At 71.5% G+C, this 54,993-nt stretch carries 54 protein-coding genes, 1 tRNA gene and 5 pseudogenes; 39 read left to right on the forward strand and 21 right to left on the reverse strand.

The features are described 5' to 3' along the window. Nucleotides 1–241 precede the first annotated feature (241 nt). Complete coding sequence (locus KWI83_RS33565; protein ID WP_218518167.1) at nt 242–721, reverse strand: YfbM family protein; 480 nt, start codon at nt 719–721, stop codon at nt 242–244. Between KWI83_RS33565 and KWI83_RS33570 the strand changes: the two genes are divergently transcribed. The 7 genes and pseudogenes from KWI83_RS33570 to KWI83_RS33605 all read left to right on the forward strand — a co-directional run bounded on the left by KWI83_RS33570 (nt 715) and on the right by KWI83_RS33605 (nt 10,980). Next, a complete protein-coding gene (locus KWI83_RS33570) occupies nt 715–1,596 on the forward strand; it encodes a DUF2797 domain-containing protein (RefSeq protein WP_218518168.1) in 882 nt (293 codons plus the stop codon). The two genes, KWI83_RS33565 and KWI83_RS33570, sit on opposite strands and share 7 nt — an antisense overlap. Before the next feature lie 572 nt (nt 1,597–2,168). After that, nucleotides 2,169–2,909, forward strand: a complete 741-nt coding sequence (locus tag KWI83_RS33575) for a response regulator transcription factor (protein ID WP_256363175.1) — start codon at nt 2,169–2,171, stop codon at nt 2,907–2,909. Nucleotides 2,910–2,962: 53 nt separating this feature from the next. Next, nucleotides 2,963–5,005, forward strand: coding sequence for a HAMP domain-containing sensor histidine kinase (locus KWI83_RS33585; RefSeq protein WP_256363183.1), 2,043 nt, complete (start codon nt 2,963–2,965; stop codon nt 5,003–5,005). Between the two features lie 14 nt (nt 5,006–5,019). Next, a complete protein-coding gene (locus tag KWI83_RS33590; RefSeq protein ID WP_218518169.1) occupies nt 5,020–6,462 on the forward strand; it encodes a bifunctional glycosyltransferase family 2/GtrA family protein in 1,443 nt (480 codons plus the stop codon). Further along, nucleotides 6,459–8,630: a glycosyltransferase family 39 protein gene (locus KWI83_RS33595; protein ID WP_218518170.1), complete on the forward strand. Its 2,172-nt coding sequence runs from the start codon at nt 6,459–6,461 to the stop codon at nt 8,628–8,630. The genes KWI83_RS33590 and KWI83_RS33595 overlap by 4 nt, the downstream gene beginning before the upstream one ends. 98 nt (nt 8,631–8,728) lie before the next feature. Continuing rightward, nucleotides 8,729–10,178: pseudogene (locus KWI83_RS33600) on the forward strand (MFS transporter); the annotation flags it as partial. Between the two features lie 40 nt (nt 10,179–10,218). Further along, nucleotides 10,219–10,980: a TetR/AcrR family transcriptional regulator gene (locus KWI83_RS33605; RefSeq protein WP_218518171.1), complete on the forward strand. Its 762-nt coding sequence runs from the start codon at nt 10,219–10,221 to the stop codon at nt 10,978–10,980. A gap of 53 nt (nt 10,981–11,033) precedes the next feature. Here the strand turns inward: KWI83_RS33605 and KWI83_RS33610 are convergent, their stop codons facing one another. Both KWI83_RS33610 and KWI83_RS33615 read right to left on the reverse strand, forming a co-directional pair. Beyond that, on the reverse strand, nt 11,034–11,504 hold the full coding sequence (locus tag KWI83_RS33610) for a PPOX class F420-dependent oxidoreductase (RefSeq protein ID WP_218518172.1): 471 nt from the start codon (nt 11,502–11,504) through the stop codon (nt 11,034–11,036). A 44-nt stretch (nt 11,505–11,548) separates the two neighbouring features. Continuing rightward, on the reverse strand, nt 11,549–11,914 hold the full coding sequence (locus KWI83_RS33615) for an STAS domain-containing protein (RefSeq protein WP_308122333.1): 366 nt from the start codon (nt 11,912–11,914) through the stop codon (nt 11,549–11,551). 286 nt (nt 11,915–12,200) lie between these two features. On the opposite strand from KWI83_RS33615, the gene KWI83_RS33620 reads away from it, so the two are divergent. Then, on the forward strand, nt 12,201–12,881 hold the full coding sequence (locus tag KWI83_RS33620) for a GAF and ANTAR domain-containing protein (protein ID WP_218518174.1): 681 nt from the start codon (nt 12,201–12,203) through the stop codon (nt 12,879–12,881). Nucleotides 12,882–13,209: 328 nt separating this feature from the next. Here KWI83_RS33620 and KWI83_RS33625 read toward each other — a convergent pair whose 3' ends face one another. Together KWI83_RS33625 and KWI83_RS33630 are read right to left on the reverse strand one after the other, a co-directional pair. Further along, on the reverse strand, nt 13,210–15,723 hold the full coding sequence (locus tag KWI83_RS33625) for an MFS transporter (RefSeq protein ID WP_218518175.1): 2,514 nt from the start codon (nt 15,721–15,723) through the stop codon (nt 13,210–13,212). 15 nt (nt 15,724–15,738) lie between these two features. Further along, complete coding sequence (locus KWI83_RS33630) at nt 15,739–16,197, reverse strand: MarR family winged helix-turn-helix transcriptional regulator (RefSeq protein WP_218518176.1); 459 nt, start codon at nt 16,195–16,197, stop codon at nt 15,739–15,741. 183 nt (nt 16,198–16,380) lie between these two features. Here KWI83_RS33630 and KWI83_RS33635 point away from each other — a divergent pair, with 183 nt between their 5' ends. Then, a complete protein-coding gene (locus KWI83_RS33635) occupies nt 16,381–16,575 on the forward strand; it encodes a hypothetical protein (protein WP_218518177.1) in 195 nt (64 codons plus the stop codon). A gap of 50 nt (nt 16,576–16,625) precedes the next feature. Here the strand turns inward: KWI83_RS33635 and KWI83_RS33640 are convergent, their stop codons facing one another. The 5 genes from KWI83_RS33640 to KWI83_RS33660 all read right to left on the reverse strand — a co-directional run bounded on the left by KWI83_RS33640 (nt 16,626) and on the right by KWI83_RS33660 (nt 20,393). After that, entirely contained in the window at nt 16,626–17,492 is an 867-nt protein-coding gene (locus KWI83_RS33640; protein WP_218518178.1) for a hypothetical protein, read from the reverse strand. A gap of 39 nt (nt 17,493–17,531) precedes the next feature. Then, on the reverse strand, nt 17,532–18,467 hold the full coding sequence (locus tag KWI83_RS33645; RefSeq protein ID WP_218518179.1) for an RNA polymerase sigma factor SigF: 936 nt from the start codon (nt 18,465–18,467) through the stop codon (nt 17,532–17,534). Between the two features lie 337 nt (nt 18,468–18,804). Next, nucleotides 18,805–19,776 carry an RNA polymerase sigma factor SigF gene (locus KWI83_RS33650; RefSeq protein WP_218518180.1) on the reverse strand — a complete coding sequence of 324 codons (972 nt, stop codon included), beginning with the start codon at nt 19,774–19,776 and terminating at the stop codon, nt 18,805–18,807. 147 nt (nt 19,777–19,923) lie between these two features. Continuing rightward, a complete protein-coding gene (locus KWI83_RS33655; protein ID WP_218518181.1) occupies nt 19,924–20,217 on the reverse strand; it encodes a Dabb family protein in 294 nt (97 codons plus the stop codon). Further along, nucleotides 20,214–20,393 carry a hypothetical protein gene (locus KWI83_RS33660; protein WP_218518182.1) on the reverse strand — a complete coding sequence of 60 codons (180 nt, stop codon included), beginning with the start codon at nt 20,391–20,393 and terminating at the stop codon, nt 20,214–20,216. Before KWI83_RS33660 ends, KWI83_RS33655 begins: the two co-directional genes overlap by 4 nt. A gap of 514 nt (nt 20,394–20,907) precedes the next feature. Between KWI83_RS33660 and KWI83_RS33665 the strand changes: the two genes are divergently transcribed. The 4 genes from KWI83_RS33665 (at nt 20,908) to KWI83_RS39370 (ending at nt 23,520) form a co-directional block, all read left to right on the forward strand. Then, nucleotides 20,908–21,501: an HhH-GPD-type base excision DNA repair protein gene (locus KWI83_RS33665; protein ID WP_218518183.1), complete on the forward strand. Its 594-nt coding sequence runs from the start codon at nt 20,908–20,910 to the stop codon at nt 21,499–21,501. Nucleotides 21,502–21,568: 67 nt separating this feature from the next. Then, nucleotides 21,569–22,246, forward strand: a complete 678-nt coding sequence (locus tag KWI83_RS33670; protein ID WP_218518184.1) for an HdeD family acid-resistance protein — start codon at nt 21,569–21,571, stop codon at nt 22,244–22,246. A gap of 760 nt (nt 22,247–23,006) precedes the next feature. After that, entirely contained in the window at nt 23,007–23,333 is a 327-nt protein-coding gene (locus KWI83_RS33675) for a hypothetical protein (RefSeq protein ID WP_308122334.1), read from the forward strand. Between the two features lie 61 nt (nt 23,334–23,394). Further along, entirely contained in the window at nt 23,395–23,520 is a 126-nt protein-coding gene (locus tag KWI83_RS39370; RefSeq protein ID WP_256363176.1) for a hypothetical protein, read from the forward strand. A gap of 91 nt (nt 23,521–23,611) precedes the next feature. On the opposite strand, the pseudogene KWI83_RS39375 reads toward KWI83_RS39370, so the two are convergent. After that, nucleotides 23,612–23,870, reverse strand: a pseudogene (locus tag KWI83_RS39375) (ATP-binding protein); the annotation flags it as partial. A 104-nt stretch (nt 23,871–23,974) separates the two neighbouring features. Between KWI83_RS39375 and KWI83_RS33680 the strand changes: the two are divergent. Together KWI83_RS33680 and KWI83_RS33685 are read left to right on the forward strand one after the other, a co-directional pair. After that, nucleotides 23,975–24,271 (forward strand): type II toxin-antitoxin system VapB family antitoxin, encoded by a 297-nt coding sequence (locus KWI83_RS33680; protein ID WP_003991361.1) that lies wholly within the window; start codon nt 23,975–23,977, stop codon nt 24,269–24,271. Nucleotides 24,272–24,393: 122 nt separating this feature from the next. Then, a complete protein-coding gene (locus KWI83_RS33685) occupies nt 24,394–25,035 on the forward strand; it encodes a LytR C-terminal domain-containing protein (RefSeq protein ID WP_256363177.1) in 642 nt (213 codons plus the stop codon). Nucleotides 25,036–25,465: 430 nt separating this feature from the next. Here KWI83_RS33685 and upp read toward each other — a convergent pair whose 3' ends face one another. After that, nucleotides 25,466–26,101 carry a uracil phosphoribosyltransferase gene (gene upp, locus KWI83_RS33690; RefSeq protein ID WP_218518185.1) on the reverse strand — a complete coding sequence of 212 codons (636 nt, stop codon included), beginning with the start codon at nt 26,099–26,101 and terminating at the stop codon, nt 25,466–25,468. 96 nt (nt 26,102–26,197) lie between these two features. Between upp and KWI83_RS33695 the strand changes: the two genes are divergently transcribed. The 4 genes from KWI83_RS33695 (at nt 26,198) to KWI83_RS33710 (ending at nt 27,861) form a co-directional block, all read left to right on the forward strand. Next, nucleotides 26,198–26,401, forward strand: a complete 204-nt coding sequence (locus KWI83_RS33695; RefSeq protein ID WP_218518186.1) for a hypothetical protein — start codon at nt 26,198–26,200, stop codon at nt 26,399–26,401. Between the two features lie 303 nt (nt 26,402–26,704). Next, nucleotides 26,705–27,244, forward strand: coding sequence for a hypothetical protein (locus KWI83_RS33700; protein ID WP_218518219.1), 540 nt, complete (start codon nt 26,705–26,707; stop codon nt 27,242–27,244). 56 nt (nt 27,245–27,300) lie between these two features. Continuing rightward, nucleotides 27,301–27,732, forward strand: a complete 432-nt coding sequence (gene tadA / locus KWI83_RS33705; protein ID WP_256363185.1) for a tRNA adenosine(34) deaminase TadA — start codon at nt 27,301–27,303, stop codon at nt 27,730–27,732. Nucleotides 27,733–27,776: 44 nt separating this feature from the next. After that, nucleotides 27,777–27,861 (forward strand) — tRNA-Ser (locus tag KWI83_RS33710). 93 nt (nt 27,862–27,954) lie between these two features. Here KWI83_RS33710 and KWI83_RS33715 read toward each other — a convergent pair. Together KWI83_RS33715 and KWI83_RS33720 are read right to left on the reverse strand one after the other, a co-directional pair. Beyond that, complete coding sequence (locus KWI83_RS33715; protein WP_218518223.1) at nt 27,955–28,092, reverse strand: hypothetical protein; 138 nt, start codon at nt 28,090–28,092, stop codon at nt 27,955–27,957. A gap of 149 nt (nt 28,093–28,241) precedes the next feature. Further along, the gene (locus KWI83_RS33720; protein ID WP_218518188.1) at nt 28,242–28,952 is read right to left on the reverse strand and encodes a siderophore-interacting protein; all 711 of its coding nucleotides are present in this window, start codon (nt 28,950–28,952) and stop codon (nt 28,242–28,244) included. Between the two features lie 88 nt (nt 28,953–29,040). On the opposite strand from KWI83_RS33720, the pseudogene KWI83_RS33725 reads away from it, so the two are divergent. From KWI83_RS33725 to KWI83_RS33740, 4 genes and pseudogenes are all read left to right on the forward strand, one after another. Continuing rightward, nucleotides 29,041–29,397, forward strand: a pseudogene (locus KWI83_RS33725) (GNAT family N-acetyltransferase); the annotation flags it as partial. Then, a complete protein-coding gene (locus tag KWI83_RS33730; protein ID WP_218518190.1) occupies nt 29,394–29,867 on the forward strand; it encodes a cupin domain-containing protein in 474 nt (157 codons plus the stop codon). The pseudogene KWI83_RS33725 and the gene KWI83_RS33730, both read left to right, overlap by 4 nt. A gap of 16 nt (nt 29,868–29,883) precedes the next feature. Further along, nucleotides 29,884–30,648: an SDR family NAD(P)-dependent oxidoreductase gene (locus KWI83_RS33735; protein ID WP_218518191.1), complete on the forward strand. Its 765-nt coding sequence runs from the start codon at nt 29,884–29,886 to the stop codon at nt 30,646–30,648. A gap of 179 nt (nt 30,649–30,827) precedes the next feature. Beyond that, nucleotides 30,828–32,714 (forward strand): copper resistance CopC/CopD family protein, encoded by a 1,887-nt coding sequence (locus KWI83_RS33740; RefSeq protein ID WP_256363179.1) that lies wholly within the window; start codon nt 30,828–30,830, stop codon nt 32,712–32,714. 76 nt (nt 32,715–32,790) lie between these two features. Here KWI83_RS33740 and KWI83_RS33745 read toward each other — a convergent pair whose 3' ends face one another. The 3 genes and pseudogenes from KWI83_RS33745 to KWI83_RS33755 form a co-directional block, all read right to left on the reverse strand. Further along, nucleotides 32,791–33,774: a phosphotransferase family protein gene (locus tag KWI83_RS33745; protein WP_218518192.1), complete on the reverse strand. Its 984-nt coding sequence runs from the start codon at nt 33,772–33,774 to the stop codon at nt 32,791–32,793. Nucleotides 33,775–34,102: 328 nt separating this feature from the next. Further along, nucleotides 34,103–34,351, reverse strand: a complete 249-nt coding sequence (locus tag KWI83_RS33750) for a hypothetical protein (protein WP_218518193.1) — start codon at nt 34,349–34,351, stop codon at nt 34,103–34,105. Nucleotides 34,352–34,600: 249 nt separating this feature from the next. Next, nucleotides 34,601–34,765, reverse strand: a pseudogene (locus KWI83_RS33755) (IS3 family transposase); the annotation flags it as partial. Here KWI83_RS33755 and KWI83_RS40490 point away from each other — a divergent pair. Next, the gene (locus KWI83_RS40490) at nt 34,688–35,029 is read left to right on the forward strand and encodes a hypothetical protein (protein WP_374106432.1); all 342 of its coding nucleotides are present in this window, start codon (nt 34,688–34,690) and stop codon (nt 35,027–35,029) included. The pseudogene KWI83_RS33755 and the gene KWI83_RS40490 overlap by 78 nt on opposite strands. Before the next feature lie 150 nt (nt 35,030–35,179). Here the strand turns inward: KWI83_RS40490 and KWI83_RS39380 are convergent. Continuing rightward, nucleotides 35,180–35,275: pseudogene (locus KWI83_RS39380) on the reverse strand (transcriptional regulator); the annotation flags it as partial. Between KWI83_RS39380 and KWI83_RS40495 the strand changes: the two are divergent. The 14 genes from KWI83_RS40495 (at nt 35,252) to KWI83_RS33825 (ending at nt 50,267) form a co-directional block, all read left to right on the forward strand. Continuing rightward, nucleotides 35,252–35,644 (forward strand): DUF6087 family protein, encoded by a 393-nt coding sequence (locus KWI83_RS40495; protein ID WP_374106430.1) that lies wholly within the window; start codon nt 35,252–35,254, stop codon nt 35,642–35,644. The pseudogene KWI83_RS39380 and the gene KWI83_RS40495 overlap by 24 nt on opposite strands. A gap of 104 nt (nt 35,645–35,748) precedes the next feature. Then, nucleotides 35,749–37,059, forward strand: a complete 1,311-nt coding sequence (locus KWI83_RS33765) for an ABC transporter substrate-binding protein (protein ID WP_218518194.1) — start codon at nt 35,749–35,751, stop codon at nt 37,057–37,059. Next, nucleotides 37,056–38,039, forward strand: a complete 984-nt coding sequence (locus KWI83_RS33770) for a carbohydrate ABC transporter permease (RefSeq protein WP_218518195.1) — start codon at nt 37,056–37,058, stop codon at nt 38,037–38,039. The genes KWI83_RS33765 and KWI83_RS33770 overlap by 4 nt, the downstream gene beginning before the upstream one ends. Continuing rightward, a complete protein-coding gene (locus KWI83_RS33775; RefSeq protein WP_218518196.1) occupies nt 38,036–38,959 on the forward strand; it encodes a carbohydrate ABC transporter permease in 924 nt (307 codons plus the stop codon). Before KWI83_RS33770 ends, KWI83_RS33775 begins: the two co-directional genes overlap by 4 nt. 71 nt (nt 38,960–39,030) lie before the next feature. Next, the gene (locus KWI83_RS33780) at nt 39,031–40,341 is read left to right on the forward strand and encodes a glycoside hydrolase family 36 protein (RefSeq protein WP_218518197.1); all 1,311 of its coding nucleotides are present in this window, start codon (nt 39,031–39,033) and stop codon (nt 40,339–40,341) included. After that, nucleotides 40,338–42,341 carry a beta-galactosidase gene (locus KWI83_RS33785; protein WP_218518198.1) on the forward strand — a complete coding sequence of 668 codons (2,004 nt, stop codon included), beginning with the start codon at nt 40,338–40,340 and terminating at the stop codon, nt 42,339–42,341. The genes KWI83_RS33780 and KWI83_RS33785 overlap by 4 nt, the downstream gene beginning before the upstream one ends. 32 nt (nt 42,342–42,373) lie before the next feature. Further along, nucleotides 42,374–43,162 carry an Fpg/Nei family DNA glycosylase gene (locus KWI83_RS33790; RefSeq protein ID WP_218518199.1) on the forward strand — a complete coding sequence of 263 codons (789 nt, stop codon included), beginning with the start codon at nt 42,374–42,376 and terminating at the stop codon, nt 43,160–43,162. 135 nt (nt 43,163–43,297) lie between these two features. Continuing rightward, nucleotides 43,298–45,235 (forward strand): WD40 repeat domain-containing protein, encoded by a 1,938-nt coding sequence (locus KWI83_RS33795; RefSeq protein ID WP_218518200.1) that lies wholly within the window; start codon nt 43,298–43,300, stop codon nt 45,233–45,235. Next, nucleotides 45,232–45,777, forward strand: coding sequence for a hypothetical protein (locus KWI83_RS33800; protein ID WP_218518201.1), 546 nt, complete (start codon nt 45,232–45,234; stop codon nt 45,775–45,777). The genes KWI83_RS33795 and KWI83_RS33800 overlap by 4 nt, the downstream gene beginning before the upstream one ends. Further along, nucleotides 45,777–47,408: an Hsp70 family protein gene (locus tag KWI83_RS33805; RefSeq protein ID WP_218518202.1), complete on the forward strand. Its 1,632-nt coding sequence runs from the start codon at nt 45,777–45,779 to the stop codon at nt 47,406–47,408. The genes KWI83_RS33800 and KWI83_RS33805 overlap by 1 nt, the downstream gene beginning before the upstream one ends. A gap of 11 nt (nt 47,409–47,419) precedes the next feature. Further along, on the forward strand, nt 47,420–47,632 hold the full coding sequence (locus KWI83_RS33810; protein ID WP_218518203.1) for a DUF2997 domain-containing protein: 213 nt from the start codon (nt 47,420–47,422) through the stop codon (nt 47,630–47,632). Then, nucleotides 47,629–48,204 (forward strand): 4Fe-4S single cluster domain-containing protein, encoded by a 576-nt coding sequence (locus KWI83_RS33815; protein ID WP_218518204.1) that lies wholly within the window; start codon nt 47,629–47,631, stop codon nt 48,202–48,204. Before KWI83_RS33810 ends, KWI83_RS33815 begins: the two co-directional genes overlap by 4 nt. Next, the gene (locus KWI83_RS40140) at nt 48,201–49,799 is read left to right on the forward strand and encodes an AAA family ATPase (protein ID WP_218518205.1); all 1,599 of its coding nucleotides are present in this window, start codon (nt 48,201–48,203) and stop codon (nt 49,797–49,799) included. Before KWI83_RS33815 ends, KWI83_RS40140 begins: the two co-directional genes overlap by 4 nt. A gap of 60 nt (nt 49,800–49,859) precedes the next feature. Next, the gene (locus KWI83_RS33825; RefSeq protein WP_218518206.1) at nt 49,860–50,267 is read left to right on the forward strand and encodes a DUF1257 domain-containing protein; all 408 of its coding nucleotides are present in this window, start codon (nt 49,860–49,862) and stop codon (nt 50,265–50,267) included. A 12-nt stretch (nt 50,268–50,279) separates the two neighbouring features. Here KWI83_RS33825 and KWI83_RS33830 read toward each other — a convergent pair whose 3' ends face one another. Further along, nucleotides 50,280–50,996: an NAD(P)-dependent oxidoreductase gene (locus KWI83_RS33830; protein ID WP_218518207.1), complete on the reverse strand. Its 717-nt coding sequence runs from the start codon at nt 50,994–50,996 to the stop codon at nt 50,280–50,282. Nucleotides 50,997–51,089: 93 nt separating this feature from the next. On the opposite strand from KWI83_RS33830, the gene KWI83_RS33835 reads away from it, so the two are divergent. Then, the gene (locus KWI83_RS33835) at nt 51,090–51,782 is read left to right on the forward strand and encodes a TetR/AcrR family transcriptional regulator C-terminal domain-containing protein (protein WP_218518208.1); all 693 of its coding nucleotides are present in this window, start codon (nt 51,090–51,092) and stop codon (nt 51,780–51,782) included. A gap of 59 nt (nt 51,783–51,841) precedes the next feature. Here KWI83_RS33835 and KWI83_RS33840 read toward each other — a convergent pair whose 3' ends face one another. Beyond that, nucleotides 51,842–51,991 (reverse strand): VenA family class IV lanthipeptide, encoded by a 150-nt coding sequence (locus KWI83_RS33840; protein ID WP_218518209.1) that lies wholly within the window; start codon nt 51,989–51,991, stop codon nt 51,842–51,844. 11 nt (nt 51,992–52,002) lie between these two features. Beyond that, nucleotides 52,003–54,780: a class IV lanthionine synthetase LanL gene (gene lanL / locus KWI83_RS33845; protein WP_218518210.1), complete on the reverse strand. Its 2,778-nt coding sequence runs from the start codon at nt 54,778–54,780 to the stop codon at nt 52,003–52,005. Nucleotides 54,781–54,993 lie beyond the last annotated feature (213 nt).

Below are 54,993 nucleotides of genomic sequence, written 5' to 3' on the forward strand. Positions count from 1 at the left end.
GAGCTACGGACCAGGAGGCCAGCATGCAGCACGAGGGAGGGTCAGAGCTGTGCCGCAGCGTGCCGGACGAAGAGGTCCGTGCCGGACGCGTGCGAGATCTAGCGGGGAACCACGGGGAACATCGGGATATTGGGTAACGGGCCAGCCAGACGCCCGGGCTACTCCGTCGCAGGTCAGAGCCGGAATCACCTCTACAGTACCCAAGCTTCCCAAGCTGAGGTCTCAGCACTGTCGTGGCCCGTCAGTCCAGCCAGACGAGTATCCCGTCGTCCGCCCTGGCAGCAGCCTCGAAGAACTGCGTAAGCCCGTCGTACCAGGGACGCCCCCCCTCCAGCGCACCAGGCTCACTCCATCCGAGGGGATACACCTCGGCGCTGGTCAGTTCAGCAGGATCCACGCCACTGATGAGCTGGCCATAGCTGGTAGCCCGCAGAGCTTCCGCCGCGAGCTGGACCCGCTCAGGTCGCACGTACCTCGGAGGCCCGTACCCCCAATCCTCATCCTCGGCGAACCGCTCCTCACCGTGAATCACGTCCACGGGGAACTCGGCACGCGCCAGCAGGAAGCGGAGCATGTCCCAGGTCTTGTACGTGGTGAAGTGGCGTGCTTCGGCCAGCGCAGGCTCCGTCTCCTCCTCGGCGTCCTGGACCTCTTCGACGAAGTCCAGAGCCCAGTCGGGGTCTTGGTCAGTGGTGCCGCCTACGCTCGGAGTCGATGGCACAGGTGTGGAAGTGCTCGGGGCTGCGGTGGGCGGGCGGTGGTCCCGTGCTCGTGTGGAGTGGGGGACGGCGCAGTGGGCTGGAGCGGGGGAAGTGGGTCAGCTTCGGTGTCACGGAGGGAGGGGTGCGGGCGTGTGTGGGGGCTCGGGGCCATGTGTGTCCCGTGGGGGCCGTCGTGGCGGGGCGGAGTATCGGGGCGCGGTGTGAGGAGTGTGCTCGGCTGGATCGGGCGCATTCCGTGGCCGCCGATGCCGTGCCGGACGATCCGCGGGCCTACCACGTGTATCTGGCGTGGTTCGGGCCCGGCATGGTGAAGGTCGGGATCACCGCCGTCGAGCGGGGGGAGGCTCGGCTGCGGGAGCAGGGGGCCGTCTGTTTCAGCTGGCTGGGGGTCGGGCCCTTGATGGCCGCGCGGCGGGCAGAGGAGATGTTGCGGGCCGCCCTGCGGGTGCCGGATCGGATTCCGTACGCCGCCAAGCGGGCCGTGCGGGCCGGGTTGCCCGGGACGGAGGCCGAGCGGGCGGCTGAGATCGCGGAGCTGCATGGGCGCGCCACCGCCCTCGCCGGGTGGCCGGAGTCGCTGGCGCGCAAGCCGTTCCGGGCGGTGGATCACGTGCGGGTGTTCGGGCTGGAGGGCGTGCCGGATGCCGTTGGGGAGGTGAGTGAGCTCGTCGCCGGTGGGGTGGTGAGCGGGGCGCTGCTCGCTGCCGCCGGGCCCGATCTGCATCTCGACGTCGGCGGACGCGTCGTGGTGCTGGATACGCGGCTCATGAGGGGGTGGGAGCTGGTGCCCACGCACGGGAGCCATGGAGGTGGGCTTTCCTTTCCCGTGCGGGAGTTCCGGGAGGCGGGGGCCTCGCAGGATGGGTTGTTCTGATGCCGTCGTGAGGGGGGCCAGGCCCCTGGCGTCCGCCGGGTGCCTTGTGGTGGTCCCGGGCCCCTTGGGGCAGTGGTCTCCTGGGCGCTCCTTGTGGCGGGCCCCCGGGTCACTTGTGGGGGAGGGTCTCCCGGGTCCCTTGTGAGGGATCTTCCCCGGGGGCCCTCGGTGAGGGGTCTCCCGGCTGCCCTGCGAGGGGCCCCGGACTCAGTGAGGGGGGTCGTCCCAGGGCGCGCCCCTCTGCGGGGAGATTCCGAGAGGGGCCCGTGTGGGGTTTCCCGGCCTCTCGCGGTGCGGTTCCCGGCCTCCGGTGCGGGGTTCCCAGCCCCCGCGGTGCGGTTCCTGAACCCCGGTGTGGGGTCTCTGGCCCCCGCGGCGCGGGGGGTGCCCGCCCTGGGGCACGCCCCGTGCGGGGTCCCCGGCCCCCGGTTGTGGGGCCCCGCGGCCCCCGTGCGGGCCCTCACCCCCGTGAGCCCCACCCAGGCGTCCCCTGTCAGCCCCCTGTGAATTTCTCAGGCAAATCACAGGCTGTCGAAAGGGGCCTCTTAGAGGCTGGCGACAAGGTGTCCACCATGACCACGACCTCGCCCCAGGGGCGCACCGAACTGCTGAGGCCGGACGGGAGCCCCGTCCGGGTGCTGGTGGTGGACGACGAGCTGTCGATCACCGAGCTGCTGTCCATGGCTCTGCGTTACGAGGGCTGGCAGATACGCAGCGCGGGGGACGGCCAGGGTGCCGTCCAGAGCGCGCGGGAGTTCCGGCCCGACGCCGTCGTGCTCGACATGATGCTGCCGGACATGGACGGGCTGACCGTGCTCGGCCGGCTGCGGCGGGAGCTGCCGGACGTGCCGGTGCTGTTCCTGACCGCCAAGGACGCCGTCGAGGACCGTATCGCCGGACTCACCGCCGGTGGGGACGACTACGTCACCAAGCCGTTCTCCCTCGAAGAGGTCGTCGCCCGGCTGCGCGGGCTCATCCGGCGATCCGGTGCCGCCGACCGGCGGTCCGACTCCGTGCTCGTCGTCGGCGACCTCACCCTCGACGAGGACAGTCATGAGGTGACGCGGGCCGGGGAGAGCATCCACCTCACCGCCACCGAATTCGAGCTGCTGCGCTTCCTGATGCGCAATCCGCGGCGCGTGCTCAGCAAGGCGCAGATCCTCGACCGCGTGTGGTCGTACGACTTCGGCGGGCAGGCCAACGTGGTCGAGCTGTACATCTCGTACCTGCGGCGGAAGATCGACGCCGGGCGTGAGCCGATGATCCACACCCGGCGTGGGGCCGGTTACCTGATCAAGCCCGCCGCATCGTGACCCGGCGACGACAGCCGCGCAGGCAGCGGCGGCGAGGGGGACAGCCGCGCACCCTGCGGACGCGGCTCGTCGTCTCGGCGGTGACGCTCATCGCGGTGGTCTGCGCCGTGATCGGCACGGTGACGACGCTGGCGCTGCGCTCGCATCTGTACGAGCAGCTGGACGGGCAGGTCACCGACGCCGCCCGGCGCGCGGTCGGTCCACCGGCCGGGCTGGTGCAGCCGGACGGCGGCGACCGGCTGCCGCGTGACCCGCAGGGCGGATCAACGGCGACCGGGACGGCGGAGGGGACGGCGACCGGCACGGCAGGCGAGACGGCGACCGAAACGGCGGACGGCACGGCGACCGGGACAGTGACCCGCACGGCGACCGGCACGGTGGCCGAAACGGCCGACGGGACGGCGCCCGGCACTACGGGCGAGACGGCTGACGGGACGGCGCCCGGCACTACGGGCGAGACGGCGACCGGCACGGCGACCGAAACGGCCGACGGCACGGTGACCCGCACGGCGACCGGCACGGCGACCGAAACGGCCGACGGGACGGAGCCCAAGACGGCCGACGGCACGGTCACCGAGACAGCCGACCAGCGGCTGGACAACTTTGTCACCAAGGGCCCGACGCAGGCCGACACCGTCGCCGCCGTCGTGGGCGGCGACGGCACGATCACCAAGGCGGTCGTCGCCGTGGAGGAGTCCTCCACGAGCGGTGGCTTCGAGCGGATGAAGGCCGTCGAGCTCACCGCGGCACAGACGGCCGCGCTCGCCGACGTGCCCACGAGCGGTATCCACACCGTCGACATCCCCGGCCTGGGCGAATACCGCGTCCGGTACATGACCGGGGACAAGGGCAACGCCCTGGTCGCGCTGCCGACCGACACCGTCACCAACACGATCAGCACCCTGATCATCGTCGAGGTCAGCGTCACCGCCGCAGGCCTGATCGCGGCCTCCCTCGCCGGTGCCGCCATCGTCGGTGTGGCCCTGCGCCCCCTGCGTAAGGTCGCCGCCACCGCCACCCGCGTCTCCGAACTCCCCCTGCACACCGGCGAGGTCAACCTCAGCGAGCGCGTCCCGGAGTCCGAGACCGACCCGCGGACCGAGGTCGGCCAGGTCGGCGCCGCGTTCAACCGCATGCTCGACCATGTGCACGGCGCGCTGCACGCCCGCCAGCAGAACGAGACGCGGGTACGGCAGTTCGTCGCGGACGCCAGCCATGAGCTGCGTACGCCCCTCGCCTCCATCCGCGGATACGCCGAGCTGACCAGACGGGGCGGAGAACAGGTCGGGCCGGACACCCGGCACGCCCTGGGCCGGATCGAGTCCGAGGCGGGCCGGATGACCCTGCTCGTCGAGGACCTCCTGCTGCTCGCCCGCCTCGACGCGGGCCGCCCGCTCCAGTTCGAGCAGACCGATCTCGTACCGCTCGTCGTGGACACCGTCAGCGACGCCCGAGCGGCCGGAAGAGACCACAACTGGCGGCTGGAACTGCCCGACGAGCCGGCGCTGGTGTCCGCCGACGCGGCACGCCTCCAACAGGTCCTCGTCAATCTGCTCGCCAACGCCCGTACGCACACACCCCCCGGTACGACCGTCACCGCACGGGTGCACAGGCGCGGGCCGTGGCTGTGCGTGGACGTGCAGGACGACGGGCAGGGCATCCCGCCCGAGCTGCTCCCGCGCGTTTTCGAACGGTTTGCGCGCGGCGACTCTGCCCGGTCCCGCTCGACCGGCTCCACCGGCTCCACCGGCCTGGGGCTCGCCATCGTGCAGGCCGTCGCGGCCGCGCACGGCGGTGCGGTGACCGTGGACAGCGTGCCCGGGCGGACCGTGTTCTCGGTGCGTCTGCCCGCGCTCGCCCCGCAGCCCACTCGGTTCGCTCAGCCCGCTCTGCCCGCTCAACCTGCTCAGCCCGCTCGGCTCGCTGAGCCCGCTCAGCCCGCTCAGCCCGCTCAGCCCGCTCGGCTCGCTCGGCTCGCTGAGCCCGCTCGGCTCGCTGAGCCCCCTCTGCCCGTTCAGCCCGCTCCCGCAATGGGCCAGCAGGCGCACTCACAGGCACAGCACAGCGCCAACACACGGGTGCAACAGGGCGCTTGACAAGAGTCGGTGCCATGCGAACCGACTCTTCTCCCGGCACCCTGCCGGCGCGGGAGCACCTCCCGGCCGGAGACACCGGTACGCCTGTCCTGGACGTAGTGATCCCCGTCTACAACGAGGAGAAGGACCTCCAGCCCTGCGTGCTCCGGCTCCACGAGCACCTGACGCGGACCTTCCCGTACTCGTTCCGCATCACCATCGCGGACAACGCCTCGACCGACACCACCCCGCGGGTGTCCGCGCGGCTGGAGGCGCAGCTCCCCGAGGTACGGGCCTTCCGGCTGGAGCGGAAGGGCCGCGGGCGCGCCCTGCGCACCGTCTGGTCGGCCTCCGACGCCCCGATCCTCGCCTATATGGACGTCGACCTGTCGACCGACCTCAACGCGCTGCTCCCGCTCGTCGCACCGTTGATCTCCGGCCACTCCGACCTGGCGATCGGCTCCCGGCTCGCCCACACCTCGCGCGTCGTCCGCGGCGCCAAGCGGGAGTTCATCTCCCGCTCCTACAACCTCATCCTGCGCGGCTCGCTCCAGACCCGCTTCTCCGACGCCCAGTGCGGCTTCAAGGCGATCCGGCGCGATGTCGCCCAGGTGTTGCTGCCGCTCGTCGAGGACACCGGCTGGTTCTTCGACACCGAGATGCTGGTGCTCGCCGAGCGGGCGGGACTGCGGATCCACGAGGTGCCGGTCGACTGGGTCGACGACCCCCACTCCACCGTGCACATCGTCCGGACGGCGACCGAGGACCTGAAGGGCGTGTGGCGGGTGGGCAGGGCCCTGGCCACCGGTTCGCTGCCGCTGGACCGGCTGGCCCGGCCGTTCGGTGACGATCCGCGGGACCGCGAGCTGACCGACGTACCCAAGGGGCTGGCCCGGCAGCTGCTCGGCTTCTGTGTCGTCGGCGGTCTGTCCACCCTCTTCTACCTGCTGCTCTACACCGTCTTCCGGGGCTTCGGCGGTGCCCAGGTCGCCAACGCGTTCGCCCTGCTCGTCTCCGCGCTCGCCAACACGGCCGCCAACCGCCGGCTCACCTTCGGCGTGCGCGGCCGCGTCGGGGCCGTCAAGCACCAGGCGCAGGGCCTGGTCGTCTTCGGCGTCGGCCTCGTCCTCACCAGCGGCTCGCTCGCCGCCCTGAACACCGCGACGACCGACCCCGGCCACTCCACCGAGCTGGCCGTCCTGATCGCCGCCAACCTCGCGGCGACGGTGCTGCGGTTCCTGCTCTTCCGGGCGTGGGTGTTCTCGGAGCGGCGCGATCAGGAGCCCTCCCCCGTACCGACGTACACCAAAGAGCTGTACGCCGCAGATCCGTACACCACCGAGCCGTACGCCGCAGAGCCGTACAGCCCGTACCAGTTCCGCGCCGGTGCCGCCGCGGAGCGCACCACCTGCGGGGACGCCACCCTGCGACTGCAGCCGATGCGTCCGCACGACACCGAGCAGAGGGAATCCCGATGACGACCACGACCACCCTGCGGCCCCCGGCGGCCGACCTGCCGACGGCACCCGCGTCCGGCGAACCCGCGCAGCCCTTCGTACGACGGCTCTGGCGCGGCCGCCCCGAGGACCCCCGCTGGGCCCGCCCGGCCTTCCTCGCCGCGCTCCTCGTCATCGGCGCGCTGTACACGTACAACCTCACCGCCTCCGGATACGCCAACTCCTTCTACTCCGCGGCCGTCCAGGCCGGCAGTCAGTCGTGGAAGGCGTTCTTCTTCGGCTCGCTGGACGCGGCGAACGCCATCACCGTCGACAAGCCCCCGGCCTCCCTGTGGCCGATGGCCCTGTCCGTACGGCTCTTCGGGCTGAACTCGTTCGCGATCCTGTTCCCGCAGGTGCTGATGGCGGTGGCGACGGCGGGTGTGCTGTACGCCTCCGTGCGCCGCCGGTTCTCGGCCGGCGCCGGGCTGCTCACCATGGCGGTCTTCGCGCTGACGCCGGTCGCCGCGCTGATGTTCCGCTTCAACAACCCCGACGCGGCCCTCGCCCTGCTGATGGCCACCGCCGTCTACTGCACCCAGCGCGCGCTGGCGAAGGCGCAGACCAAGTGGCTGGTGTGGGCAGGCGTGGCGATCGGGTTCGCGTTCCTGGTCAAGACGCTCCAGGCGTTCCTGATCCTGCCGGTGCTCGCCCTGGTGTACGTCGTCCTCGCACCGACGACCGTACGCCGGCGGATCGGGCAGGTCCTGCTCGCCGGGCTGGCGATGGTCGTCGCGGGCGGCTGGTGGGTGGCGATCGTCGAGCTGTGGCCGGCGTCCTCCCGCCCGTACGTCGGCGGCTCGCAGAACAACTCCTTCCTGGAGCTGACCTTCGGCTACAACGGCCTCGGCCGGATCAACGGCGAGGAGACCGGCAGCGTCGGCGGCGGCCAGGGCGGCGGCTGGGGCGAGACCGGCTGGGACCGGATGTTCAGCTCCGCCATCGGCGGCCAGATCTCGTGGCTGATCCCGGCGGCGCTGATCCTGCTGGCGGCGGCCCTGGTGCTGACGCTCCCCCACTCTCGGCTTCGCCCGAGCGGGGGCACCCCCATGCTCCAGCGGACGGACACCACCCGCGCCACCTTCCTCCTCTGGGGCGGCTCGCTGCTGATCACCATGGTGATCTTCAGCTTCATGCAGGGCATCTTCCACGAGTACTACACCGTCGCCCTGGCCCCCTACATCGCCCCGCTGATCGGCATGGGCGCGGCCCTGCTGTGGCAGGAGCGCGGCCGTACCCGGGCCTCACTGACGCTCGCCGCCGCGATGACGGCCACGGCTGCCTGGGGGTACGTCCTGCTGAACCGCTCCTCCGACTCCTACCCGTGGCTGAAGTGGGTCGTGCTGGTGGGTGGGTTGGCCGCCGCGCTGGGCCTGGTCTTCGCCAACCGGCTGGGGCGTCAACTGGCCCTCGGTGTGGTCGCGCTGGGCATCTTCACCGGGCTGGCAGGTCCCACGGCGTACACGCTCACCACGCTGGGCGAGGGCCACACCGGCTCGATCGTGACGGCGGGTCCGGCCGTCGCGGGCGGCCGGGGAGGCGGCCCCGGCGGGGGCGGCTTCCCGGGCGGCGGCCAGAACCAGCAGGGCCAGGGCGGCGGCATGGGCCAGCCCCCGACCGGCGGCACCGGCGGCACCGGCGGCTTCCCCGGCCAGAACCAGCAGGGCCAGAACCAGCAGGGCCAGAACCAGCAGGGCCCGGGTCAGAACGGCCAGAACCAGCAGGGCAACACCGTCCCCGGCGGCGGCCGGATGGGCGAGGGCGGCGGTCGCACGGGCGGCATCGGCGGCCTCCTCAACGGCGCCGACGTCACCGACGAGGCCAGGCAGCTGCTGGAGCAGAACGCCGGGGACTACACCTGGGCGGCCGCCGCCGTCGGCGCCCAGACCGCCGCGAGTTACCAACTCGCCACCGGTGAGGCCGTGATGGCGATCGGCGGCTTCAACGGCACGGACCCCTCCCCGACACTCGCCCAGTTCAAGCAGTACGTGGCGGACGGCAGGATCCACTACTTCATCGCCGGCGGTGGCGGCATGGGCGGTTCCGGCGACGGCACGTCGTCGCAGATCACCTCGTGGGTCCAGGAGAACTTCAAGGAGGTCACGGTCGGTTCGGCCACGTTCTACGACCTGACGCAGCCGACGAGCTGACGCCGGTCACCCGCTTCCCGCCGTACGAGCCCATGTGGTGCCCGTACGGCGGGACCTTCTCTTGTACGCCGTACGGGAACTGCCATACGGCGTACAGCATGTCGAGGCTCACCGCGCTGCTGGACAACGCCGTCCTGAACGTGGCGATCCCCTCCCTCACCCAGGGCCGGGCGCGGCCACCTCCGACATCCAGTGGATGATCAACGCCTACTCCCTGGTGCAGCCGGGCCTGCTGCTCACCGCGGGCAGCGCCGCCGACCGCTACGGCCGCAAGAAGATGCTGATCGCCGGTCTGGCGCTGTTCGGCATCGGCTCGCAGGTGGCCGGACTCGCCGACTCCACCGGGCAGTTGATCGCCGCCCGGGCCGGGACGGGCGTCGGCGGTGCGCTGCTGCTGACCACCACCCTCGCGGTCGCGATGCAGATCCTCGCGCCCGAGGAGAACCCCAGGGCGATCGGCATCCGGAGCGCCGTCAACGCGCTGGGCTTCGCGACCGGGCCGCTGATCGGCGGGTTCATGCTGGACCACTTCTGGTGGGGCGCGATCTTCCTGATCAACCTGCCGGTCGTGGCGCTCGGCCTGGTCGCGGTGGTCGCGGTGGTCGCGCTGGTGCCGGAGTCGAAGAATCCGCGGGGCGACCGGCCCGACCTGCTCGGTGCGCTGCTCTCCACGATCGGCATGGGCTCGCTGGTGTTCGCGATCACCTCCGGGCCGGAGCACGGGTGGACGTCCGAACAGGTGCTGGTGAGCGGGGCGTCGCGGTGGTCGTGCTCGGGCAGTTCGCCTGGTGGGAGCGCAGGATTCCGTACCCGATGCTGGATCTGCACTTCTTCCGGGACCGGCGGTTCACGGGAGCGGTGGCCGGTGCGGTGCTGATCACCTTCGGTATGGGCGGGCGTTGTTCCTGCTCACGCAGCATCTGCAGTTCGTACTCGGGTACGAGCCGCTGGAGGCCGGGCTGCGGACGGCGCCGCTCGCCCTGGTCGTGGTGGCGCTCAACTTCTCCGCGGTGTCGGCGAAGTGGACGGTGAAGCTCGGTACGCCGGTGCCGATCGGGCTCGGGATGGTGCTGATGCCGGGCGGGCTGGTGTCGATCGCCACGCCGCCTTGGGGGGGGGTACGCCGGGACGCTGCTCGGGCTGGTGCTGATCGGGGTGCGGTGTGCCATCGCCAGCCCCGCGATGGCGCACGCCATCGTGAGCGCGATTCCGCCCGCGAAGGCCGGGGTGGGGGCGGGGATCAACGGGACGCTCGCGGAGTTCGGCAACGGGCTGGGGGTCGCGGTGCCGGTGGCTGTGCTCAACTTGCGGTTCGCTGCGCTCATTCCGGTGGCGGCGAGTTCGTTGCCTGCGGCGTTGGCTTCGGCGGGGTCGGAGGGGGAGCGGCGGGATATTACTGAGGCGTTCTCGTCCGGGCTGGAGAGCAGTCGGTTGGTGAGGGCGGGGGCTGTGCTGGTGGGGGGCCTGCCGGCGGCGGTGCTGTTGAGGCGGGCCGAGCGGGCGGAGCGGACAGATGCCCCGCGCCCCTTTCGGGGCGCTGCCGCCTAGCCTGGTGTCCAGGGAACCCACTGTTGAGAAAGGTGCGCCGATGGCGAAGGCGGCTGCTGGGCGGGGTCCGCGGGCCAGTGTGTGGCTGGAGGACAAGGCGCGCCGGGGTGGGCGGGGCGGTGGGCAGCCGTCGGGGCTGGACCGGGAGCGGATCACCGAGGTGACCGTGCGGCTGCTGGACGCCGAGGGGCTCGCGAAGTTCTCGATGCGGCGGCTGGCCGCCGAGCTGAACGTCACGGCGATGTCCGTCTACTGGTACGTCGACACCAAGGACGACCTCCTCGAACTCGCCCTCGACGCCGCCTTCGGCGAGCTGCGGCTGCCCGACCCGGACGCCGGCGAGGACTGGCGTGACCAGCTGCGGGCGCTCGCCACCGAGTACCGGGCGCTGCTGGTGCGCCACGCCTGGCTGTCGCCGCTCGCGGGGACGTACCTCAACATCGGGCCGAAGTCCCTCGCGTTCTCCCGGGTCGTCCAGCGGGTGATCCGCAGGACCGGGCTGCCCGCGCACCGCGTGACGGGCGCCATCTCGGCCGTCTTCCAGTTCGTGTACGGCTACGGCACCATCGAGGGCCACTTCTTCGCCCGCGTCGCGGAGACCGGTATGACCCCGGACGACTACTTCCAGCAGGCCATGAGCTCGGTGAGCGAGAGGCCGGAGACCGCCGAGGTCATCCAGGAGTCCAGGGACATCATGGCGGCCCGCGGCGGCGACACGGTCGCCGAGATGATGGACCGGGACTTCACCTTCGCCCTGGACCTGCTGGTGGCCGGCATCGAGGCCATGGTCGAACGGGGCTGACCAGTGCCCCAACCGGCCCTGCCGGGGCACTGAGCAGGTCGGGCGCGGAGCGCTCAGTCCCCCTGCACCAGCCGCGCCGGAAAGCCCCCCGTCGCCACCGGCCCCCACCGCTCCGGTGTGACGCGGATGATCGACTTGCCCTGTTTCAGCATGGCCTCCCGGTACTCCGCCCAGTCCGGGTGCTCCCCGGCGATGTTGCGGTAGTACTCCACGAGCGGTTCCACGGAGTCGGGGGTGTCGACGACCTCGGCGGTGCCGTCGATCTGGACCCACGGACCGTTCCAGTCGTCGCTCAGGACGAGGACGCTGACCCGGGGGTCCCGCTTGGCGTTGCGGGTCTTGGCCCGCTCCGGGTAGGTGGACACCACGATCCGGCCCGAGTCGTCGACTCCGCAGGTCAGCGGGGAGGCCTGCGGGCCGCCGTCGGCGCGGCGGGTGATCAGGAGGGCGTGATGGCGGGGGCGTACGAAGTCCAGGAGTTCGTCGAGCGAGACGCGGGTGTTGGTCGCGATGTTCGGTGCCATGGACCGCAGCCTAGGGGGAGCGGCGCCCGCGGAGGCTGACCCTGTCAGGGGTATGTTCCCGCCGCCAGCGCTTCCGCCACGTCGTCGTACACCGGTACGTCCCGTCGTACGCCGGTCACCTCCAGGACCCGGTTCGGTACGCTGTCCGGGGCCGCCACCACCCGGAGCCGGACGTGCGGCGGCAGATGGTGGCGGACGTCCGCGACCAGCCGGGCGCCCTGGGAGTCCATGAACTCGGTCCCGGTGAAGTCCAGGACCAGCAGGCGCAGCTCGTCGGCGCGGGCGTCGGCGGTGGCGGCGACGGCGGCGTACAGGGCGGCGCCGTTGCCCAGGTCGATCTCGGCGGGCAGGGCGAGCAGGGTGCAGCCGGGCAGATCACGCACCCGGCACGGGTTCGGGAAGTGGGTCACGGCACTCACCTGGCAGACGTCGGTGGGAGACGGCAGACGATCGTCCGGTTCCGAATTCCGAAGGTGGCCGCTTCCTGACCCGTCGGCCCATTCCATCACGCCCGCCGTCCGGTTCAAAGGTGTCCGGAAAGACCGTCAGCCGGGCGTCACCCGAGTGCAACAGAGCAGATAAAGTGCTCTCCGTCCTGTGCTCGCAGTCGGGAATGTGCTGCGGAGCTCTCCTGCGCACGGCCGTTGGCCGCGCTCGCTGAAGAGGTTCGTGGTGACTGCGTCCGAGTTTTCTGGTTTGCCCCGTTTTCCGGCTGGCTTCGAGCTGGCCGAAGCACTGACGGTGGCGGCGCAGCAACTGCACGAGACCCTCACCCCGGACACCACCCTGAACACCGCCGTACGGCTCGCGGTGCGGCTGCTGCCGGGCGCCGAGTACGCCGCGATCTCCGTGGTCGAACGGGCCGGCCACCGGCGCACCGTGGCCTGGAGCGACGAGCTGGTCCGCACCGCCGAGGGGCCCGGGAGCGAGGGGGCCCGACCGCCGTACTGGACCCGGCTGTGGAGCGCCCCCGTCGTCCGGCTCGCCGACAGCGAGGCCGAGGAGGGTGGCGACGGCCCGGCCGGTCTCGGGCTGCGCTCGGCGCTGGCGCTGCGGCTGCGGGCCGACAAGCGCAGCCTGACCGTGCTCACCGCCTACGCCCGCAAGCCGCACGCCTTCGACGACGTGGCCACCAGGATCGGCCGCCTGTTCACCGCGCACGTCAGCATCGCCCTGGACTCCGCGACCGTCCGCGAGCAGCTCACCGAGGCCATGCGCACCCGTGACCTGATCGGGCAGGCCACCGGCATCGTGATGGAGCGCATGAACATGGACGCGGCGGAGGCCTTCGACAGCCTGGTACGGGCCTCCCAGCGCGAGAACATCAAGCTGCGCGACCTCGCCCGCCGCCTGGTGGACGCGCATCCCCCGGGCTGACGGGCGCTCACGCCACCGGCAGATGCCCAGATGCAGGGCGACGGCACCCACGCCGGAGTGCGCCGGGTCGATGGTCCACGGCCCCGGCGGCAGCTCCGCCCCGCCCTGCCGGGCCGGCGTCACCGTGCCGACCTCGGCTCCCGCCCGCTCGCTGTGACTCGGCCCGCAGCACCTGCGTGCCCCTGGGGTCCTCCCCCACTCTCGGCTTCGCCCGAGCGGGAGGTGCCCCCGTCGGTGACGAACCGCGTGCGACACGGCCCATCCGTCCCGGGTACGGAACCGGCCCGTGACGGGGCACCCGCCACGGGCCGGAGGTGGTTCTTTTGAACTACTCGCCGGGGTGCGCGAGTTCGATGTCGTGGCCGTCGACGCCGCCGCCGGTGACCGTCAGCGCGGCCGCCACCGGCGGGTAACCGGTCGCGATCACCGTGTACTCGGCGTCGTCCAGGTCGGTGAAGGCGTACGCCCCGTCCGTCCCGGTCGTCGCGGTGCCGACGACGTTGCCCGCCGCGTCGACCAGCGTCACGCGCGCGTCGGCCAGCGGCCCGTGCGGCGCCCGTACGACGCCCCGCACCCGGGCCCCCGCGTCCAGGTCGACCTCGACCCGGGTGACGCCGGTGCCGCCCACCTCGACGGGCAGCGCGCACGGCCGGAACCCGGCGGCGTTGACGGCGACGGTCACCGGCCCGGGCACCAGCTCGGCGAAGCCGAACTCGCCCAGCTCCCCGGTGGTCCGGCTGCCCAGCAGGTCGCCGCGCACATCGGTCACGATCACCATCGCGTCCTTCACCGGCAGCGCGCTCCCGGCGGCCCGCACCACACCGGTCAGCCCGCTGGTGCCGCTCAGCAGGATGTCGTACGACACCGGCCCACCGTTCACCACGATCGTGGACGCCTGCGGCTGGAACCCGTCGGCGGAGGCGATCAGGACGTACGAGCCCGTGCCCGGCGCGTCCACCGCGTAGGAGCCGTCGGCCTGCGCGACCGAGCGGCCGAGCTGACGGCCGGAGAGGGAGATCAGCGTGACGGCGGCCCGCGGGACGGGCGCGTGCTCGGCGCCGCGGACATGGCCGCGCACCGGAACGCCGCCGGAGACCGGGGGCTGCTCGGTGGCCACGGCGACCGCGGCCGCGAGCCCCTGCGTGCCGTCGGGACCGGCCTCGGTGTCCGCCACGACCGCCCAGCTCGGGACCGGCGCCGCGGTCGGCGCCGCGGTCCGGGCCGGGGCCTCCTCGGCCGCCGCCTGCGCCAGCGCGCCCTTCGTCCTCAGCGGGACCTCCTTGATGAACAGCGAGCACAGCAGCGCGAGCAGCGCGATGGGCGCGGCGTAGAGGAAGACGTCCGCGATGCCATGGCCGTAGGAGCTCTCCATCAGGGTGCGGATGGGGCCGGGCAGGGCGTCCATGTCCGGGATGCCGCCGCTGGAGGGGCTCGATGCGGCCAGCGCGGCGGCCGACTTCGGGTCGAGGGCGGACGCGCCGTCCTCGACGTAGTGCGTGATCCGGTGGGCCAGCACCGCGCCCAGCGCGGAGACGCCGACCGCGCCGCCGAGGGAGCGGAAGAAGTTCACCACCGAGCTGGCGGCGCCCAGCTCGCTCGGGGCCACCTGGTTCTGCGTGGCGAGCACCAGGTTCTGCATCATCATGCCGATGCCGAGGCCGAGCAGCGCCATGTAGACGGCCACGTGCCAGTACTCGGTGTCGTACCGGATGGTGCCGAGCAGGCCGAGCCCGCCGGTCACCAGCACCCCGCCGGCCAGCAGCCACGCCTTCCAGCGTCCGGTGCGGGTGATGACCTGGCCGGAGACGGTGGAGGAGAGGAACAGACCGCCGATCAGCGGGATGGTCAGAACGCCGGACATGGTCGGCGACTTGTCCCGGGCCAGCTGGAAGTACTGGCTGAAGAAGATGGTGCCGGTGAACATCGCGATGCCGACGAACAGCGAGGCGAGCGAGGCCAGCGTGATGGTGCGGTTGCGGAACAGCCGCAGCGGGATGAGCGGCTCGCTCGCCCTGGTCTCGATCAGCACGAAGACCGCGAGCAGCGCGACCGTGCCGCCGACCATGGCGTACGTCTGCCAGGACACCCAGTCGTACTTGTCACCGGCGAAGGTCACCCAGATCAGCAGCAGGCAGACCGCGGCGGTGATGAAGAAGGCGCCCGCCCAGTCGACCCTGACCCGCCGCTTGACGACCGGCAGGTGCAGGGTGTGCTGGAGCACGATCAGGGCGATGACGGCGAAGGGGACGCCGACGTAGAAGCACCAGCGCCAGCCGAGCCAGTCGGTGTCGGTGATGACACCGCCGATCAGCGGGCCGCCGACCATCGCGGTCGCGAACGTCGCGCCGAGGTAGCCGTTGTAGCGGCCGCGCTCGCGGGGGGAGATCATCGCCGCGAGGATGATCTGGGCCAGCGAGGACAGACCGCCCATGCCGATGCCCTGCACCGCGCGGAAGGTGATCAGCGTCGCCGGGTTCTGTGACAGACCGGCCGCCGCCGAGCCCAGCATGAAGATCACCAGGGCTGTCTGGATCAGCAGCTTCTTGGAGAAGAGGTCCGCGAGCTTGCCCCACAGCGGGGTGGACGCGGTCATCGCCAGCAGCGACGCGGTCACCACCCAGGTGTAGGCGCTCTGCCCGCCGCCGAGGTCCTTGATGATGTCGGGCAGGGCGTTGGAGACGATCGTCGAGGACAGGATCGCCACGAACATGCCGAGCAGCAGCCCGGTCAGCGACTCCATGATCTGCCGGTGCGTCATCGGGGCGCCCGAGCCGGGTGAGCCGTGGGCGCCTCCTGAGTGCCTGGCGTGGGCCCGCACACCGGCTGGTGTGGATGTTGCCATGGGCTTCCTTTTCTCTTACTTCTCTTGCGTGTTTGCGGGTGTACGGGTGCAGTCGTCGAAGCTCGCCCGGAGCCGGGTCATCAGCTCGATGAGCCGGCCGACCTCGTCGTCGGTCCAGTCGCTCAGCCGCTGGGCGAGCAGGTGTGTGGTTCGCCGGTACAGCTCGTCGAGCTGGTCCCGGCCGCTGGGGGTCAGGCGGAGGATGCGGGAGCGCTTGTCCGCCGGGTCGGGGGAGCGTTCGATCCAGCCCCGCTCGGCGACGTGCGCGACATGGCGGCTGGTCACCGACAGGTCCACGCTGAGCAGCTCGGCGAGCCTGCTCATGCGCATGTCGCCGTGGCGGCCGAGGAGCGTCAGGACGGCGGCGGAGCCGCTGGGGCACTCGGACGGCAGGATCCGCCCCATCTCCCGCTTCACGGCGCCGAAGGCGCTGAACTGACGCGCCAGTTCCTCGTACTGCGCCCGCTCTGCCATGACCCCTCCCAGTTAAGTTGCTTAGAGCAACCATAGGAAATGTTGGTTGCCGCAGGCAAACGAAATGGGGGGTTCGGCCATAAAAAGTTGGCAAAGGCAAGTATTGCGAGCGTAAACGCGCAGGTCTGGCGCGTGCGACCCCCGCTTGGGCAGCCCCCGGGGTTTTCGCTAGGGTCTCGGGGCATGGCTAACAACCAGGGTCCCCAGGGCAACCACGACCCCGCAGGCAACACCCAGATGTTCCGCGCGTTCGTCGACGAGGCCCCGCAGGGCCGCCAGCAGGCGGCCGCGCCGGCCGGGCCGCGGATCGGGCTGATCGTCGGCATCGTGGCGGCCGTCGCCATCGTCGCCGCGGTCGCCTGGCTGGCGCTGAAGTAACGGGCCTCGCACTCCCGCCGGACCGGCTGTCAGTCTCACCGGACCGGCTGTCAGTCCCAGTGGACCGAGACGTCCCGCGTCTCGATGCGCATGCCGAGCGGCACCCGCCAGGACTCGACGCACACCGTCCAGGTCCTCTGCGTCCGCGCCCCGGCCGCGATCGGCGCCGGGAGGTCCTCGGCCGACTCGATCGTCCCCCAGTCGATGCCGAGCGCGCCGATGATGTGCGTGCCGAAGGTGACCGTGCCCGAGCGCACCGCGGTTCCGCCGGTGTTGTGGAACGCGACGGTCACCTTCTCGCACCAGCGCTTGTCCGTGGGCTCCCGCACGGGCGGGCTCACGCTCAGCTCGGCGGGTCCGACGGGTTCGGTAGGTGTGGCGGGCTCGGTGGGTGTGGGGGAGGGCGTCGGGGGCGGCGAAGGCTTCTCCGGGCGACCGGGATTCTCCCCGTCGGCCGAGGGTGGGCCGGAGCCGGGAGCCGGGGTGGGGTGAGCGCCGCTCGTGGCGCCCGGGCCGCCGGTGGTGGCGCCCGGGCCGCCGGTGGTGGCGCCCGGGCCGGTGGTGGTGGCGCCCGGGCCGCCGGTGGTGGCGCCCGGGCCGGTGGTGGTGGCGCCCGGGCCGCCGTTCGTGCCCGGTACGGGCTCCGGATCCCGGCTCGCCGGAGCTGAACTCGGCGCGCCCCGCGGCGCGTTGTCCGGGCCCGGCGTCTCGGGTCCGTCGAGCGGCACCAGCCGTACACCCTCCGTCGGCGCCCCCGCCGTACGCCCGGACGGGCCGCCGCCCGCGCCGACGGCCACGTATCCGTCGTCGGCGCCGCCTCCTGCGTACCCGGCCAGCACGGCACCTGCGCAGACCACGGCCGCCGACACGCCGATCACGGCGCGGCGGCGGCCACGGGTCCAACTCCTGGGAAGCATCGCGCCAGTGTGGCTGACGGTCCGTCAGGAAGGAAGGGGTCAGTCGGAGATGAGGCCCTCGCGCAGCTGGGCCAGCGTGCGGGTGAGCAGGCGGGAGACGTGCATCTGGGAGATGCCGACCTCCTCGCCGATCTGCGACTGGGTCATGTTGGCGAAGAAGCGCAGCATGATGATCCGCCGCTCGCGGGGCGGGAGTTTGGCCAGCAGCGGCTTGAGGGACTCGCGGTACTCCACGCCCTCCAGCGCGCTGTCCTCGTAGCCGAGCCGGTCGGCCAGGGAGCCCTCGCCGCCGTCGTCCTCGGGGGCCGGGGAGTCCAGCGAGGAGGCCGTGTAGGCGTTGCCGACCGCGAGGCCGTCGACGACGTCCTCCTCGGACACGCCGAGCACGGTGGCGAGTTCGGTCACCGTCGGGGAGCGGTCCAGCTTCTGGGACAGTTCGTCGCTGGCCTTCGTCAGGGCCAGGCGCAGCTCCTGGAGGCGGCGCGGGACGCGCACCGACCAGGACGTGTCGCGGAAGAACCGCTTGATCTCGCCGACGACCGTCGGCATCGCGAACGTCGGGAACTCCACGCCGCGTTCGCAGTCGAACCGGTCGATCGCCTTGATCAGGCCGATCGTGCCGACCTGGACGATGTCCTCCATCGGCTCGTTGCGGGAGCGGAAGCGGGCCGCCGCGTAGCGCACGAGGGGGAGGTTGAGCTCGATCAGGGTGTCCCGGACGTACGCCCGCTCCGGGCTGTCCTCGTCGAGCGCGGCGAGCCGCAGGAACAGGGAGCGGGACAGGGTGCGGGTGTCGATGTCCGCCGAGGCCTGCAAGGCCGGGAGATCTGCGGTCGGAGGGGCCGGGGCCGGCTCGGCCGCCAGGGCCGGGACGTCATCGATGGGGTCGAGCGCGTCGTGCGCGTCGAGCGCCTCGGGCGCTGTCTCGCTCTTGGTGAGCGTGAGCACCTTCGAGCTGCCCTGGTCTGCGGACATGCCACCCCCTTTGGGTCGCGGGACGGTCGCGGCGGACGCTCCTCGTGCGGAGCGCAGCCTTCACCTGAATACCGGCGCCGGGGCACCGGCAAACGCGCTTCCCGCAGAATGTCACATGTCGGCAACACGCTGTAGTGACATGTCGACATGCGAGATGCGAATACGCCCTGGAAAAAGGGGGTCTGACGGTTTTTCGGGGCCGGTTCGTCGGCAAAGTGCCTGGTGAGCGATTCGCTCTCGCCGGTGATACGTCGATCGCGCTTTCGGTTGTGCGCCGGTTCGATTCGCGGTTGCGTCGGTGATCCCGTCGGCGGTTGCGCCGTACGGGGTGCACCGGTTATGTGTCGATGCGGTTCGCCGAACGCAGGCGCTGAAAGCTACGCGCGAGTAGCCGGGAGACGTGCATCTGGGAGACGCCGAGTTCCGCGCTGATCTGTGACTGGGTCAGATTGCTGTAGTAACGCAGCAACAGGATCCGCTGCTCGCGCTCGGGCAGCTGGACGAGCAGATGCCGTACGAGGTCGCGGTGCTCGACGCCGTCCAGGGCCGGGTCCTCGTAGCCGAGCCGGTCGAGCAGTCCGGGCAGCCCGTCACCCTCCTGGGCCGCCTCCAGTGAGGTGGCGTGGTAGGAGCGCCCGGCCTCGATGCAGGACAGCACCTCCTCCTCGGTGATGCGCAGCCGCTCGGCGATCTCGGCGGTGCTCGGGGAGCGCCCGAAGGCGGTGGTCAGGTCCTCGGTGGCGCTGTTCACCTGCACCCACAGCTCGTGCAGTCGGCGGGGTACGTGGACCGTGCGGACGTTGTCCCGGAAGTACCGCTTGATCTCGCCGACCACCGTCGGCATCGCGAATGTCGGGAACTGCACGCCCCGGTCCGGGTCGAAGCGGTCGATGGCGTTGATGAGGCCGATGGTGCCGACCTGGACGACGTCCTCCATGGGCTCGTTGCGGGAGCGGAACCGGGCGGCCGCGTAGCGCACCAGCGGAAGGTTGGCCTCGATCAGTGCCCCGCGCACCCGGGTGTGCTCCGGTGTGCCCGGCTCCAGCTTTTTGAGCTGGGCGAACAGCACCTGTGTGAGCGCCCTGGTGTCGGCGCCCCGGCTGCTGCGCTGTGGCGCGGGTTCGGGTGCGGGGGTGGATGCGGGTGCCTGTGTCTGGGTCTGTGCCTGTGTCTGGGTCTGTGCCGGTGCTGGGGTGGATGCGGATGTGGGTTCGGGTGCGGGTGCGGGTGCTTCTGGGGTGGGTGTCTCCTGGGGCGGGGCTTGAGGCGCAGTACTGGCCGGCACGGTCAACTCCACCTCGTGATCCATCAACTCATCCGTCAAAAGCGGTCATAGCATCACAAGACATGTCCACTGTGTGCAAGCACCGCATAATGCCGTGTTGAGGGCAAGTTGGGGCATAAGACGCGCGAGAGCCCCCCGCTGTTCCAGCGGAGGGCTCAGCGGTCGTACGGCCTAGAACTCGTAGTCGGCGATCACCCAGGTGGCGAACTCCCGCCACAGCGTGACGCCCGCCTGGTGCTCCGGGTGCTCCGCGTACCGGCGCAGGGCGGCCTGGTCGTCGAACGAGGAGTTGATGGCGAAGTCGTACGCGACGGGGCGGTCGCTGAGGTTCCAGCCCAGTTCCCAGGAGCGGAGCTCCGGGATCTTCCCGTCGAGGGCGCGGAAGATCTCCACGCCCTCGGCCACGCGGGGGTCGTCGCGTTCGACGCCCTCGTTGAGCTTGAAGAGGACCAGGTGGCGGATCATGACTTTCCTCCGTTGGCGACCCAGGTCATGAAGTCGCCGATGGCCTTGGCGGCGTCCGATATGCCCTCGAACCCTATCTGGACGTAGTCGGCGGCCTTGGCCGGATCAGTGATGATCACGTACAGCGCGAAGACCACGAGTACAAAGACGGCGATCTTCTTCGCATTCACCGCCACCGCGGCCTCCCTTGCCCCTGCTGTGCCTGTTGGAACGCCTGTTTGCCGGCCGCGAGTGTAGCTTCACGTCTTATTTGACGACCAACGGCGCGCTGAACGAGGCGGAGGAAGGGCTGGCCCGCGCGGTGAGGGACAGTCAGCCCGAGGCCGTCGTCCCGTGGCTGGCGTCCACGGACCTGCAGCGGCTGGTGGACATCACGCTCGTCTGGGCCCAGCGCTCCGGCTCGATCCGCTGCTGCGGGCGGGCGTCCGGCTCACCACGGAGCACGCGCCCAGGCCTTAGGTGTATGGACCTGCTCCTCCAGGGCGGCACCCGCCACCCGGACGTGACTGCCCCCCGACGGCGTCCGCCCTGGTCGGGTACCGCGGCCTGCTCGACCACGAGGGCCGCTCCTTCCCGGACCGGCACCGCCACATGACCCCGGTCTCGGCGGCCTACGCCCCATGCCCCCTGCCCGGCACGCAGCCCCCGCACTGGGAGGCGGCCTGACGGCCGACGCGGGATCATCGGTCCATGGACGTCACTCTGCACCTCGCACAGGACCCCGAGGCCGACGAGCTGCTCGGGCGCTCCCCGCTCGCCGCGCTGGTCGGGATGCTGCTGGACCAGCAGATCCCGATGGAGTGGGCGTTCAAGGGGCCCTCGACCATCGCCAAACGGATGGGCGCCGACGACCTGGACGCGCACGAGATCGCCGCGTACGACCCGGAGGCGTTCGCGGCGCTGCTCTCCGACAAACCGGCCGTGCACCGCTACCCGGGGTCGATGGCGCAGCGGATCCAGCAGCTGTGCCAGTACCTCGTCGAGCACTACGACGGTGACGCGAGCGCCGTCTGGGAGGGCGTCGGCGACGGGCGGGAGCTGCTGAAGCGGCTCCAGGAGCTGCCAGGGTTCGGCAGGCAGAAGGCGCAGATCTTCCTCGCGCTGCTCGGCAAGCAGCTCGGCGTGACCCCCGAGGGGTGGCGGGAGGCCGCGGGCGACTACGGCGCGCCCCGGTCCTTCCGGTCCGTCGCCGACATCACCGGGCCCGAGTCGCTGGCCAAGGTGCGGGCGCACAAGCAGGAGATGAAGGCGGCGGCGAAGGCCGCCAAGGCCGCGAAGAAGTAGCGCCCGGCGTCAGCCGACTGGACCGCTCCGGCGTGCGGGAGGCCCGGTCGCGTTCCCAGCATGGAGCATGACCGAGCCACCGAGCGGCTCCCGCTGGGGACCGGAGTTCGACGACCGGCACATACACGCCACCCGTGCCCCGCACGCGCCGAGACCGCCGTACGAGGGTCCCGAACCGCCCTTCGAGGGCCCGCTGCACCTGCTGTCCCGGGCGGCCTGGCAGGCGGTCCTGGTCACCGGCGTCGGGTCCCTGATCCTGGGCGTCCTGGTCCTGGTCTGGCCCGGTGCCTCACTGCTCGTCGTCGGTGTCCTCTTCGGCCTCTACCTCCTCTTCAGCGGCGTCCTCCAGCTCGTCTCCGCCTTCGGCACCCACAAGACGACCTCCCTGCGCGTGCTGGCGTTCGTCAGCGGCGCCGTGTCGATCCTGCTGGGGCTGTTCTGCTTCCGCGGGGCCATGCAGTCGCTGCTGCTGCTCGCGCTGTGGATCGGGATCGGCTGGCTGTTCCGCGGCATCACCCAGACGCTGGCCGCCGCCTCCGACCCGGCGATGCCCGCCCGCGGCTGGCAGATCCTCCTCGGCGTGGTCACCGTCCTCGCCGGGGTCGTCCTGATCGTCTCGCCGTTCGAGTCGGTCGCCGTCCTCACGGTGGTCGGTGGATGCTGGCTGGTCGCGGTGGGCGTGGTGGAGATCGCCACGGCACTCCGCATCCGGGCTCGCGCCCGCCAGGTCCCACGCGAGGTGTGATCGCCGTGACCGTGAGTCCCAGTGCGCCACCGGACCTTCCTGACATATGCCCGGGTCCCGCCGGTACGTGGCCGGGCTGGGCGGATATGTGGCCGGGGCGGGCGGATAGGTGGCCGAGCCGCACCGACAGGAGGCCGGGTCCCGCCGGTACGTGGCCGGGGCGGGCGGATATGTGGCCGAGCCGCACCGACAGGCGGCCGGGTCCCGCCGGTACGTGGCCGGGCTGGGCGGATATGTGGCCGGGGCGGGCGGATAGGTGGCCGAGCCGCACCGACACTCGGCGGGGTCCCGCCGGTAGGTGGCCGGGCCTCACCTGCATGTGGCCGCGTCTCACTGGTATGTCCCCGTGCGCCGGTACATGGTCGGGTGTCATCGGTACGTCCGCGCGTCTCATCGGCACGTCCCCCCATCGCGCTGGTATGTGGCTGGGCCTCACTGGTACGTCCCCCCGTCTCACCGGCACGTCCCCGCGTCTCCTCGCTCCGTGTCCCCGCCGGACCCGGACGTCTCCGCGTCTCACGAGTGCGCCACCGCGTCTCCTCGCTCCGTGTCCCCGCCGGACCCGGACGTCTCCGCGTCTCACGAGTGCGCCACCGCGTCTCCCCACTCCGTGTCCCCGCCCCACCCGAACGTCTCCACGCCTCATAGGCACGCCCCCGCGCCTCCCCGCCATACCCCCGCCCCCCACCGCTACGCCGAGTGGGCGGATTCCACCCGCCGGGCGACGGGCGTCGTACGCCTGCCGGGGAGATGACCTGCTGTGAGCACGTCCCCGCAGTCCCGCCGCGCCGTGCGCCGTCGTACCTGGCCACGGGTTCTCGCGCTGCTGCTCGCGCTGCTCCTGCCGATGGCCCACGCGGAGGCGGCGGTGCCCGTCGTCGCCGTGGTGGGCGAGGTGGCCGAGGCCGATGTGCTCGACACGGCTCTGCGGCCGCCGGGACGGGGCACGCTTCGGCCCGTGGTGCCGCAGCGCCCGGTACGGCCGCCCGCCCCCCTCGCGCGGAGCACGCCGGTCCACTCGCCGCAGGCGCGGACAGGGCCGCCGTACCCATTGCGGACCCTGCGCTCGGTGGTCCTGCGCTGCTGACAGACCCTGCCTTCCCCCACCCAGACCCAGGTCAGTCGGTACGACGCAAGGAGGCACAACCATGCCCTCGGATCCCTACGCCGTCCTGCGCGCCCTGGTGCGCGCGGAGGCCATGCGTAACGCGCCGAAGACGGAACTCAAGGACACCAAGCAGCCGCAGCGGCCGCCCAAGAAACCGAGCCGCTGAGCCGTCGGCGGAGGCGGATCCACCGCCTCCGCCGCGCCGTGCCGAAGATCGAACGGGTGATCTCCCGCCCGATCCGGGTGCCGATGGAACGGGCCAGGGACGTGAAGACGCCGCTGCCGATGACCTGCTCGACGACGCCCGCGACCAGGCCGTGCCGGTTGAGCGTCGGCAGGGGGATGGGACCTGGGCGTCGGGCAGGCACGGGCCGTCCCACAGCAGGGCGCCCAGATCCAGCGCGGGCCCGGTGAACGCGTACCCGGCGGCGATCTTCAGGGCCTCCTGTGGAGGGCGGGAGCGCTGCCGGGCGCCTCGGGGCCGGTGGCCGCGGGCACGGTCTCGCTGTCACTCATGTCAGATCCCTGTTCCGTTTCGCCCCGGTTCACGGCATCTTTTCCGGCGTTGCGCTCCCTCTCCATGGCTGCGCCCGGAACGTCTTGACCGGTAGGCTTTCCGTGTGATCTTCAAGCGCATCGGAAACGGCCGGCCGTACCCCGACCACGGCCGGGACAGCACCCGGCAGTGGGCGGACGTCGCGCCGCGCCCGGTCCGCCTCGATCAGCTCGTGACGACCAAGCAGCAGCTCGATCTGGAGACCCTCCTCGCCGAGGACTCCACGTTCTACGGCGACCTCTTCGCGCACGTCGTGAAGTGGCAGGGCGACCTCTACCTGGAGGACGGCCTGCACCGCGCGGTGCGTGCGGCGCTCCAGCAGCGCCAGGTGCTCCACGCGCGCGTCCTAGAGCTGGACTGACACCCCGCGCGGGCTCTCGGAACGGCACCGGCCGGTCACGGCTTGGCCCTTTCGGGTTCTCCTGAGCGGCGTCAAATGATCATCTAGTAGGCAGCGCCGCCCAGGCGCACTACGCTGCGCTCATGAGCATGCTGACTCCCCCCGGCATGGGCGGCCAGTACCGGATCACGGGGGACAAGTACCCGCGGATGCGTCCAGCCCGTCGGCGCGGCAGGCTCGTACTCGTCGTCACCGCGTCCGTCGTCGTGATCGGCATCCTCGGCTGGGGCACCCTGCAACTCGTCAACGTCTTCACCGGCGGCGGCGACCGGGCCTCGGCAGCCGGTACCAAGGCGGACTGCGCCACCAAGGCCAGCCCCTCGCCCAGCCCGACCGTGGCCGTGCCGCAGCCCCGCGCGGTGACCGTCAACGTGCTCAACGCCACGACCCGCAGCGGCCTCGCCAAGCGGACCGCCGACGAACTGAAGAAACGTGGCTTCAGGATCGGCGAGGTGGGCAACGCGCCGCAGCAGTGGGACAAGAAGGTGAAGGGCACCGGGCTGCTGATCGGCCCCGCCTCGGCCCTGAACACCGCACTGCCGGTGCTCGCCACCCAGCTCCCCACCGCCGAGCGCAGCACGGACCCCACGCGAAAAGGACCGGCCGTCGACCTGATCATCGGCAACGGCTTCAAGGAACTGGCGCGGAAGACCGACGCGGACCGCGCACTGGCCGAGCTGACCGCACCGCGGCCGACGGCGACCGGGGTGAAGACGAGCTGCTGAGGGGCGCGGAGCGGCGAGGGGGTGTGGAGCGGTGAAGGACGGCTGCTGAGCACGAGCCGTGGATGCCGCTCTGCGGCTTGATGGGACTCCGCGCCTGACCGGACCACCCTGGCACACCTGGGCATACGAGCCTGAGGGGCCCCGGGCGAACCTGGGCCTGCGAGCCTGAGGGGCCCCGGGCGAACCTGGGCCTGCGAGCCTGAGGGGCCCCGGGCGAACCTGGGCCTGCGAGCCTGAGGGGCCCCGGGCGAACCTGAACCTGGGTCTGCGAGCCTGCTGAGCCCTGTCGGCTTGCCTGGCGCCTGTCCGCCTGTCCGCCTGTCCGCCTGCTCGACGTACCTCGCCTGCCCGCCGCCTGGCGGCTTGCCCGGCGCCTGGCGGCCTGCCCGGCCTGCTCGACGTACCTCGCCTGCCGGGCCCGCCGTCGGACTTACTCCGCCGCCCCGTACATCCGGTCCCCCGCGTCGCCCAGCCCCGGGACGATGTAGCCGTGCTCGTTGAGGCGCTCGTCGACCGAGGCCGTGACGACCGTCACCGGGGTGCCGGCCAGCTCGCGCTCCATCAGTTCGACGCCCTCGGGGGCGGCCAGCAGGACCACCGCCGTGACGTCGTCGGCGCCGCGCTTGATCAGCTCCTGGATCGCCGCGACCAGGGTGCCGCCGGTGGCCAGCATCGGGTCCAGGACGTACACCTGGCGGCCGGAGAGGTCCTCCGGCATGCGGGTGGCGTACGTGGAGGCCTGGAGCGTCTCCTCGTTGCGGATCATGCCCAGGAAGCCCACCTCGGCGGTCGGCAGCAGCCGGACCATGCCGTCCAGCATGCCGAGACCGGCCCGCAGGATCGGCACGACCAGCGGGCGCGGGTGGGAGAGCTTGACGCCGGTGGTGGTGGCGACCGGGGTGGTGATGTCGACCTGTTCGGTGCGCACGTCGCGCGTGGCCTCGTAGGCGAGCAGGGTGACCAGCTCGTCGGCGAGACGACGGAAGGTCGCGGAGTCGGTGCGCTGGTCGCGCAGCGTGGTGAGCTTGTGGGCGACCAGGGGGTGGTCGACGACGTGGAGACGCATGGGCACAACAGTAACCGCGCTTCGGGCCCGGCACTCCCTGGCGTCAAACCCGCCATCCGGGGGAAGGTGAGTGGGACGGATAGGGGTGGTGTGCCTATGCCTGACCTGCCAGAGCCGCCCGACCACGGGTCCCGGGCGGACGCGAGCGAGCAGGAGACCGACGCCGAGCGGAGGCGGCGCCGGGCGCAGTTCCTGCGGGAACTCGCCGAGGCCCGGGAACTTCGTGACCGCGTTCAGCCGCGCCGCGCCAAGGCGGCCCGCCTGCGGCACGCGATGCGCATGCGAACGTTTCGCTGGTAGCCCCCGCGCCTGGTGCCGGGGCGGGAAGAACCGTGACCCGTGCGGTCGTTGCCGGGGTGGGCGTGCGTGGCCTCGGCCGAAAGCCGCGTACGATCCGCTGGTGGCGGCAACGAGTGTGCTGGTGAGTCGTTCGCGGACGTGCGATCAAAACAGCCGGACACAGCGGGCCGAAGACGTCCCCTGAACGCCTTGTTTCTGCCACGATTCCGAGTGGGTGGGGCTCGGAGCCCGAGCTCTCCCCGCCCGCAGCCTCCGCCGGGGGGACCCCCAACCGGCACGCCTATGACCAGTGGGAGAGTCACGGTGTACTTCGCCGCACTGCTCGCGCGCACCGAAGACGGGTGGGAAGCGAGCGACACAGAGCTCGACGATGTGGAGACCCTGTCGGATCTGGCCGACCTGGCCCGGGAAGCCTCTCCCGACGAGGACACGGTGCTCGTCCTGATCGAGCAGGAGGACGCCTGGTTCGGCGTGGTCCGCGTGGACGGCGAGGACGACCCTCGTATCTACGTCTCGGACGCCGCCGCTGCTGCTCGCAGCAGCTACGGCGAGATCCTGCTCACCGACGAACTGCTCGGCCGCGAGCCGGCCGACGACGCGGCCGCCGACCTGGACGCCCTCGACCTGGACGGCACCGAGGACGGTGAGCCAGAGGACGACGCCGACGACGGCGAGGAGGACGGCGGCTCCGCCGAGGCCGTGCCGCACGGCCCGGTCGGTGACACCGGCATCCTCGACGACCTCGGCGTCAGTGAGAAGGAGCTGCTGTCGCTGTCGGAGGACGCGCTCACCGAGATCGCCGAGGCCCTGGGCGCCTCGGAGACCCTGGAGACCGTCCGCTGACCCCGTCCGACCCGAGTACGACCCCGGACCCGGTGCGCGACCCCTGGCGGGCCGCGATGCGGCTCGCCCTGGACGAGGCCCGGCGGGCGGTCCGGGGCGGCGACGTCCCCGTCGGCGCGGTCGTCCTCGCCGCCGACGGTACGACCGTGCTCGCCGCCGGGCACAACGAACGCGAGGCCACCGGCGATCCGACCGCGCACGCCGAGGTCCTCGCCATTCGGCGGGCGGCCGCGGCGCTGGGCACCTGGCGGTTGACCGACTGCACCCTCGTGGTCACCCTGGAGCCCTGCACGATGTGCGCGGGCGCGATCGTCCAGTCCCGGGTGGACCGCGTCGTCTACGGCGCCCGCGACGACAAGGCCGGCGCGGCCGGCTCCCTCTGGGACGTCGTACGCGACCGGCGCCTCAACCACCGCCCCGAGGTCATCGAGGGCGTGCTGGCGGAGGAGTGCGCGGCGCTGCTCACGGACTTCTTCCGGGCCCGCTGAATACGAATTTCTGAGCACGCCCACCTTGCTGTAAGGTCTCCCTCGGTAGCGTGTCCGAGCGGCCGAAGGAGCTCGCCTCGAAAGCGAGTGTGGCGCAAGTCACCGAGGGTTCAAATCCCTCCGCTACCGCTCGTAGCCGAAGGGCCCGGTCCACTGGACCGGGCCCTTCGTGATGTTCCGGGCGCCGGCCACCGTCACGGGAGCGACGCTGCCCCGAGGCCGTCAGGAGCCCAGGACGTCCATGAGGTGGTCGTCGAGGTCGGCCACCCAGTCCTCCCGCCGCCACGGCCGCAGCTCCTGCCGGGCCTTCCGCGGCCGCAGCGCCGGCACCCGGCCGCCGGTCGACGCCGCTGCGGCCACGCACTCGCTGCACCAGCACCCTGGCCCGCTCGGTGGTCCGGGCGGCGGGGAGTTGACGGCGCGAACCGTGCCCAGCACCGGCTCACGTAAACCCGACCGGGAGCAGTGCCACCCCCGCCCATGAGACAGGAGTGCCGCCGCGACGACCGTCAGCTCGCCCGCCAGTACCCCAGCGCGTGCATCCGATCCTTTGGCACAGACAGCTCCTTGCGCACATACGACGCCAGCGTCCGCGTCGTCACCGTGTCGCAGGCGATCCAGACGTACGGAGCCGGGGTGGCCGTCAGCAGCGCGGGCAGCGCGGCCCGTACGGCGTCCACCAGGCCGGGACGCGGCACCCGCCGTATCTCGTGCCGAGCCGTGTCCGCGCGGCACGGCAGGCCCTTCAGCTCGCCCTCGAACCAGATCGTCGCCGGGGCCGGACCGAGGGCGTCGAGGAGGGAGTTGAGCGCGGGCAGCGAAGCCGGGTCGGCGATCGCGAAGACGTGTGAGGGCTCGGGCCGGGGATGCTGGAAGCCCGTGCCCTGGACCGTCGCCTCGATCGTGTCCCCGGCCTTCGCCGCCCGCGCCCAGTCACTGGCGCGCCCCTCGTGGAGCGCGAACTCCAGACTGAACGTGCCGGCCTGCGGGTCCGGGTCGACCAGCGTGTACGCCCGCTGGTGCGGCTTGCCCGCGTTGTCGAACCACAGCCGGACCCACATCGTGGGGTGGACCGCGCAGGCCGTGAGCAGGCCGCCGTCGGTGAAGTGCAGCCGCCGGTACTCCGGCGTGACGTGCTCGGCGCCCGTCACGGTGAGGACGAAGTCCTTCGCGCCCATCAGCTTCAGGACCGTGCCCTGCCAACCGTGCCCCTGCCCCATGGCGCTCCTTCACATTTCGCGTAGCGTTCCGCCCGCGACGAACTTAGGGAAGGCTAACCTAAAGCGCGCAAGTCCTGAAGGGCAGAGGGAGCCGGAGGCGGACCGGGTCGGCGAGTGCTACGAGGTGCGGCCCGACGACATCGGCGTGCACCTGCTGCTCGCCCCGGCGGGCGAGGGCGGCGCGCGCGAGGGCTGGACGGCGGGCCTGGTCGCCGTACTCGCTGCGTACGTGCTGGTCACGCTCGACCGGCAGCGGATCGTGGTCGACCCGGGCGTGCGCAACGAGAAGGCGATCGACCGTTTCCTGCGGCAGGGGTTCGTGCCGGGGCCGAAGGCCGTGCTGCCGGAGGTGAGTCTCCCGGACGTGCACCTCCCGGACGTGCACCTGCCTCGGAAGCACGCTCAACTCGCGTTCCTGCCCAGGGCGGTAGCCTTCCCCGCGTGACTCCAGAAGACCTCGTCGCGCACTACGCCATGGAGCCGATCCCGCGCGAGGGCGGCCTGTTCCGGCAGACCTGGGCCGGGCCGGACCGCCCCGACGGACGTCCGGAGGGCACCGCCATCGTCGCCCTGCTCCGGCGGGACGACTACTCCGCCCTGCACCGCCTGCCCACCGACGAGGTCTGGCACTTCTACCTCGGCGACCCGCTGGAGCTGCTGCTCCTCGCCCCCGATGGCACCTCCCGCACGGCCGTCCTAGGACCGGACGTGCTCGGCGGCCAGCACCCGCAGTTCACCGTGGAGGCCGGAACCTGGATGGGTGGGCGGGTCGTCGAGGGCGGCTCCTGGACGTTCTTCGGCTGCACGATGGCGCCCGGGTTCACCTTCGCGGGGTACGAGCACGGCGACGCCGCCGAGCTGACCGCCCGCTATCCGGACCGGGCCGACCGGATCGTGGAACTGTGTCGGCCATGAGGTTGCTGTGACGGCCATGAGGTTGCTGGAGGGCCAGGTCGCCCTCGTCACGGGCGCGGGCGGCGGGATCGGCCGGGGCATCGCCCTGCGGTTCGCGGAGCAGGGCGCGGCGGTCGCGGTGCACTGCCGTACGTCGGTGGAGTCGGCGCGTGAAGTGGCCTCGCTCATCGAGGACTCGGGCGGACGGGCCGTCGTACTGCAGGCCGATCTGACCGACGAGGACGCGTGCCGACGCGTGGTGCGCGAGGCCGCCGAGTGGGGCCACGGGCGGCTGACCGCGCTGGTCAACAACGCCGCCGTGCAGCCGGTGCGGGAACTCGCCGGGATGACCGCGGCCGACTGGCGGACGGTTGTGGACACCAACCTGACCAGCGTGTTCGCCTGCACGCAGGCGGCCGTGGAGGTTATGCGGGAGCGGGGCGAAGGAGGTTCGGTGACGCACATCGCCTCCATCGAGGCGAGCGCACCGGCACCGGCGCACGCGCACTACTGCGCCTCCAAGGCGGCGGTCGTGATGCACGCCCGGTCGGCGGCGCTGGAGTACGGGCGGTACGGGATCCGCGTCAACACCGTCTCACCCGGGCTGATCGACCGGGAGGGGCTGGCGGAGGGCTGGCCGGAGGGCGTGGAGCGCTGGCAGCGGGCGGTGCCGCTCGGGCGGCTGGGGCGGGCGGAGGACATCGGGGACGCGTGCGTGTTCCTGGCCTCGCCACTGGCGTCCTGGGTGTCGGGGCACGACCTGGTGGTGGACGGGGGCGTCTCGGCGCGTCCGACATGGTGAGAGCCTCCTGGGGTGAGTACGCCGGGCGCCGCGTCCGTACGTATCCCGGACGTGGGGCACGACCTGGTGGTGGACGGGGGTATCTCGGCGCGTCCCACATGGTGAGACCTGCCTGGGATGAGCACGCCGGGCTTCGCATCCGTACGTATCCCGGGAGCAGGTCCGACGACGGAGCGGCGATGGGGATGTGCGATGGCGGAGCACGGCACGGCGACGGCGGCGGCGACGGCGCGTCCCGACGACCCGGCCCGCTCCGACTCCGGCTCCGGCGACTTCGGCGGCTGGTGCTGCTGGTCGCTGTGCTGGTCCTGCTGCTCCTCGGCGGCGCGGCCCCCGCGTCCGCGCACGCCGGACTCCGCGGCACCGACCCCCGCGACGGATCCGTCCTCGACTCCGCTCCCCGCCACCTCACCCTGACCTTCACCGAGTCCGTCGGGCTCCTCGACGACTCGGTCCGCGTGATCGACCCCAAGAACCGCCCGGTCGACACCGGCGAGGCCGCACACGCGGGCGACCGCGCCGACACGGTCCGGGTCGGCCTGCCCGCCGATCTGGCGGACGGTACGTACACCGTGGCCTGGCGGGTCGTCTCGGCGGACAGTCACCCGGTCTCGGGCGCGTTCATCTTCTCGGTGGGCGAGCCGTCGGCGACGACCGCCGCGGTGACCGGCCCGACCGAGGATCCGGCGACCGCCTCGCTCTACACCATCGCCCGCTACGCCGCGTACGGCGGTCTGGCCCTGCTCATCGGCGTCGCCGTCTTCATGTCCGTCGCCTTGCGCGGTCCCACCGACGCCCTGCGCAAACTCCTCCCCGCCGCCTGGCTGACCCTCGTGGTCTCCACGGCCGCCCTGCTGCTCCTGCGCGGCCCCTACGAACGCGGCACGGGCCTCACGGACGCCCTCGACCCGACCGTCCTGAGCGCCACGCTCACCACCCGGCCCGGCCTGGCACTGCTGGCCCGGCTGGCCCTGCTGGCGGCGGCCTTCTTCCTGGTACGCCGCTCAGCCCGCCGTACCACCCACCCCGCGCCCGGGATCGCGCTCGCCGTCGCGCTGGCCGTCACCTGGGCGGCCTCCGAGCACGCCTCGGCCGGTATCCAGGTGCCGGTGGCGATGACGTCGGCCGTGCTGCACCTGCTGGCCACGGCGGCCTGGCTGGGCGGCCTCACGGCCCTGCTCACCGTCCTCTACCGCGCCCCGCACGACCTCACGCCCGCCACCGTCGCCCGCTTCTCCCGGCTGGCCCTCGCCTCGGTGATCGTCCTCACCGTCACCGGTGTCTACCAGTCCTGGCGGGGCCTCGGCACCTGGGAGGCGCTCACCGGCACGACGTACGGCCGCATCCTGCTGGCCAAACTGGCCGCGGTGGCCCTGCTGCTGGCGGCGGCGGCCTTCTCGCGCCGGTGGACGCGGCGCTGGGCGGCGGGGGAACCGGCGCGGGTGGAGGCGGAGGCGCGGGTGCTGGAGACGGTGGGCGGCCCGGCGGAAACGACGCAAGCGCAGGTGGAGTCCCCACCAGGGGACGCCCAAGCCGGGGACAGGCCCCCCGTCGACCACGACGGGGACGACCACCACCGCCGAGCACTCCGCCGCTCCGTCTTCGCCGAGTTCATGACCGGCGTGCTGGTCCTGGTGATCACGACCCTCCTCACCATCACCCTCCCGGGCCGCGCCGCCACCGAGTCCGCCGCCGCGCAGACGACGGCCGCCGACGCCGGTGGGGCCACCGCCTCCAGCAGCGTGGTGCCCTTCGACGTGGGCACCCCGGACGGCCAGGGCAGGGTCCAGCTCGACCTCGCCCCCGGACGGGTGGGCCAGAACCAGGTGCAGGCCGTCGTCTTCGGCCCCGACGGCGGCATCGTCACCGTCCCCGAACTGCGCCTCACCTTCACCCTGCGCGCCCAGGATGTCGGCCCGATCGACGCGGAGCTGGAGAACCGGGGCGGCTACTGGGGCACGGACCAGCTCCGGCTCCCGCTGCCCGGCACCTGGACCATGAAGATCACGGTCCGGACGACGGACATCGACCAGGTGACGGTGGAGAAGGACGTGCGGGTGGGCTAGGAAATGGGCTGGGCTCACCCCTCGCGGGTGAAGGCCACCGACACTGAAGCGGCTGCCGGCAGCCGACGATCCGGTTTCAGGCGTAGCGGTCGAAAAGGGCTTGGAGGTAGTCCTCCAGCCGCCTGGTCAACAGGGCAGGGGTCAGGTCGGCGCGGCCCACCTCGCGCCAGGGGACAGCGACCTTCTCGGCGTCCGGAGCGAAGGCCAGGGCGTCCAGCAGACGCCAGTAGAGATGGGCGGCGGGACCTTCGGCAAGCGTCCCTCCCGCCGCGACGTAGCGGTCGGCGAAGCGCATGCCCGCCGGAACCCCGTGCAGCAGAGTCAGGGCCGTCGAGCAGTGGGCCACGTCCAGGTCGGCCGGCCCCCAAGAGGTCTCCACCCAGTCGACGACGCCGCTGATCCGCGGATCGTCGCCGTCGCCCGTGAAGAGGACATTTCCGGGATGGAAGTCCCGGTGCAGGAAGCAGGCCAGGTACTCCGGGGGCTCGCGGCGGATCACGTTCACGGCCCGTTGCCACAGTTCGGGCCGCTCGGTGTGCTCGGGCGGGCGCACCCGTTCGGGAGAGGTCCACGCCTGATAGGTGCGAGGCCGTGTCTCTGCGGTCACCGGCAGCCGGTGGATGCGCAGCAACTGGCGGGCCGGCAGCTCGGCCCGCCGGTCGGCGCCCTCATCAGCCAGGCGCACGGTGCCGGGCAGCAGGGACATCAGCAAGGAGGGGTGGTCGCAGTACTGCGCGGTCGCGTCCACGGCCACCAGCGTGGCCGCGGGCACATCCGTGCCGCCGAGCAGGCGCAGAACGGCTGCCTCGCGGGTCAGCAGGCCCTCCGCGTGCCGAACGAAGAAGGGCCTGACGAACGACCGCAGGACCAGCGAGCGCCGACCGCCCGGCCCGCGGATGTCCAGACGGCGCATCTCCGACGTCCAGCCGCCCCGCAACCGCGCGACGTCGTCGATGCGTTCAGCCTCGGGCAGCCCCTTCTCCACCCAGGCACGCGTCGCGCTCCAGCCCTCGTCCTCAAGATCGGCACCGATGCGCTCGGCCCCCTCGCCCGTCACCATGAAGGCAGGCTGTCCACCTCACCGGGACGACCCGGGCGGAACATCACGAAGGGCCCGGTCCAGTGGACCGTGTTCGGGCAGTCCGCGCGCCCGGCCGCAAGGCTCTGGTGAACGGCCGTGGACGGCGGTGTACGGGGATGAATGAGACGGAAACTGAGACGGGCCGAGGGATCTCCACGCCTTGGCTTCCTGGGCTGCAAGCTGAACCGCCGAGCCGTGATGCGGCGCCGCCTCCGCCCAGTCTGCGCCGCGGCTACGACGCCGCGGTAGTCGACGGTCGTGAGGGAGAACCAAGCCTGCATCCTGTGCGCCCGCTCGGGCACGCCGATCAACAATCTTCAACTTCAGGCAGGCGATCCCAGACCTCGCCCTCACACCGCAGTTCGAAGCCTTCCTGGGCAGCGACGCTCCTAGCGTGCTCCTTGCTGCGGATTTCAACGTGCCAGTATGTCTTCGGACCTGTGTATGTGTCGAAACGGTCGTCCTGCACAGTGCGCCAGACCCGGTAGCCGACGCGCCCATGCCTGTCGGCGACAAGAACCATGATCTGATCAATGCCGGGACGACCCTCATCCATAAGAGGACGATATGTCCCATTCTTTGTCACCGGCAACCGCAACGGGGTCCTGAGTTACGGTGCCCACCGTGGCCCTTCCAGCGGCGACACGTTGCGGGGCGTACGGCACTGTCGCAGCGCCGGGCGGTCAACCGGTCACGTGTTACGCATATGGGTGCAACACGTGGGGTGTGACAGGAGAGGCACCGACTGTTGCGCCTATGCGCGCAGGTCATCGGGGACTGCTGCATGATCGGGTGACAGCGGGGTTTATGCAGCCAGAGCTGCGGGTGGGGTCATGATGGTCTCGTATTCGACGGGGGTCAATCGGGCCAGGCGTTTCTGGCGCCGGCGCTGGTGGTAGGTGCGCTCGGTCCAGGTCACGATCGCGATCCGCAACTCCTGGCGGGTGGCCCAGGTACGGCGGTCGAGAACGGTCGCCGTACCACCCATCCCGCACCCGGCATCGCGTTCTCCGTCGCGCCGGCCGTCACCGAACTGCGCCTCACCTTCACCCTGCGCGCCCAGGATGTCGGCCCGATCGACGCCGAGCTGGAGAACCGGGGCGGCTACCGGGGTACGGACCAGCTCCCGCTGCCCGGCACCTGGACCATGAAGATCACGGTCCGGACGACGGACATCGACCAGGTGACTCTGGAGAAGGATGTCCGGGTGGGCCAGCCGGAGAATCGGGCCTGACGTGGCACCGGGCGTCTGGCAGAGCCCGGCCGGTCGCCGGGACCTGGAGGATGAGCCGAACGTCTGCACGGACGTTGACGGCCGTGGTGATCCTCGGGCTGCTGGACACCGCACGGTGTGCGTGGTGTCCGGGGCTTCCGCACGTCTGGCTCAGCGCAGAGCCTCGATGGCCCTCAGGATCAGCGTGCGTGCCTCGGCCCCATACACCGCCATGCCGCGCAGTTGCTCAAACGCGCGCAGGTACAGGAGGTCACCGGCACGCGCCGTGCGGTCCCCCTGCGCTCCGGCCCTCGCGCCTCCCACATCGACCCCGACGGTCCCCGCGCGCTTCTCGAACGGGACGGCACGGCATGGAAGGTGTCGGTGTTGCCGCCGACGCGGCCGAGGCCCGAACATTTCTGGGTCACGTACCTGCCCCGGCACCGGAAGGCGCCTCGGGCATCCGGCCCCCCGGTCAGGAGCCCCGCCGAGGTCGTCATCGCAAGCCCTGACCGGCCGAAGCGGGGGCGTGGTTTGACTCTGTTGGTTTCTGTGGCATCCCCGCCGGTTATCTCCGCCACACCTGATTGTGACGGTTACGTTTCAACAAAAGTGACGTCCGCCCTTGACGTATGACCGGACATGAGGCTGTTATTACGCCACCCTCATGTTCGGTCAGGTTGATTTCTGATTGGTTTCGACCAATTTCGGACCGGACCCCTGTTCCCCCAGGAGCCGTCATGCACAGAACTCCCTCCGGTCTCACCCTCCCGAGCCCGAGCCGCCGTACCCTCCTGCGCGGCGTGGGCGGCGCAGCCGTTCTCGGTGCCGGCATACCCCTGCTCAGCGCCTGCGGGGGCAGTGGAACCGCCGCCGACCCGAAGACCGTCACGCTCGGCTCCAAGGCGTCCGACCCGGTGCCGAAGAAGGCGTTCGCCGACATCTACGCGGCCTTCCAGAAGGAGTCCGGGCTCACGGTCGACGTGAACACCAAGGACTCCAACACCTTCCAGGAGCAGATCAACTCCTACCTCCAGGGCACGCCGGACGACGTGTTCACCTGGTTCGCGGGCTACCGGATGCAGTTCTTCGCGGCCAAGGGCCTCGCCACCCCGATCGACGAGGTGTGGCAGAAGATCGGCGGGAACTTCCCCGACGCGATGCACAAGCTCAGCAAGGGCGAGGACGGCAAGTACTACCTCGTGCCGCTCTACACGTACCCCTGGGCGGTCTTCTACCGGAAGAGCGTCTTCCAGGAGAAGGGGTACGAAGTCCCCACCACCTGGGACGACTTCATCGCCCTGTGCAAGCAGATGCAGCAGGACAAGCTGGTTCCGATCGCCTTCGGCGACAAGGACGCCTGGCCCGCGCTCGGCACCTTCGACCAGATCAACTTCCGCGCCAACGGCTACGACTTCCACGTCGAGCTGATGGCGGGCAAGGCCTCCTGGACCGACGCCAAGGTGCGCAAGGTCTTCGACCTGTGGACCGAGATCCTCCCCTACCACCAGGAGGGCGCCGTCGGCCGCACCTGGCAGGACGCCGCCCAGACCCTGGCCTCCAAGAAGGCCGGCATGTATCTGATGGGCACGTTCGTCGCCCAGCAGTTCACCGACAAGGCCGCCCTGGAGGACCTCGACTTCTTCGCCTTCCCGGAGATCGACCCGGCCTACGGCCAGGACACCGTCGAGGCGCCGACCGACGGCTTCATGATGAGCAGGAGCCCGAAGAACAAGTCGGGTTCCCTCAAGCTCCTGGAGTACCTGGGCACGCCGGCCGCCGAGGAGATCTACCTCAAGTCGGACCCGAGCGTCGTCGCCGCCTCCACCAAGGCCGACACCTCCTCGTACACCACCCTTCAGAAGAAGGCGTACGACATGATCGCCGACGCCAAGAACCTCACCCAGTTCATGGACCGCGACAGCCGTCCGGACTTCACCTCCACGGTGATGCAGCCCGCGCTGCAGAAGTTCGTCCGCGACCCCAAGGGTGTCGACAGCCTGCTCTCGTCCATCGAGCGCCAGAAGAAGACGATCTTCGCGTCCTCATGACCACGAACATCACCAAGGAGAACCCGGAGGCGGCCGCCGTGCCGCCTCCGGGCGCTGCCCCCGCCAAGAAGCAGAAGGTGCCCACGGGCCACCGCCGTCTGCTCACCCGTCGCGACCGGTTCACGCTGGGCATGATGGCGACCCTGCCGACGATCCTGCACGTCGCCCTGGTCTGGGTGACCGCGCTCGCCTCCGTCGCGCTCGCCTTCACCACCTGGGACGGCATCGGCTTCGACGCGATCCACTGGGTCGGGCTGCAGAACTTCAAGGAACTGTTCGAGCAGAACCCGCAGTTCTGGCCGGCCGTGCAGCACAACGTCGTCTGGTTCGTCGTACTGATCGTGATCCCGACGCCGCTGGGGCTGTTCCTCGCCGTGCAACTGGACAAGAAGATCCGGTTCAGCCGCGTCTACCAGACGGCGTTCTTCCTGCCGGTCGTGCTGTCCATGGCCGTCATCGGATTCGTCTGGCAGCTGGTCTACAACCCCGACACCGGCCTGATCAACAGCATCATCGGCGCCAACGAGCCCGGCAAGTACATCGACTGGATAGGCGACCCGGACCTCAACCTCTGGGCCGTCCTCGTCGCCGCGTCCTGGCGGCACACCGGCTACATGATGATCCTCTACCTGGCCGGTCTGAAGGGCGTCGACCCCTCCCTGCGCGAGGCCTCCGCGATCGACGGCGCCAACGAGTGGCAGACGTTCAAGAACGTCGTCTTCCCGGCGCTGCGCCCGACCAACACGATCGTCCTGGTCGTCACCATCATCGAGGCCCTGCGCGCCTTCGACCTCGTCTACGTCTTCAACGGCGGCGCCGAGGGCACCGAGCTGCTGTCCATCCTGGTGACCACCAACATCATCGGAGAGTCGAGCCGTATCGGATACGGATCGGCCATCGCGGTCGTCCTGCTGCTGATCTCGCTCGTCGTGATCGTTCCCTACCTGGTGAGCACCTTCCGGAAGGAGCGGCGGGCATGAGCACAGCGACAGTCCCTTCGACGACTGCGACGACTGCGACGACTTCGCAGACCGCGAAGAAGCGCGCGCCGGTCCGGCCCGGCCGCGTCCTGCTGCACGTCGTCCTCGCCACCATGGCGCTGGCCTGGCTGGCCCCGCTGCTGTGGGCGATCTACGCGGCCCTGCGCCCGTACGCCGAGACCAGCGAGAAGGGGTACGTGTCCCTCCCGGACACGCTCGACTTCGACAACTTCACCAACGCGTTCACGCAGTCGGACATGACGCACTACTTCGTGAACACGCTGGTGATCGCCGTCCCGGCGGTGCTGCTGACCCTGTTCCTGTCGTCGATGGTGGCCTTCTACGTCAGCCGCTTCGACTTCCGGGTCAACCTGGCCCTGCTGCTGGTCTTCACGGCCGGCAACCTGCTGCCCCAGCAGGTCATCATCACCCCGCTGTACCGGCTGTACCTCCTGGTGGACCTGCCCGGCATCACGATGAGCGGCAAGCTGTACGACTCCGCTCTCGGGCTCGTGCTCATCCACGTGGCGTTCCAGTCGGGGTTCTGCGCGTTCGTGCTGAGCAACTACATGAGGATGCTCCCGCACGAGCTGACCGAGGCCGCGCTGGTCGACGGCGCGTCGGTGTGGCGGCTGTACTGGCAGATCACCCTGCCGCTGTGCAAGCCCGCGATGGCGGCGCTGGCCACCCTGCTGTCCATCTGGATCTACAACGACTTCTTCTGGGCCCTGGTCCTGATCTCCACCGGCGAGAACATGCCGATCACCTCGGCGCTGAACAACCTCTCCGGCCAGTACTTCACCGACCCCAACCTGGTCGCCGCCGGCGCCCTGCTCACCGCGATCCCCACGCTGATCGTCTACTTCCTGCTCCAGCGGCAGTTCGTCAGCGGCCTCACGCTCGGCGCCAACAAGGGCTGACAACCCGTTTCAAAAAGGGCTGACACCCAGCCCTTTCGAGTCTTTCCGGGCCATTTCGAAAGAGAACCACCGTGTCCCACCCCTTCACGCCGCTGGCCTCCGTGCCCGTGGACGTCACCCGAGCCCGCGTCCACGAGGAGGGCTGGCAGTCCTGGAGCCCCAGCGGCGCCTACGCCCTCACCGACCGGCCGTACCGCCCGGCCAACGCCAACTGGGCGACCGTCTGCTACCGGCCCGGCGTCACCGTCCCCGAGGGCACCTTCCAGGGCGAGGGCCTGCTCGCCCTCGACCCGGGCGACGGCACGCCGGTCCGCCTGTGGGCGGCGGCCGACCCGACCCGCGCGGTCCCGTCGATCCGGCTGGCCGTCGCGGACGGCATCGCGGAGGTGAGCGCCAACGGCCCGGTGAAGGAGTGGACCGGCACGCACATCCAGTCGGTGCTGGGGGACTGGGCCTCGGCCCTCGGCCTCGGCGCCCCCCGCCCCGCCCCCACCGTCTGGTGCTCCTGGTACGAGTACTTCACCGCCGTCACCGAGGACGACATCGACGAGAACCTCCGTGCGATGGACATTCTCGACCTGCCCATCGACGTCGTCCAGATCGACGACGGCTACCAGAGCGCCCTCGGCGACTGGCTCACCCTCTCCGGCCGCTTCCGCTCCCGCGAGGGCATCGCCGACGCGATCCGCGCCCGGGGCCGCCGGGCGGGCATCTGGACGGCCCCGTTCCTGGTGGACCCGGCGAGTGCCGTGGCCGCCGAGCACCCGGACTGGCTGGTCAAGGACGCGTCCGGCGCCTTCCTCCACGCGGGCGTCAACTGGGGCCACGACCTCAACGTCCTGGACACCACCCACCCCGGGGCGGCGGCGTACCTGACGGACGTCTTCCGCACCCTGCGCGCCGAGGGCTACGACTACTTCAAGGTCGACTTCCTCTACGCGGGCGCGCTGGACGGCGTACGGCACGCGGACGTGGACGCGCTGACGGCGTACCGCTCCGGCATCGAGCTGATCCGCGAGGCGATCGGCGCCGACGCGTACCTGCTGGGCTGCGGCGCGCCGATCCTCCCCTCGATCGGCCTGTTCGACGCGATGCGGGTCAGCCCGGACACGGCACCGCACCGCCGCCCCGAGGCCGACGACTACAGCCAGCCCGGCCAGGACCCCGCCGAGTTCACCGGCGTCGGACGGCAGTGGCAGCACGGCCGTCTCTGGATCAACGACCCCGACTGTCTGATGGCCCGCCCGGCCGTCGAGACCCGCGAGCGCTGGGCGGCGCACGTCGAGGCGACCGGCGGCCTGATGGCCTCCAGCGACCGCCTGCTGTCCCTGGACGCGTGGGGCGTGACGACCACCCGCCGCCTGCTGGGAGGTGACCGATGAAGCCCGAGCTCAAGCTCCCCGGCATCGCCTACGGCGGTGACTACAACCCCGAGCAGTGGCCCGAGGAGGTCTGGGCCGAGGACATGCGCCTGATGCGCGAGGCCGGGGTCACCATGGTCAGCGTCGGCATCTTCTCCTGGGCGCTGCTGGAACCCGCCGAGGGGGAGTACGACTTCTCCCGCATGGACAAGATCCTCGACCTGCTGCACGAGCACGGCATCGCCGCCGACCTGGCCACCCCGACGGCGGCCCCACCGGCCTGGTTCTTCCGGGGGCACCCCGAGGCGCTCCCGGTGGACCGGGACGGCCGCAGGCTGTCGTACGGCAGCCGCCAGACGTTCTGCCCCAGCAGCCCGGCCTACCGCAGGGCGGCCCTCGGGATCACCCGCGCGCTCGCCGACCGGTACGCCGGGCACCCGGCGGTGGCGATGTGGCACGTCCACAACGAGTACGGCTGCCACAACGCCGAGTGCCACTGCGACACCAGCGCCGAGGCCTTCCGGGGCTGGCTGCGCTCCCGCTACGCGGACCTGGCGGCGCTGAACGAGGCCTGGGGCACCACGTTCTGGTCCCAGTGGTACTACGACTGGGACGAGATCCTCCCGCCGCGTGCCACGGGTGCGGTCCCCAACCCCACCCACCAGCTGGACTGGCGCCGCTTCTGCTCGGACGAGCTGCTCTCGCTGTACGTGGCGGAACGGGACGTCCTGCGTACGGCGGCCCCGTCGATCCCGGCCACCACCAACTTCATGGTGATGTACAACTTCGACGCGCTGGACTACTGGCGCTGGGCCCCGCACCTCGACGTGCTCTCCAACGACCACTACCTGCAGTCCGCGGACCCCGAGTCGGAGATCGACATCGCCCTCAGCGGCGACCTGATGCGCTCGCTGGCGGGCGGACCGTGGCTGCTCATGGAGCACTCCACGGGCGCCGTGAACTGGCAGCCGGTCAACCGTGCGAAGGGCCCCGGCGAGCTGCGCCGCAACGCCCTGGCCCATGTGGCGCGCGGCGCGGACGGCATCGCCTACTTCCAGTGGCGGGCGGCGAAGGCGGGCGCCGAGCAGTGGCACTCGGCGATGCTCCCGCACGCGGGCACGGACAGCCAGATCTGGCGTGACGTGGTCCGACTGGGCGCGGATCTGCGGGCGTTGGCCGAGGTGCGCGGCAGTGCCGGTACGGCCGAGGTGGCGATCGTCTGGGACTGGAACGCCCGCTGGGCCATGGAGCTCCCCTCCCAGCCGAGCGCCGAGGTGCGCTTCCAGGACCTGGTCCGCGCCTGGTACGAACCGCTGTGGCGGGCGGGCGTCGCGGTGGACTTCGTACGCCCGGACGCGGACCTGTCGCGGTATCGCGTGGTGCTGGCCCCGAGCCTGTACCTGGTGGACGACGCGGGCGCGGCGAACCTGACCGCCTTCGCGGAGCGCGGCGGCACCCTGGCCGTCGGCTTCCACAGCGGGGCGGTCGACGAGAACTGCCACGTCCGGCTGGGCGGTTACCCCGGCGCGTTCCGGGAGGCGCTGGGCGTGCGGACCGACGAGCTGTTCCCGCTGCTGCCGGGAGAGTCGGTGGGCCTGAGCGGGGGCGGGACGGGGACCCTGTGGTCGGAGCGGGTACGCCTGTCCGGCGCCGAGTCGATCGCGTCGTACACGTCCGGCCCGCTGACGGGTGTACCGGCGGTGACCCGCAACCGCCATGGCGCCGGGGCGACGTGGTACGTGGCCACGCTCCCCGACCCGGCGACCCTGGCCGCACTCCTGGACCGCATCCGCACGGAGGCGGGCGTGGAGCCGGTGCGCGAGACCGCTGACGGTGTGGAGGCGGTCCTGCGCCGCGGCGGGGACGCCGACTACCTCTTCCTGATCAACCACACCGACACGGCCGCGGAGGTCGCGGTGGCTTCCGACGCCACGGAACTCCTCACGGGCAAGCAGGTGTCCGGGTCGGTCACGGTGCCGGCGGGGGAGACGGTGGTCGTACGGGAGCCGCGCGGGGTCTGAGGGCACCCCCCGCCGGGGGAACAATGGGGAACGTGCCGGAACTGCCGGACGTCGAGGGATTTCGGCGGGTGTTCGAGTCCTGTGCGCAGGGCAGGGTCATCCGACGCGTCGACGTGCGGGACACGGGCGTCCTGCACGGCGTGAGCGCGCGGCGGCTGCGCGAGGCGCTGGAGGGTCGGCGGTTCACCGGGCTCGAACGCCACGGCAAGTGGCTCCTGGCCCGCACGGGCGGCGGCCAGACCCTGATGCTGCACTTCGGCATGACCGGCCGACTGGTCTGCGACCGCCCCGACACCGCCGCCGCACCCCACGACCGCGTCCTGTTCACCGTCGGCGGCGACCGCCAGCTCCGCTTCCGCGACCAGCGCAAGCTCCAGGGCCTGTGGCTGGCCGACGACGCCGAGGTCGCCCGGTTGCTGGAGCGCCAGGGCCCGGACGCGATGACGGTGGACCGCGAGGAGTTCGAGGCCGCGCTCGCCGCCCGCCGCGGCACTCTCAAGGCCGCGCTCATCGACCAGTCCGTCCTCGCCGGACTCGGCAATCTGCTCGCCGACGAGATCCTCTGGCGGGCCGGGCTGCGCCCCACCGGCCGGGCGAGCGATCTCACCCGGGCCGACCGCCGCCGCCTGTACACCGAGATGCGCCGCACCCTGCGCGCCGCGGTCACCGCGGGCCGCGTACCGCCGCGCGACTCCTGGCTCACCGGCCACCGCGACGACCCCGACCCGCACTGCCCCCGCTGCGGCACCCCCTTGCGCCGGTCCCGCCTGGCGGGCCGGACCACCGTGTGGTGCCCGCGCTGCCAGCCGGGGGACTGCTGACGGCGGACCGGTCGGGCCCGCCTCGGGACCGGTCCCGACGGCCCCGGGCCACAGTGGGCGGCGGACCCGTCGGCCTGCGAGACACGCGAGGCAGCATGGAAACCGCACCCGTCGCAACCGCACCCGGGCGGCCGGATGAGTGATCCCCGGCTCGACCGGCTGACCGCCCAACTCACGGACACGTCCAGGATGTTCGGCCCGCGACGGCGCCGACGGGCGGCGGAGGAGCTGTCCACGCTCGGTACGGCCGCCGCGGCCGCCGCGCTCGCCGAGGCGCTCGTACGCTCCTCGGACCCGGTCGTCACCGAGATCGCGCGCGGCGCTCTGGAGGGCGTCGAGGAGCAGGACGCGATCGACGCCGTGGCCGACGTGCTGATGTCGACCGGCGACGAGCTTCTCGCCCGCCTGCTGGCGCGGGCGGGCCGGGCGCCCTCCGACCCCGGCCGGCACGCCGTGGTGCTGTTCCTGGCCGGTGAGTTCGACCGGTACGCCGACCTCGACTTCGACGGGAGCCTGCTGCGCGGCGTCCATGCCGGGGCCGGGGCGGCGCTGCGCCGGCGACTGGCCGAGAAGGCGCGCGCCGGAGGACGCCTGGAGTGGGTGCGGGCGGTCGCCGACGGCGCCGTGCGCCAGGCCGGGCGGGTGTCCGACATCGAGTGGGACGCGGTGGTCCAGACGCTGACGGGCGCCCAGCGGTGGGACGAGCTGTGGCGGCTGGCGCTCGACGCCCCGGTGCCGCGGGCGGCGGCGGTCATCCGGGCGGTGGGGGACGGGCACTGGCCGCTGGCCGACGTCGACCCGACCGGCTACCAGGAGCTGGTGCGGCTGGCGAGGCGCGCCTGTGCCGCGGAACTCCCCGGCACGACCCCGTTCGGCGAGCGGCAGGCACAGGTCATCCCCTCGTACGCCGATGTCCAGTCCCTGACCGTGACCCGCGACGGCGCACACGTGATCAGTGGCAGCAGCAGGGGGGACGCGCTGCGGTGGCAGGCCCCGTCGGGAGCGTTGGAAGGCATACTCGGGCTCGGCTCGAAGCGCGTCCTGACCATGGCGACCACTCCCGACGGAGAGCTGCTCATCACGGGAGACCTGGGCGGCGGGATCAAGGTCTGGAACCTGCGCTCGCGCAGCGTGATCGGGGAGTACACCCACACCATGGCCAAGCGCAACGTGGTGCTGGGCCGCAACCTTCTGGCGGTCGCGCTGTCTCCGGACGCCGATCTGCTGGCCAGCAGTGGGTACGGCCCGAACGTGCAGTTGTGGCGCGTGTCCTCGGGCAGGCTGACCCGGACCACCACCCTGCGGGCCGACGAGCTGTGGGTGCCGTGCCTGGCCGTGACCCCGGACGGGACCATGCTCATCAGCGGGGGACAGAAGGGCAATCTGCGTCTGTGGCAGCTGCCCGACGGGGCGCCGATCCGCGCCCTGGAGGGCCACACCGACCATGTCGGCTCCCTGGCGGTCACCCCGGACGGTTCGCTGCTGGCCACCGGCGGTTACGACCGCACCGTCCGGCTGTGGCACCTGCCCTCGGGCGAGCCCGCCGGCGTGCTCACCGGGCACACGCAGCTCATCCGGGCGCTGGCCATGACACCGGACGGCAAGCTGCTCGCCAGCGCCGGCCAGGACAGCGTCGTACGGCTGTGGCATCTGCCCTCGGGGGAACCGGCCGGGGAACTCCGGGGCCACCGCGGCACGGTCGAGGCCCTGGCCGTGAGCCCGGACGGTTCGCTGCTGGCCAGCGGATCGAGTGACGGGCGCATGCTCTGGTGGACGCGCAGGCTCTCGCAGCTCGACGCCCTGGTCCGTACGCCCCTCGGCGAGGTGGACCCGGCCCGGATACGCCGCTTCAAGGGGTCGTACAACCAGTTCACCGCGGCGGAACGCGCCTGGTTCGACCTGGTCGCCGCGCTCGTGCGGTGGCGCCACCGGCACGACGTCGAACTCCTCGACGCGTCGTACGGCGACCAGGCCGCGGCCCACGACGTCGAGTTGAGCGACGACGACGGCACCTCGCAGGGCCCCGGCCGGACCCCGCACCGGCCCCGGCGCAAACGGAAGGGGAAGCGGTGAGCGCCATGACGAAGGCCACCCGGGTGCTGCGCAGGCTGCTGCCGGGAAGGGCGGACCAAAGCCTGCGGCTGCACAGCGAGTTGAGACAGGCCCGCCTGGAGATCGCCGAGCGCGACCGGACCGTCGAGCGGCTGCGGGCCGAACTCGCCCGGGCCCGCGCGGGCGCGGAGGAGGGCGCCCGGCAGCGGACCCGCGCCGACCTGGAGCAGCTGGTCACGACGATCGGCTCGTCCCTGGTGCAGTTGTCGACGCAAGGGCACCTGCACCGTTCGGGCACCGCCGAGGTGCGTACCGCTGATGTCGTGGAGGTCGGCACCCGGCTGCTGCGGCTGCTGCGTGACGTGGGCGTCGACACCGTCGGCGAGCCCGGCGCCGCGCAGCCGTTCGACCCGGATCTGCACGAGCCGCTGAGCGCGGCGGTGGCACCCGCGCCGGGCGAGCCGGTGCTGGTCCGGGTGGTCGGACTGTCCTACGAGGGGCGGACCGTGCGCAAGGCCGGTGTGGACGTCCCCGGCACACGTGACGACAAGGAGGAGCACTGATGGCGGGCCGCCTGGGCGTCGACTTCGGTACGAGCAACACGGTCGTGGCCGTCTGGGACGAGGCGACGGACCAGGGCGTGACCGTCGGCATGCCCGACTACGGGCGGCTGCTCGGGCACGGCGCCCACCGGGTGCCGGTGGTGCCGTCGCTGATCCACTACGCCGAGGACGGGCGGCAGTTCCTGGGGGACCAGGTGCTGTCGGCGGGCAAATACCATGCGGCGGGCACCTTCCGCTGGATGAAGCGCTACATCTCCCACCGCAGCCCGCAGAAGATGACGGTGAACGGCCGTCAGATGTCCCCCGCCGAGGCCGGCCGTGACTTCCTGTCCACGGTCCTCGCCTTCGCCGCCGTCGAGGCGGGCACCGAGGGCGAGGAGATCGCCCTGACCGCCCCGGTCGAGTCGTTCGAGCACTACGAGGACTGGCTGGCCGAGGCGGCCGAGCGGGCGGGCCTGCCCCGCTTCCGGCTGATCGACGAGCCGTCGGCGGCCGTGCTCGGCTACGGCGCGCACATCCGGCCCGGCCACGCCTACCTGATGTTCGACTTCGGCGGCGGCACCGTCCAGGCGGCCGTGGTGCGCGTCCAGGACGAGGACGACCGCGCGGGCTCGGGACGGTACTGCCGGGTGCTGGGCAAGGCGGGCGACGACATCGGCGGATCCACCATCGACCAGTGGATCTACGAGGAACTGCTGGCGCGCTGCGGACGCCGCGACAGCGAGGAGGACGTACGCCGGCTCAGCCGGGCCCTGCTGGTGGAGTGCGAGCGCGCCAAGGAGGCCCTGTCCGAGCCGGGCCGCGAACACGCCGAGATCAGCGTCATGAACCCGGACACCGGTGCCGTGCTCGGCATCGACCTGATCCGCAGCGGCGCGGAGCCCCCCGGCGAGCGTGTGGTGTCGTTCGAGGACCTGCTGGACCGGCGGGACCTGTACTCCCGTATCGACCGGGTGGTCCGCCGCGCCCTGCGGGCGGCCGCCACCCGCGGCTACGACGAGGACGACCTGGCCGCGGTGCTGATGGTCGGCGGCAGCAGCCTGATCCCCTCGGTGCGCCGGACGCTGGAGCGCATCTTCGGCCGGGAGCGGGTCCTCAGCGACCGGCCGCTGGACGCCGTGGCCCGCGGCGCCGCGGCCTTCGCCGCAGGCACCGGCTTCGACGACCACATCCAGCACGACTACGCCGTGCGCTGGTTCGACCGCAAGAGCGGGCGGTACGAGTACCGCACCTGCGTCAAGGCGGGTACGGCCTATCCCACCACCGAGCCGGTCCACACCATGACGGTCCGCGCGACCCACGACGGGCAGCGCGAACTCGGCATCGCCGTCTACGAGCTCTCCGGCCGCCGCCACGGAGGTGCCACCGGCGAGACGGAGCTGGTGTGCGACCCGTCGGGCGCCTGGCGGGTCCGGGAGATCTCCGCCGAGGACGACGACACCCGCAACCGCTTCTGGATCAACGAACAGAGCCCGATGTTCCTGCACGCCAAGCCGCCCGCGTCCGCCGGGCAGGCGCGGTTCCGCGTGGAGTTCGGCATCGACGCCAACAAGCGGCTGCTGCTGACCGCGCACGACCTGGTCAGCGGGCGGGTCACCCACCGCGACTACCCCGTGGTGAAGCTGACGTAGGGAGACGGCACATGGAGTTGCAGGAAGTCGAGGTGTTCATCGCACCCGACGGCACCACCAGGATCGAGGTGCGCGGGGTGGCGGGGGCGGCCTGCCTCGACCTCACCGAGGACCTGGAGAAGGCGCTGGGCGGCCGGATCGTGGAACGCGAACTGACCGCCGAGGCCCAGGCGGTGATACAGCAGCGCACCGAGGAACAGCTGCGGCGCGGGCCGGGCTCGTGAACCGGCCACAGCGGGGGCTGCGCCTGCACGGCTTCGAGCCGTACAGCGCCGCGAACGGTCCCGGCGTCCGCGCCGTGGTCTGGGTCCAGGGCTGCACACTCGGCTGCCCCGGCTGCTTCAACCCCGAGACCCATGCACGAGGCGGCGGCGAGACGTCCGTGGACGAGCTGTTCGAGCGCATCCGGGGCCTCGGCGACCGTATCGAGGGCGTGACGGTCAGCGGCGGCGAGCCGCTGCAGCAGCGCGAGCCGGTCCTGCGGCTGCTGGGCCGCATCCGCGCCGAGACCTCGCTGTCGGCCGTCCTGTTCACCGGCTACCGCTGGCCGGAGGTGGCCCGCATGCCGCAGGCGGCGGCCCTGCGCGACTGCGTCGACGTCCTGCTCGCCGGGCGGTACGAGGCGGGGCGGCGCATCGCCCGGGGCCTGCGCGGCTCCGCCAACAAGACGGTGCACCTGTTCGGCGGCCGGTACACGCCGCACGATCTCGACGCGGTCCCGGACGCGGAGGTGGTCATCCACCCCGACGGACGGCTGACCCTCACCGGCATCGACCCGCTGGAGGTGGGCGAGTGAAGAACGACCACGGCCGTACGAGCCTGGACAAGAACGGCCGGGGGCACAGCGCCGCCGGACACGGCCCCGTGGGCTTCGAGGCGGAACTCGACCTCTTCCTGCGGGCCCGCTACACCCTGGTGGTGGTCGTCACCCTCGAAGAGGAACGGGCGCTCAAGGCCATCGCCGAGGTCTGCGAGCGCGGCCGGCGGCCCTGCCTCGCCTGGGATCTGGCGGACGGTTTCGAGGTGCTCAGCGGCAAGCCCGGCAACCTGCCCGTCGCGAAGGATCCGCTCACCGTGATCGAGCAGGTGGAGAAGGCCGACGGCGACATCACCTTCGTGCTGAAGGATTTCCACGACTGCTGGTCCAACCCCCAGGTGAAGCGGAAACTGCGCAACACGGCGCAGCGGCTGAAGTTCACCCGCAAGTCCATCGTCGTCATCTCACCCACCCGCACGGTCCCCGAAGAACTCCGCAACGAGACGGAGGTGCTGGAACTCCCGCTGCCCGACGCCGCGCAACTGGACGGCGTGCTCGGCGGGCTCACCAGGACCCCCGGGATCAAGGTCGACCTCACGCCCGGCGGGCGGGAGAAGCTGGGCCAGGCGGCGCTGGGCATGACGGCCGCCCAGGCCGGCCGCGCCTACGCCAAGGCCATCGTCCGCGACGGCGCCCTGGACGAGCGGCACATCGAGGTGGTCGTACGGGAGAAGAAGGAGGTCATCCGGGAGAGCGAGGCGCTGGAGTTCTACCCGGTCCACGAGACCCCCGACGACGTGGGCGGTCTCGACGTCCTCAAGCAGTGGCTGCGGCTGCGGGAGCGCGCCTTCACCCAGGAGGCCCGGGACTACGGCCTGCCCGCGCCCAAGGGCATCGCGCTCATCGGCATCCCGGGCACCGGCAAGAGCCTGACCGCCAAGATGATCGGCGGACTGTGGCGGCTGCCGCTGCTGCGGCTCGACGTCGGCGCCCTGTTCGGCTCGCTGGTCGGCGAGGCGGAGGAACGCACCCGCCGGGCGCTCCGGCTCGCCGAGACGGTCGCGCCGTGCGTGGTGTGGATCGACGAGATGGAGAAGGCGCTCGCCCACGGCGGCGGCGACTCGGGCACCAGCACCCGCGTGTTCGGCACGCTGCTGACCTGGATGCAGGAGAAGACGGCGCCCTGCTTCGTGGTCGGCACCGCCAACGACGTCTCCAGCCTGCCGCCGGAGGTGCTCCGCAAGGGCCGCTTCGACGAGATCTTCTTCCTCGACCTGCCCACCGCCGAGGAACGCGCCGAGATCTTCTCGGTCCACCTGCGCAAACGCCGCAGGCTGCCGGGCGACTTCGACATCGCGCGGCTGGCGGCACGCTCCGAGGGGTACGTCGGCGCCGAGATCGAGCAGACGATCGTGGACGCGATGTACGTCGGCTTCCACCAGGACCGTGAGTTCACCACCGACGACATCCTCACCGCGCTCGCCCGCCAGGTACCGCTGTCGGTGTCCCAGCGCGAGACCATCGGCGCGCTGCGCTCCTGGATGCGGGACGGCCGTGCGCAGTCGGCGTCCTTCGACGAAGCGGTGGAGGCGGAACGCCAGTTCGTCGTGCCGCTGGAACCGCTCGGCCACTGAGGCGCTCGTGGAATGGCCGCCCAACGACTTGATGGCCGCCCAACACCTTACGGAGACCCCATGTCGCACTTCACCACCATGACCACCCAGCTCACCGATCCGGACGCCCTGCGCGCCGCGCTCGCGGACGTGGGCTACGGCGAGGTGGAACTCCACGACACCCCCCAGCCGCTGTACGGCTACCAGGGCGACGTGCGCTCCGACCGCGCCCACGTCATCGTCCGCCGCGCCCACATCGGCCGGGCCTCCAACGACATCGGCTTCCTGCACCAGGACGACGGCCACTACCGCGCGGTGATCAGCGAGTACGACCGCAGGAAACACGACGACCGGTGGCTGGCCCACCTGACCGCCCGCCACGCCTACCACGTCACGACCGGCACCCTGGCGGCCCAGGGCTTCGCCCTGACGGAGGAGACGACGGAACGGGACGGGACGGTCAGGATGGTGCTGCGGCGCTTCCAGTGAGCCGGTGCGCGGCTAGGCGTGGTGGTGGGGACCGCCGCTGTGGGCGAGGGCGCTGGGCGTTCGGCAGCCGACGATCGCCGGGGCCTCCTGGACGAGCGTGTCGTCGGTGAGCGCTTCCACCATGAACAGCGCGAAGTCCACCCGGCGCGTGAGGTTGCTCGCCAGCACCGGGTCGCCCACGTGCCTGCTCCACACGGGCAGGCCCTGGCTCTCGCCCTCCTCCAGGCTGCTGCCGCGCACCACGGTCCACCGGGTGTCGCTGGCGAAGATCCGCCGGCACGCCTCCACCTGGTCGTCGATCTCGACGGCGCGGACGAGTTTGCCCAGCAGGGCGGCGATCCGCACGCCCGTGGTGAACCACCACGAGTACCGGTCCTTGCCGTCACGCGTGATGTGCCAGCCGCAGGAGAAGACCAGGCGCGCGCCCGGCCGGGCGTGGTCGAGCACCGCCTGCGCCGTGCCCGACGCGTACTGCCGCACACCCCAGGGCACCAGCACCGTCAGTACCCCGTCGCACCCGGCGACCGCCCGCCGGATCACCTCCGGGTCGTTCGTGGGTCCGGGGACGACGGTCATCCGGCCTTCGAACGCGGCCAGCTTCGGCACGCTGCCCTCCCGGCACACGCCGACCACTTCGTAGCCGCGGTCCAGTGCGTGCTGGACCATGTACTGCCCGAGCTTCCCCGAAGCCCCGACGATGCAGACCTTCTTCACCCGATCCGTGCCCATGGCGCAGCCCCTCCGACGGGATGTCTACCTTATGTTGTAAGGCAAGGTAGCCTTATACTGTAAGGCGGTCAAGGTCGGTGAAAAGGAGGGCGGATGCGCGAGGTAGGCAAGGGCAGGGCCCGGCGCGGGGCGTCGGCGTCGGCGCGCACCCCGCTCAGTCGCGAGCGCGTGATCCGTACGGCGATGGCGGTCGCGGACGAGAAGGGCTCGGCCGCGCTCACCATGCGGGCCATCGCCGAACCGCTGGGCGTCGAGGCGATGTCGCTCTACCACCACGTGACAGGCCGGGAGGACATTCTCGACGGCATGGTGGACGCGGTGTTCGGCGAGATCGACCTGCCGCCGCGCGACACGGACTGGAAGAGCGCCATGCGCCACCGCGCGGCCTCCGCCCGCGCCGCCCTCAAGCGGCACCCCTGGGCCATCGGCCTGATGGACTCCCGCTCCCGGCCCGGCCCCGCGACCCTGCGCCACCACGACGCCGTCATCGGAGCGCTGCGCGCCGCCGGATTCTCCGTCCCGATGACCGCACACGCCGTCTCACTGATCGACAGCTACCTGTACGGCTTCGTACTGCAGGAACTGAGCCTGCCGTTCAAGGGCGCGGCGGAACTGAACGAGGTCACGGGCGCCATCCTGCGTGACATGCCCGCCGACGCCTACCCCCACCTCACCGAACTGGCCACCGAGCACGTCCTGAAGCCCGGCTACGACCACGCCGACGAGTTCACCTTCGGCCTCGCCCTCGTCCTGGACGCCCTCCACCCGGACGAGCCCGCCCACTGAGCCGGTGGGCGTTTGCCGGCCTGGGGCCGGCAAACGCGTCCTGCGTCGGGCGCTGTGGGTCAGCAGGTGCTACCGACGCAGATGGTGTTCAGCAGGGTGAGCAGGCCGACGCAGGCGCACGTGGCGAACAGGTTGCCGGCACTGTCCACGGGGTCGGTTTCGGGGAGCGCGTGCAGCTCGGCGAGCAGCTGGCTGTCGTGGTCGTTCATGGAGTGACTCCTTAGCGTTGTTGTGGGACGACGGCAGTGGTCTGCCGCCGCGTCGGTGTGCTGACCCTTGGGGACTCCGTGCTGTTGCGGCGGATCCGGGTCTGCAGGGGGACGGTCCATTGCCGGGGCGAGGTGTGGTGCAGTCTGAGCAGGAACGCGAGGACGCCGCTGGTGCCGTCGCTCCAGCTCGTCGAGGTCTCGCCGTACTCGTTGGGAAAGGCCATCCGGCCGTGCCGGTATGTCCGCTGGGCGAGGATGATGCCGGCCATGTCCTGGGCGGTGGAGCGGTAGAAGTCGTCGCCCGTTGCGTCGGCCATGTCGAGGAGGAAGTCCGCGTTGCCGGCCAGCCCGTGGCACTGGGTGAGGGGGCCACGCGTGGCGTGCTCGGCCACGGCCCGGGCGGCGCGGCGGGCGAGGTCGGCGAAGCGCGTTTCCCCAGTGACCTGGTGGAGCCCGATGAGGAAGGTACCGATGCCTGCTGCTCCGTGGCACCAGTACGGTGCGGTGGGCGGTTTCCCCGCCTGGACGGGCCATTGGGCCGACGCGCCGGTGAGGACGGCGTGGGCCAGCAGGCTGTCACCGGCCTCGACGGCCAGAGACAGGTGCTCGGGGCGCTCACACAGGAGTGCGGCGGCAAGGAGGAAGGAGCCGATGCCTGCGGTTCCGTGGGCAAAGCCGAGGTACGGCTTTCCCGTCGGCCACCCGCCGGCCTCGGCGGGCACCGGCCAGCTGACCCCGTCCGCGTCGCGGCATGCTGAGGCGGCCAGCTTGTCGGCGGCCTCGACGGCGCGGTGGGCGAAGCGCTCATCGCCGGTGTGGAGCCACAGGTGGAGTGCTGCCAGTCCGCTGCCCGCGGTGCCGTGGGTGATGTCGTGGCCGGCACAGGACTCCAGCGGCGCCAGCCCCAACTCACGGCCGCGGTCCATCAGGTGCTGGTCGTCGATGGCGCGCCCTGCGTCACACAGCGTCCAGGCGATGCCGGGAAGGCCGAAGTGGAGGCCGGGGCGGGCGGGGCCGGTGCCCGCCCGGCTCAGGATCCACCGGCCCGCTGCGGAGATCACTTCTGGCAGACGGTGGTCTCCGGTGAGCTCGAAGTACCGGGTGAGCACGGCCAGGACACCGGCCGCTCCCTGCTGAACGACGCACGGATCGGCCTCTCCGACCGCGGTCGACACGGGCCACAGCCGACTGTCATCCGGGCTGATGGAGCTGACCAGACCATCGACGAGCGCGGTGACCGGATCCTGCTCCTGCTGCTCGACGCCCACCCCATCGGCGCTGGTCTGCCGGTACGCCCTTGCGGCCGGTACCGCGCCCTGGTGACCCGGCAGGGCGGTGGGCGAGGACAGCGCGGTGCGCGCCCGTGACAGGTCCCAGCGCTTCGAGGGGTCCTCGCGTGTCAGCCCGAGGACCATCGTCACCAGGCTCGCAGGCAGCTCCAGCCGTTCGGCGCAGGCCGTCAGCCAGGCGGCCATGCGCTGGTCCACGCTCCTGGTGGCGGGCTCGTCGGCAAGGAGATGGGGCACGTTCCCGGTCAGGACGTATCCCGCGGTGGCGCCCAGACTGTAGTAGTCGGCCGACGGGGCCGGCTGTGCGCCGCGCAGTTGTTCTGGAGCGCTGAAGCCCGGCGTGCCCAGGGACGTCGGCCTGGTGGACATCCCCTCGACCACGGCCAGTTCCAGGTCGATCAGCCGCAGCGTGCCGTCCGGCCGGACCATGATGTTGCCAGGAGTGAGGTCCCGCACGATGCAGTGGTGCTCATGGGCTGTGGCCACGAGGTCGACCAGCCGGGCCACCATGTCGAGGGCGTCGCAACGGTAGTGCTGCCAGCCGGTGTTGAGGAAGCGGTCGATCACCCACCGGCGCAAGGGGATGCCTGGCACCTCCTCCTCGGCCAGAAAGACGTGTCGGCCGTGCTCGAACACCGCCACCGGCGCCGGGGACAGGTTCAGCTCGCGCAGCTTCTCCAGCATCGCGGCCTCGGTGCGCAGCCAGTCACGCACGTCCCACCCGGAGGCATCGGCTTCCACATGCGGCCGGGCCTCCTTGATCACCACAGCGGCCCCCGTGCGGGTGTCGGTGCCCCGGTAGACACCGCCCTTGTTGCTGTACCGGATCGCTTCCCGCACGGCGAAGCGCCCGCCGAGCACCGGGTCACCGCTGCCCGACGCGGTCGAGCCGCCGGGTGGGGCACCGAAGACGGGAAACGGCGACACCGCCCAGGAAGGCGGAAGGTACTGCCCGGTCCGCCGGTCTTCCACGGGATTGCCCTCGGGGTCGTAGATGAAGTCGACGAACAGGCCCTGTGCCGACAACTGCCGGCGACCGACGAACGATCCGTAGCGGTAATGCACCAAGCTGTCCGGTGCATAGGGGTGGTCGGACAGGATGCGCGGCCCGGCCAGCCCCGCCGTGGAGCGGTGAAGTGCATCGGCGATCCGAACGGCGGCAGCGTCACAGCGGGGATAAACCGTGATGAACTTCCCGGAGCTGCCCCTCGGCGTGCTACGGGAGTTCAAAGCGGCCACCCGGGCCACGGAACTGGCGAACTTGAAAGCGGAATCCTCCCTCAACAGCACCTCCAGCGCCCTTTCGAGCACCTCGGGCGCGGACACCTGCGTCGCCGAGACATGGAGCTTCCAGCCCTGTTCCCGCCGCGCGCCGTCGCACGGCACGGCGCGGCACCACGACTCGTCCCTCAGGACCTGCCAACGCGAAACCGCTCCGGTGCTGCGCAGGGCCCCCTCCAGCAGACCACCAAGCCCGCCGTCCGCATCACGGCCGCCCATCAGACCCCTCCTTGGCCTCGACAGACGCCGCCTGCTCCCCCGTACTGCGGCGCCCTCCACCGAGGCACGTGCCCTCACACCGCGCACGAGCCAACACGGACAAGCCATGAACCACCTGATCCAGCGAGCGGACGGCGGCGCATCCGTGGAGCTGGAAGAGCGGCTCATGTACGCCTCTGCCACGTGAGCGCGCCGGTCGGCGCCGTCCGGCGG

It is taken from the genome of Streptomyces sp. TRM70350 (assembly GCF_019219825.1).
GTDB lineage: Bacteria > Actinomycetota > Actinomycetes > Streptomycetales > Streptomycetaceae > Streptomyces.

Excerpts from the sequence above, each read along its gene's own strand:
- KWI83_RS33685 (WP_256363177.1), top strand. The coding sequence starts at position 24,394 with ATGAGCATGCTGACTCCCCCCGGCATGGGCGGCCAGTACCGGATCACG.
- KWI83_RS33630 (WP_218518176.1), bottom strand. The coding sequence starts at position 16,197 with ATGGCAGAGCGGGCGCAGTACGAGGAACTGGCGCGTCAGTTCAGCGCC.
- KWI83_RS33665 (WP_218518183.1), top strand. The coding sequence starts at position 20,908 with ATGGACGTCACTCTGCACCTCGCACAGGACCCCGAGGCCGACGAGCTG.
- tadA (WP_256363185.1), top strand. The coding sequence starts at position 27,301 with ATGCGGCTCGCCCTGGACGAGGCCCGGCGGGCGGTCCGGGGCGGCGAC.
- KWI83_RS33750 (WP_218518193.1), bottom strand. The coding sequence starts at position 34,351 with ATGGATGAGGGTCGTCCCGGCATTGATCAGATCATGGTTCTTGTCGCC.
- KWI83_RS33650 (WP_218518180.1), bottom strand. The coding sequence starts at position 19,776 with ATGGATCACGAGGTGGAGTTGACCGTGCCGGCCAGTACTGCGCCTCAA.
- KWI83_RS33825 (WP_218518206.1), top strand. The coding sequence starts at position 49,860 with ATGTCGCACTTCACCACCATGACCACCCAGCTCACCGATCCGGACGCC.
- KWI83_RS33770 (WP_218518195.1), top strand. The coding sequence starts at position 37,056 with ATGACCACGAACATCACCAAGGAGAACCCGGAGGCGGCCGCCGTGCCG.
- KWI83_RS33590 (WP_218518169.1), top strand. The coding sequence starts at position 5,020 with ATGCGAACCGACTCTTCTCCCGGCACCCTGCCGGCGCGGGAGCACCTC.
- KWI83_RS33575 (WP_256363175.1), top strand. The coding sequence starts at position 2,169 with ATGACCACGACCTCGCCCCAGGGGCGCACCGAACTGCTGAGGCCGGAC.
- KWI83_RS33765 (WP_218518194.1), top strand. The coding sequence starts at position 35,749 with ATGCACAGAACTCCCTCCGGTCTCACCCTCCCGAGCCCGAGCCGCCGT.
- KWI83_RS33570 (WP_218518168.1), top strand. The coding sequence starts at position 715 with ATGGCACAGGTGTGGAAGTGCTCGGGGCTGCGGTGGGCGGGCGGTGGT.
- KWI83_RS33640 (WP_218518178.1), bottom strand. The coding sequence starts at position 17,492 with ATGCTTCCCAGGAGTTGGACCCGTGGCCGCCGCCGCGCCGTGATCGGC.
- KWI83_RS33605 (WP_218518171.1), top strand. The coding sequence starts at position 10,219 with ATGGCGAAGGCGGCTGCTGGGCGGGGTCCGCGGGCCAGTGTGTGGCTG.
- KWI83_RS33720 (WP_218518188.1), bottom strand. The coding sequence starts at position 28,952 with ATGGGGCAGGGGCACGGTTGGCAGGGCACGGTCCTGAAGCTGATGGGC.
- KWI83_RS33635 (WP_218518177.1), top strand. The coding sequence starts at position 16,381 with ATGGCTAACAACCAGGGTCCCCAGGGCAACCACGACCCCGCAGGCAAC.
- KWI83_RS33810 (WP_218518203.1), top strand. The coding sequence starts at position 47,420 with ATGGAGTTGCAGGAAGTCGAGGTGTTCATCGCACCCGACGGCACCACC.
- KWI83_RS33645 (WP_218518179.1), bottom strand. The coding sequence starts at position 18,467 with ATGTCCGCAGACCAGGGCAGCTCGAAGGTGCTCACGCTCACCAAGAGC.
- KWI83_RS33595 (WP_218518170.1), top strand. The coding sequence starts at position 6,459 with ATGACGACCACGACCACCCTGCGGCCCCCGGCGGCCGACCTGCCGACG.
- KWI83_RS33740 (WP_256363179.1), top strand. The coding sequence starts at position 30,828 with ATGGGGATGTGCGATGGCGGAGCACGGCACGGCGACGGCGGCGGCGAC.
- KWI83_RS33830 (WP_218518207.1), bottom strand. The coding sequence starts at position 50,996 with ATGGGCACGGATCGGGTGAAGAAGGTCTGCATCGTCGGGGCTTCGGGG.
- upp (WP_218518185.1), bottom strand. The coding sequence starts at position 26,101 with ATGCGTCTCCACGTCGTCGACCACCCCCTGGTCGCCCACAAGCTCACC.
- KWI83_RS33610 (WP_218518172.1), bottom strand. The coding sequence starts at position 11,504 with ATGGCACCGAACATCGCGACCAACACCCGCGTCTCGCTCGACGAACTC.
- KWI83_RS33655 (WP_218518181.1), bottom strand. The coding sequence starts at position 20,217 with ATGATCCGCCACCTGGTCCTCTTCAAGCTCAACGAGGGCGTCGAACGC.
- KWI83_RS33695 (WP_218518186.1), top strand. The coding sequence starts at position 26,198 with ATGCCTGACCTGCCAGAGCCGCCCGACCACGGGTCCCGGGCGGACGCG.
- KWI83_RS33745 (WP_218518192.1), bottom strand. The coding sequence starts at position 33,774 with ATGGTGACGGGCGAGGGGGCCGAGCGCATCGGTGCCGATCTTGAGGAC.
- KWI83_RS33775 (WP_218518196.1), top strand. The coding sequence starts at position 38,036 with ATGAGCACAGCGACAGTCCCTTCGACGACTGCGACGACTGCGACGACT.
- KWI83_RS39370 (WP_256363176.1), top strand. The coding sequence starts at position 23,395 with ATGCCCTCGGATCCCTACGCCGTCCTGCGCGCCCTGGTGCGCGCGGAG.
- KWI83_RS33805 (WP_218518202.1), top strand. The coding sequence starts at position 45,777 with ATGGCGGGCCGCCTGGGCGTCGACTTCGGTACGAGCAACACGGTCGTG.
- KWI83_RS33840 (WP_218518209.1), bottom strand. The coding sequence starts at position 51,991 with ATGAACGACCACGACAGCCAGCTGCTCGCCGAGCTGCACGCGCTCCCC.
- lanL (WP_218518210.1), bottom strand. The coding sequence starts at position 54,780 with ATGGGCGGCCGTGATGCGGACGGCGGGCTTGGTGGTCTGCTGGAGGGG.
- KWI83_RS33735 (WP_218518191.1), top strand. The coding sequence starts at position 29,884 with ATGAGGTTGCTGGAGGGCCAGGTCGCCCTCGTCACGGGCGCGGGCGGC.
- KWI83_RS33785 (WP_218518198.1), top strand. The coding sequence starts at position 40,338 with ATGAAGCCCGAGCTCAAGCTCCCCGGCATCGCCTACGGCGGTGACTAC.
- KWI83_RS33625 (WP_218518175.1), bottom strand. The coding sequence starts at position 15,723 with ATGGCAACATCCACACCAGCCGGTGTGCGGGCCCACGCCAGGCACTCA.
- KWI83_RS33835 (WP_218518208.1), top strand. The coding sequence starts at position 51,090 with ATGCGCGAGGTAGGCAAGGGCAGGGCCCGGCGCGGGGCGTCGGCGTCG.
- KWI83_RS33670 (WP_218518184.1), top strand. The coding sequence starts at position 21,569 with ATGACCGAGCCACCGAGCGGCTCCCGCTGGGGACCGGAGTTCGACGAC.
- KWI83_RS33795 (WP_218518200.1), top strand. The coding sequence starts at position 43,298 with ATGAGTGATCCCCGGCTCGACCGGCTGACCGCCCAACTCACGGACACG.